Genomic DNA, 55,916 nt, shown 5'->3' on the forward strand with positions numbered 1-55,916 from the left:
GTGATCTTTTAGCTATGGCTCAGTGATCTATTTGCCATAATTGTTGTGATCTTTGTGTCTTGATTAGCCGTGAGTGATTATTGTTAAGTGTTAGGAAATATCAGTGCGAAATGACGGGTCAAACTATTAACCCAATAATACTTGCTATTGGGCTTGGGTTGGATGCGGATGCCATTTCGAGCTTACACCTTTATGTTCAACCGGATAATCAATGCTGCCTTTTAAAAACGTTGGCGTTAGCTCGGTCTATTTCGGTTGATCGAATATGTGATATCACCCAGTCATTAGAAGATGTATCTCAGCCACTAGGGTTAGTGCAATTGTTAAATGAGTGGGCAATTACTCACAATGTTAGAACAAATATATGTTTGATGGATAAACGAAACGAATTTTGCGAGTATCTTGCAACATTCAAGCTCTATTCAGTTCGGTGGTTTGAATTGGGGGTGGCTCTTGGTGTCCCTTTGTCAGATTTGAAATCGATAGAGCGTCAACCCTATAACGATATCGCTGAGATGGCAAAGATATTGTATTTTATTAAAAATCAAAAGCGGTATTGTCTTAGCGAGATGCTTGAGCGAATGGAAAACGGCTCAAAGTTCAAAAATCAAGTTCTTGCTAAAGAGATCAGAGCGTGGTCTAAGTTAAACCACATCTCATCGAGTCAAGAGATAAGTTCTATAACGAAGTTGGAAGAGTTGTGTGTATTGTTTGATGCTTTTTCGATGAAAGATATTGAGCTTGCATTTTATATGCAGATGGAGGGATTTAAAAGAGAGTATCAAACGCCAACCCCTATTAATGTTATGGAAGTTCTTAAACTAGCTTCTTCTAGACAAGCATTAACTATAGGCCGCTTGCTTTCATCCTTATTACTTGAAGATAAAAAAACTCAAGCATATCGTCTATCGCAAAGACTCAATGTTCCTTGGAAAACTATAGAACCCGAAATGAATACTGAAGTCTTGTTCGATGATTTACTGTTTGAGTATAAAGAAACTCAAAAGTGGAACTTACTTTACTGCTTTCAATTATTAAAGGACTATTCGGATTCTGCACCAGTACAATTGTTTTGCTTTGAACATCAGGGGAATTACAGTGCAGAATGGTCAAAAGAACGTCTCGCTATTTCTTTGGTTAATGCTTTACATCATAAGCGTTTTTCAATTGATGATATTCTTGGGATAACATCATCACCATGTTCGGAGATTCGTTGTCCTGATTTATCAAAATACCCGGAGCTTAAAACACATCAATGTAAAATATCAACTCGGCTTTCACCTCTAGACGTCGTACCTTTAATTCGACCTTTCCCGCTTTCATTGAATATATCTCTGTTATTAGGTATGAAACCCAATAGAAAATGGTTTTTAGGAGAATTTAAGGGGATTAGGGAATATGATGAGATGTTATTGGATGATATGAGTGTTCAAGTTTGGAAAGAAATTTTAACTCAATGGCCCTTTCTTGAAATTGACCATTTATCATCACTGTTAATTGGAGATAATTAACGATATTCATACTTGGTAAACAGTGGTGGAACTTCAGCATTACCTTGTTGGAGGTCAAATTCTATAATGACGTTCGTTTCTCAACGAATTGAGTTAATCTTACTTCTTGAAAGAAATCCTGATTTTGGAGCGCTAATCTATCAAAAGCTGGCGGTAGAAAATGAGATGAAAAAGGTCGATTCCAATGCTATTTTTTAACTGCGAAAAGTTAGGTACGTGGTGCCAAAAACAACATATCAGTGTAAGGTGCAAAAACGTATTCAGGCCAAGGAGTGTCAGCATCGCCAATTTGTTGTTTTACGTTTCCCCAATCAACATAAATTTGCCAAGGTGAAATTTGAGTTGGCAGTACATCTTTTACGATTTGTTGGGAAATATAAAAATTAGACTTTATATTTACCAGTTCATGGGAATCATAGAGAGTTTGTGCTGAATAATATGGTGCATTTTTCAGTTCTTGTTGAGTGTAGTTATGCCATTTGCCAATAGGATACCAAGGTTGGCCGTTGTTCTTTTTAGGGTTTTGATTTTCAAGTTTACTGGGGTCTTTATTTTGATTCCAAAATAATGCCTCGTATGCTTGCCCATTCAATACTACTTTTTGGCCTTGGAAATAGGTTTGAGAGGCAGTCCAAGTGACTAGCGGTTCATATTTTTCCCAAGGATTAGATTGTGACGGAACAAAGCTAAAGGTATAAACGTCTCGATCGAAGCTTTATAGCTTTGACCATGAAAACTAACCACATCTCCAGCTTGATAGTTTTGTTCTGGCTTATATTCCTCTGCTAAAGCACAAGAACTGCAACAGAAAATGACCATAAAAAAGAGGCTAGGAGAGGTCTTCATATCGATAACCAAACAAAACAAAACAAATACCACTCTATATTTTTGTTGCTTAACTCGTGCTGAATTAATGTGATGCTTAATTGAGCAAAATATGGGAGGAGACCATATACAGTTTTAGCTTAATGGGTTTATTTTAGTGATAACTTTTAATATACTGATTTTATATACAGTGGTTGGGCTTGGTTATGTCAAATTGCAGAAAAATTATTCATGTTGATATGGATTGCTTTTATGCAGCGGTAGAAATGAGGGATTTTCCCGAGTATCGCGGCAAGCCTTTAGCTGTAGGTGGTAGCCGTCAAACTCGTGGTGTGATTAGTACCAGTAATTATGAAGCAAGAAAATATGGTGTACGATCAGCCATGCCAACCCAGCAAGCTCTTAAACTTTGTCCTCACTTGATTCTTGTTGCCGGACGGATGCAAGTTTATAAAGATATATCCAAGCAAATTCGAGCCATTTTCCAAAAATACACTGACATTATTGAACCACTTTCTTTGGATGAAGCCTATTTAGATGTCACCGATTGTAAGTTGTATCAGGGCTCTGCGACCCTGATTGCTGAAGCTATCAGAGACGAAATATTTAGAGTAACTCAACTTACTGCATCTGCGGGTGTTGCCCCGATTAAATTTTTAGCCAAAGTTGCTTCGGATATAAATAAGCCTAACGGTCAATGTGTCATCCCTCCTGAGCAAGTCGATGAGTTTCTAAAAACATTACCATTAAGAAAAATCCCAGGTGTCGGCAAAGTCACTGAAGAAAAATTATTAGGGATGGGGCTTAAAACATGTGCAGACGTTCAAGCGTACGATCGTCAAACATTGTTAAAACGATTTGGAAAGTTTGGAGAAGTGATTATAAACCGCAGCTTTGGATGCGACGACAGAGCTATCGTTTCTCACCGTGAACGAAAGTCAGTGGGCGTGGAAACCACCTTGCTACAAGACATTTTCACATTAGAGCAATGCCAATCTGTATTAGTTGAGCTCATTGATGAGTTAAAAAGCCGAGTTGAGCGAAATGCACCGGACAGAGAAATTCAGAAGCAAGTGGTCAAGCTCAAATTTTCTGATTTTGTACAAACTACGGTAGAACATCAAACCGATTCCATAAATGAACCAGAACTCAAGCAATTATTAGAAGAAGCGTTTGAGAGAGGATATGGTAAAGGCATTCGACTCGTTGGGGTTTCTGTCGGATTACATTCAACGGCTCAATGTGAGAGTAATGTAGAAATGAAGCAGTTAGGATTTAATTTTAATCATTAATTTGTTCATTTAGGTTTAACCTAGCATTCATGTATATACATGAAAAATCGGTTTTAATGAACTATATAGTTTGTTGAGGCAAGCTATTATGAGCAAAGCAGAGTATATTCCACTTACTACTCCAGAAAGCTCTTGGACTGTGCAGCTACAATCTGAAGTTGACTCAGTAAGTTGTGATGCCGGTATTGAGTCAGGAACTCGGCATTATGTACGAATTGGAAATCAGTCTTATCTAGTCCTATATAACAAATATGAAGAACAATTTAGAGTTAAGAAAGTTCAACCTGAAGGAATTTCTCGTCGCGAACAAGCCAAATCATTTTTTGATAAGCGTGAAGCAATAATTGAGCGATGCTTAAATCACACTCTTAAGTTAAATTACCTTGTCAAAAAAGGTCATAATGATGTTCTCATAAAGTATCTTTTACAGGGCGTTTTACCTAACTTTATTAGAAGTAGTGGTCATGCTGCTATGCATACTGCTGCTAAATTTGGAAATACTGAAGCAGTCTTCTTACTCAATGAGCATGGAGGAGATGTTAATATTCACGGAGCAGGAGGAACACCATTACATATCGCCGCAGAGCGTGGTTTGACGGGTACGATGGAAGCTCTTATCAGTTGTGGAGCACAACTTGATATCCAAAACGCGGGTTGGACTCCTGTTTATAGAGCAGCTAATGCGGGACGAGTAATCGCAGTAAAGCTTTTAGCTAGACATGGTGCTGATTTAAATGCTTGCGAAAGTGCTGGGTGGACGCCGCTTACGGCGGCCTCTAGTCATGGCTTTTTAGAGACAGTGAAAGTGTTAGTAGAGCATGGGGTAAACCTAGAACTGAGAAACAGCGATGGGTTCAGAGCCTTGGATATTGCTATTTATCATCGACTCTCTAAGGTAGTCATAGAACTAATAAAGAATGATATATCTCTGCATGAAATGTCAGGAATTGATCCAGCAAAAAACTATCAACAGTTGATAGAGGAACGTTTTGCGAATAATGCTAGTGTTAAGAAAGCGTTGAAGGCTGTTGAAGTGAGAACGCATCAAAAAATAAAAGATGGGTTAACACTTCATTGTGAAGATAAGCAATTTGCTTAAAAGATGGTTCCACCAACATACACACTTTAAGAGCGGTGCTACTTTTTGTTGTAATCTTGAGAAAGAGCCTCTAGTATCAAAGAAAAAGTCACTTAAATAGTCCTAAACGTTAAATTTCGCCCTTTAATTCAGCTAATACTCTCAAGTTCTCTAGGGAATTATCTGGAGGGTGATTGATATCTGGAGAATTACACCTTATTTTTTCTGAATTTCATTAAAATTTTGTAAAAGGTGTATATTAATTAGCTAAATATTTTGTTCTTTTGTTTGCTATTGATTTCCTTTGTCCAATCTTTAAAAATCAATTTAACTGGAAGTAAATAGAAAAATAATAATGGAATCAATTAAGCGCTCTCTCAGTTTACAACTGGTCGTCATGATCGTTATCCCTTTGGCTCTTCTTCTCACTCTGGTTGCTGGCTACCTTGTTCATAATGAAAGTGAACGAACTCGAACTAACATTATAATGATATTGAAGCGTTAGTTACTCTAAAATCGACAGAGATCAGTAACTATTTTGTTGCCAAAGGTCAGATAATTCACACTTTATTTTCTCAGCCAGAGCTGGTGGAATGGATAGATAATTACCGAGAGCGTGGCAGTGATATCAGCCAAGATGCTAAGTATCAAAAAACAGTGCCAAACGTAGCAGTGAGTTTGCTGATAATGCCCATAATCAAGCTGAAGAAGGAGGTGAAATCGTCAGTTTAGCGGCTAAAGGCTTGTATGATATGTCGCAACAAGTGGTTGAAGCGTCGGATGTGGTAAGAGAGCTAAGAGATAGCTCTGAACAAATTGGTGAAGTGCTTAACGTTATCCGCGGCATTGCAGAGCAAACGAATTTGTTAGCACTGAATGCTGCAATTGAAGCGGCTCGTGCGGGCGAGCAAGGTCGAGGCTTTGCGGTTGTGGCCGATGAAGTGCGAGCACTGGCGTCCAGAACCCAAGATTCAACCGCGAATATTCAGACCATTAATGCCACACTTCAACAGAGTGCCCATAAAGCCGAGAGTGTAATGCAAGAGTGCGTTGAGCAAGCTAAGACTGGTGAGAACCTTACCTCTCAAGTAGAACAAACCTTAACAGGAATCACCGAAGCGGTTAGCGCTATCAAAGTGCAAACCACAGATATTACGGTTGCCATCAGTCAGCAGGCGTTTACTGCCGAAGACGTTGCCGTTAATGCTGAGCATGTACGAGAGTTATCGGAAGAATCACTAAAGTCTAATCAGCAACTAAACCAAACGATTCAGCTATTTGAAGAAGCCACTCAAGATCTGACTCAAAATATTGGTCAGTTTAAAATTTAATACTTAATTGAAAGAAAAATGCCAAAGGAAGGCTGCGATGAACGTTATTCAGAAAAGCTATTACCAAAGTTTAATGCTTGGCATAAAAGTGTTGATGAACATTTTGCCTATACCGAAACCATTATTGCTTTCTGGTGCAGGCTCTACATCAACACTGCTTGAGTTAGTAGCAAACTCTCAAGGGCGAAGGGTCTTTTTGGTATCAGACAAAACCTTATCAAAGCTTGGCATTGTTAGGTCTGTTGAAAAACAATTATTAGATCAAGGGTGTGATGTCATTGTTTATGATGAAGTTGAGCCTGATCCGTCAGAGCGTTTGATCGATCAAATGGTCATTTTAGCGAGCCAATCTAAAGCAGAAGTGGTTCTTGCTTTAGGTGGTGGCTCTGTTATTGATGCTGCAAAAATAGTCGCCATACTTTCTGGAACGACAAAGCGAGTGAGCCAAATAACAGGTGTATTAAAGGTTTGGCGGCAAAACCTCCCTTTATATGTTTTGCCAACAACCGCAGGTACAGGCTCAGAAGTCACCATGACTTCGGTGATCACAATGAGTAACGGTTTAAAAAAGCCAGCGGTTTCTCCAGTGTTGGTTCCTATGGCTGCGGCATTAGATGCAGAATTGATGTTAGGGCTGCCCGCGCCCATTACCGCTGCGACAGGAATGGATTCGCTAACGCATGCTATAGAGGCCTATTTGTCGACTCATGCAAATAAAGAAACAGACGATTATGCAATTTCGGCTATCAAGTTAATCTTCAAAAACCTACCCATTGCATATCAAAACGGAAGTGATATTCAAGCACGACAAGCTATGGTTAATGCCAGTACTTATGCAGGACTTGCCTTTAATAAAGCGATTGTGGGTTATGTGCATGCTATCGCGCATCAATTGGGAGCGATTTATCATGTTCCTCATGGTTTAGCGAATGCGATTGTGCTTCCTTATGTATTAGATTTTTACAGCGATACTTGTGTAGAGCGGTTATCAGAATTAGCCATTGCAATCGGTATTACTGGTGATACACAACAAGCGCTGTCTCAAGGCTTTATCAGCGCTGTGAGAGATCTTTGTAAAACATTAGATATTCCGACTGTTGTTAAAGAGTTAAAAGAAGCCGATTTACAGCGAATTTGTGAACTTGCCTTAAAAGAGGCGCACAATTTATACCCTGTGCCTAAGTATATGTCGAAGCAAGAGTGCTTAACTATATTAGGTCGTTTAAAAGAGAATAACCTTTAACGTATTTCTCTCGGGTTCAGAACGCTGAGATTGTTGTTGAATTTCTACGTGAATTTTGATGATTAAGAGGTGTTTATTCTCAGATTAATTTTGATTTACCCTGCTTTATTTCAAAATAAAATCACTTAAAGTTAAATCATTTAGTTTTATAAATAGTATTAATGATGAGTGCTGACGGTTACAGTTGTGGAACAAACCCTGCTAATTATAGAGGGGTTTTGAAATCACGATATTCAGTAGATACTGATCCTCAACAAAAAATTCACCTTCATTATCCTAATGCTAAAATAACACCTGACTTCGTTGTTAACAAAATGAGAGGGTCAAAACAACAGCTTGTTGAGTTTTTGAAGTCGTCTCCTAACTTTTGTAATGATAAAAAACAAAACTTATTTCATTTAAGTGTACTTACTAGACAGCGTAATCGTTTTGATGTGCTCCATCAGCATCAAGTTAATATCAACGCTCTGGATTGTGATGGAAAAACTCCTTTAGATCACGCGGTGGAAATTGGCGATGCAATTGTGATTGCCACTTTACTTTCTTTGGGAGCCAAAAAAAGCTCTGAACTTAATCCCAAACAACGCGTTATAAAAGCGGACTTTCAACATCAATTAGCTGCTAGCGTGCAGCGTTTCACTCAGATAGAAGAGCAAAAAAAAAGAGAATTTATTGTCCATCGATTTGGGGATATGGCTCTCGATGAGTTTAAAGCACTTGTGAAACCATCAGAATTACATCTTCCTTATTACAGTGAGAAATCCATAGTTGAACTATCGGCTCATTATGGGCGTTTTGATTTTTTAGAGTATCTAGATCTGCACTATCGCGGCTCTGTGCAAATCTCCAACCTTAAACAACCATTACAAGAAGCCATCGATAGAGGGTATTTGACCTTAAGTGCTTCACCTCGCAGCAAGGAATTATGTTTTTGTTTTTTTGAAATGATGATTAAAGAACAGCAAAGTGAGCTTAACCAACGCTTAATACTCTTACTTAAACACCGAGCAGAATTGAGAGCATTTGGTGATTTTTGCCTGCAAATTAGAGCGAAGGATGAACTATTAATTGTCATAAACAGATTACAAGAAGTTGAATGTTATTTAAAACAACACTCTGATATCCCTTTTTTTATTTCGTTGCTTGAACTTAAGTGGGAGCCACATGTGGCTGCACTTATCACTGCTCTTCCAAAGTCTTCAGAGACACAAACATTAAATCAAGACCTACTAAGTAAAGCAATTGCCAGCAAGCATTTATCTATTGACGCATTAACTCTGCTTTTAACAAAAGCAGACGTTAACACTCTAGATTCTAAAGGACATACGGCTTTATATTATGCTTGTAAATCTCGACAGACTAGTTTAGTTACAAAACTGCTTGAAGCAAAAGCAAACCCTATGCATGCAGGAGAGCAACGGCGTTCCGCTATGATGTTAGTCGCTGAGAGTGGTTCTCATGATTATTTACTTGAATTTGTTAATTTCGAATTTATTTGGCATCAAGATAAAAAAATAAGAGATGCTGTATGGCGTAATATTACCAAGCTTAAGGTAGCTGTACCTAAAGATCAGATTTTTGCAGAGTTTATTTCTTATGCGAACGAGTGGCAGCTCACCCAAATGCATGCAGTAGGTTGTTCAATAAAGTGTATTGAAGAAAATAGAACTCCTGAGTTTTATCATTCACTAACGTTACAACAACTGCCAAAAATAAAGGTTGCATTTAGGTCTAAAAAACAAGAGCTGATCACAGCTGGAAAGCCTCTAAGTATAGCTAAACTCGAAGCTTGCCAACAATTGTTTGCAAGAAATCCTCAGCAAGCAAAATGTTTGATAGAAACTGCATTTCATACTAACGAAAAAGAACTAGTTCGATTCCTTATTTCAGAAGTTGGAATTATAAAACTGCTTCAGCCTGAGAGTTCTTGCCGACATTCCGCTAATGTTACCTTTGTTGCTATGAAAGATGATCCTCGGTATTTAAGTAAATGTTGTGAATATTTCTTGTGTGTATCGAATGCAAATATGGTAACGCTTGGAATGGATCGTAGCAGTCAATTGCTTGATTTTGACTTTTTACAATTAAAGCCTGTCGAGGATGGACAAGAATGTGTCATTCATTTCATTGGTCACGGCCCTGAGCCTTTGGCACAAACTGGGGAGTTTTTTGCGAATTACCTCTTAGATCTTTTTAGGGGGCTTTCTTTAAAAGAATCAACGCCTATCAAGTTCTATTTTCACACTTGTCAGCAGGCTGCTAATATGATGGAAAAAGAGAATCGCTTTCTTACTGACATGTTGTTTTCGTTGGCGGCTAACTTTTGGTATCCCAAAGTAATTTCATCGAAAGTAAACATTTATACAAGCTACGATGGAATACACCCTTTGGCCGCAAAATGTGAAAGTGACGACGAGAGAATTAAGGTTGTGGAACAATGGCAAGGAAGCAGAGTTTGGCTAGAAGATCAGTTTCAAAAAAAGCACGGATTTACAGGCATATCAGAGAATAATTACCAGTCAGATTTTATAAAAGTACTGCAATACCAAAAAGATCAAGGAAATATCAGCGAAACTAATAAATATGCTTACGGTGAGATACCTCAAGGCTTGGTTTCGCTAATTTAAATATTAATTGAAAAAGATAAAATATACATTTGCCAGAGCCACAAATGTTAAGCAAGAAAAAGTTAAAATCATTCCCCAAAATCGAGCTTTAAAAGTGTGATTAGAAATCGCAAAAGCATGCATACATCGTCCGATAACAAACACGCTGCCAATAATATGCGTGAGTAATATGTTTTGAGATAGATATTCAAAACTGAACAATAAGAGCAAAAAGATTGGAATGTACTCACTGGCGTTACTCATTGCTGCACGGGCAGCAGCAAGATCTGAATTTCCACCATTACCAATACTGACTCTGTGTTTTCTTCTGAGGCTTATTACTCTAAAAGCTAAAGTGATAAGCAATAAGGTGAGAATCGCAGCGTAAAGTGGAGTAAACATAGCTTAACGTCCTTTTATGTAAAATGATGTTAGGTCAAGTCTTCATTAAGTGTACTTATACTATGATGCTACGAACTTAACTTCAATTGCCGTGGTTTGGAGGAGTTATGTCTGTATTGACAGAGAGCCTTTCAAGTGGTGATTCATCACCAACCCTTCTGGCTAAAACCAATTTGTCGGAACCAAATGAGCCGCAGTTCAGAGACTTTGAAATAAAGCCTGCAAGTGCTGATGTGCCTAAGGAACAGTTTCATCAGCGTCAACCTGCTTTGCCTTCACACAGCAGTAAGCCTGCTGATTTTTCTGTGAATAAAAGACTTACAATAAATGAACTAACAGAGCTGATTAGAACCCCCTTAGTTAACGATGTTGGTGCATTATTTCAAATATTGATCAAAGAGCCAGAGTTACAATCTGCTTTTTTTACTTGTCTTGGGCTGTCTGAACAGTTGGCTCATGTTCAATCTCTTGCCGATGTACTATTAATGAGACAAGAGGAAGCCGAGTTGAGGGGATGTCTATCTTGTGGCTTTATCGTGGTGTTACTCTACCTTTGCACAAAACAGGTTAAAGCCTGTGAGCCTCCCAGAATTCTTGTTGATAACAATGCGGCTTTGAGCCTATGGAAAGAGCTAAGTTTTTATGGTGCTGATAGTTTTTTTAAAGAAATATTAAAGGATAACTTAGCATGGCCAACGATTAAAGCTTTGGAAGACGGTGAGTCAAAACGTCAATTTAATGATCTGGTTGAAAGAAAGCTAACTGAAATTAAAGAAGAGATAAGTAAGGAAGGAACCCTTGATGTTGATGAGGAAGAACAAAGTTCTGAGGAAGTTTTAGCAGAAGTTGGCGAAACGGTCGTAGGTTGCCCACCACTTACAAACATCACACACATTCTAATTAATGGCATTAGCTGTGAGCTATGCTATCAAGTTAATTTAGAGGGGCTATCAACAGATAAGCAACGGCTTGATGAAGTGAAAACTTTAGTAACGCTTTGGAAAAGCGAATATAAACAATGCTTTCTACACATTGATGGATTTAAAGCGAGCTTATGTTTTTCTACAGATCCTATTTGTTATAAACAACCTTATGAATTAGTGGAATGGCTATGTTCACATCAGGATTGTGCAAACTTTGTCGCCATTTGTGATGTCTTTGAATTTGGTCTGTACTTTGATATTGCTTCTGAGCCTGACGCTTATAAGGTTATATTTGAAAACTCGCAAGATACTGAAGAGTGCTGGCGACCAGAAATAACATCAGCGTTAATTTTAAAAAAATATCATTCTAACGAATCTTTATCAGGCATGAAATTAATGGCTGCAAGAGAAGCATGTCATTATGTTTATCGTGCAGGTTTACGGAGCAGTGTTTGCGTGCAAGTGGTACCGGTTTCGACGCAAAAAGCCTCTAGTGATAAATTTCAAATGTCGTTTGATTTACTCAATAGTCTTATTGGTGTTGTAGATTTATACGCAAATAGTCAAACGAACTGGCAAAAGCCTCTTACAGCCGCAGATGCCTTAGAACTCCAGTCGAGTACTAGTTGCGAATATGCAAAGGTATGGGCAGAACCTAGCTATCAAAAAGCAATCTCGGTTCTTAACTTAACGCAAGAAAAACATGAGCTGAAAATAAAGTTAAGACGAGATTGGTATCTTAAACTTGTCGATGCTTTAGGTGAAAATGAGCAAGCAGTTAATTTAGCTCGATATCAATTATTTGGTGCGATTCAAGACTTAAAAATTTTGATGAGACACTGGGAAAAGACACTTGAGCAACATGAAGGGGAATTAGCATTACCCCATGATTTGTGTGATATCGCAGTTCAAGATTTACAGGATTATACTGGGCCTTTGGGGTTAGAGGATACGAAACTTATTCTGCAAGCTTGTAAGTGCAAATTCCCCGTGACCAAAATAAGAAAAAGATTCAAGAATTGTGATGATTTTTCAGAATTTTTAAACCTTTTTCCAGAGCAAAATATTCCTTTAGACGCATTATTTTTCTTAGTCAATAAGTTTGGGATTAATCCTGATTCTCTATTGCTATTTTGTAAAAATAAGCCACTAATATATAGAGGCTTTTATCATGGCATGAACTCATATTTTTTCGATGTACTTAGTGATAAAAACGTTAGCTCCAACGAACTACGATGGATTACAACGCAGTATCAAGTATTGCAAGCTTTTAAGGACGCGGGAGCGACTCAAGACCACTTGCGAAATTACGTAAACACTTATAATCCTAACTTGGCTGATAAATTAAGTCGGCAAACAAACCTTGAATTAGCTTGGTTAGAATTTGCTTCTTATTATAAAGGTAAGCAAGCGGGGCGCATTGAAGCTGCTCAATTTGATTTAATTCACACTCGTTCTCTTCATAATAAATTAAATGAAAAACCAGTGATTACTTTAGAAAATGAAGCTTATTACTTAGTACCGATTTACTTAATTGCTCCAATCTATTTTACTGGTGCCAGATCAGGATATTGGACTGCGGGAGCAGTATGTGATTTCTGTGAAGACCCACAAGAAGATCACCGAAAAAAAGTAATTTTTCAAATAAATTACCAAAACAGTAGCATTCAAGACTTTACCAGAGGAGCAAGCATTGCTCATTATCATAATCCTGCCGGACCAGATAAAGACATTTGTCCAACCTGTCTTGCAGTAAAGCTAGAGGAGCAAAAAAATAGGGTGAGTTCTGAATAATCCTGAAGGTGAAAGTCACATTTTCAACTCAGGCAAGACTCGGTTAATCTTGGTTAAGTTTCTGTTAAGTTATCGTTAAGTTAACTTGCTTTATTATGTATACATAGTGAAAACAGATCGAAGTTTTTTTAATTCTTATGGCTACATCATGTTCAGCCTCATCTAATGGTGGGCTTCTTACTGTATATTCTCCCAAATCTGAAGCTGATACTCCTCAAAAGTATGAAAAATATGCTCATCGAACGAGAGCAGCTGATCTTGTCTTGGATTTCCATCAGAAATCCCAAGCTGACGATTCGACGAGTGCCGCACAGTACAAGCTGAGGGCTGCGGATACAAAAATAGCAAGTTATGTCGCAAGTCCTACTCAAGATAACCCACAACCATTCAATTCAATAAATGGACATGATGTCACTGAGCGCTTAACACAAGTTTCACAACGCTTAGAGCAAGAGTGTTTGAGGGGAAAATCTAGAATTAGGTGTAGTGAGTTGTGCATTCATGGAGAAAAATACAAGATTTGCCATCAAATTGATTTATCGCTCTGTGAAGATGACCGCTCTAAAATTCAAATTGTAATTGAGTTGGCAAAGCAGTGGCAGACAAATACAAAAACGTTTTTATTCATTACAGGTAAAAAAGCGTATTTATGTGACTCCATTGCGCCCAAAGCTTACTGTCAACCCTATGAACTAGTAACATGGCTTTCAGCACATTTAAAAGAGCTTCATGATTTTTGTTATTTGGGCGAAGTGCTTAACCTTGGTTTTTATTTCCAATATCAGCAATCGAATGATTTCAGAAAGCTATTTAAGGATAATTCGGCACAGCATAATCATTGGAAAGTCGAAATAACTGCCGCAGAAATTTTAAAGTTACATGAGTACTATCCTAAAAACGTATGCATTCTACAAACGTTTATTGCTGGTAAAGCGGTAAGAGTATTTCGACCAGATGTAGGGCTTGTAACCTCAAATAGGGTTGAAGTTATTCCTATAATGCGCTTTATACCTTCTGATGACACAGTGAATAAAGATCGTTACTTATTAAAGAGCTTACAACAGCTAGCCGTTTTTTATGGAAACAGTCGAATTCAATGGCAATTCTCCGACTGTGAAATGGGTTTACAGCGATATCAAAAGCAGTGGGGAGGAAGAGCAACTCCCACTTATAAAGATCCACTTTACCAATGTGCAATACAACTACAGCATTATTCTCAAACATCCAGACTTGCGCACACTAGGGTTGGTAAGAGTTGTGATCCAGAAGTAGAGCATCTCAATGTAGAATTGAACAAACTAAGTTCTGATCATAGGTTGAGCCAAATCCGGCGCTTTCATATTTTTCAGGCTTTGCCGGAAATTAAAAACTTTTTATATGTTTTACAATGCAACCTAGAAAATAATTCCATAGCGTTTGTATTGCCTGAAGGTATAGAAAGAAAGGTGATAGAAGATATTGGTTCTCGTGCTGAGTCTTTAGAGAAAAATGCCGTAAAACAGATCATGAACTTATATCGAGTACAAGTCTTTGTAACTTATTTAGTGCAAGCTTTTAAAGATAATCCTGAATTCGTCAAATGGTTAGCCGCCTACCCTGAAACAAAAATGCCATTAGAATGCGTATTTACGTATAACAAAACAAAACCTGTAAATACCGAGATATTATTTTCATTGTGTAAGAACATTCCACTAATTTACCGAGCTTATTGGAATTTTGCTGAGCATTATTTTAAAGGACTGAGTGCGGATAGGACTTGTTGCTCTTCAATGGCATTTTGGTTTAAAGCAAATATTGAATGTGTCAGGTTACTGGAACTCTATGGGGTTAATCAACAGATGCTTATGAGCTACTTACAAACCTTTGATGATAGCCTTTATCCCGATTTCTCAAAATGTTCAAGCTTAGCTCAAGTATGGTTTGCTTTTGCTTATAGTGAAAAATCAACGGATAGGATCAATACAGCAATGTCTGATTTGAAATATATGGGATTAATGAAAACTCAACAAAGCCGAGGGGCTTTATTGAGTAAACAAACTTCAGCATAATTGCTGGTGGTTTAACTACGAGCTGGAATACGTTCGAGTACCGCCAGAAGTAATTCCCAATATTGACCGACGGTTTCGATCAGTACTTTTTCATCAGGTCCATGCGGATAACGAATGGTTGGACCAATAGAAACCATGTCCATATTAGGATATGGCTTTTTAAATAAACCACATTCAAGACCGGCGTGGATAACCATGATATCAGGCTCTTTCTTGTAAATGTCATGGTAAGTTTCATTCACTAAAGCCATAACTTCTGAGCTATTATCAGGTTTCCAACCAGGGTAAGCACCACTGAATTCCACTTCTGCGTCAGCTAACTGAGCTAAAGAGGTTAAGTTACCTTCAACTTGGCTACGGCCTGAGTCAATAAGTGAGCGAATTAAACAAAGAATGCTTACATGCTCAGTTTCTGTTGAAATCACGCCTACGTTAAGAGAGGTTTCAACTACGCCTGCGACGTCATCACTCATTCTTTCTACACCGTTAGGACAGGTATTAAGTAGAGCGATAAAGTCATCTTGGCTTTCTTCGGCCATCACTTGCTTTGGCGTTTCGGTTTCTGAAAGCGTGAAAGTAAAATCTGGATCGGCAATCGCTAGTTCAGCTCTTACCAATTCTTGGTAGAAAGCAGACAGCTCTTGCAGGCGAGCCAATTTTTCTTCAGGAATAGTAAAGGTAACTTCTGCTTCACGAGGAATCGCATTTCTTAATGAGCCACCAGTAAAATTAGCTAACTCAAGAGAAAGCTCTTCAGCATGTGAGAATAAGAAACGGGCTAAAAGCTTGTTGGCATTGCCACGCCCCATGTGAATATTCACACCAGAGTGACCGCCTTTTAATCCTGAAATAGTTAGCTTGTAAGCTTTTTGGCTTGGCTCAACTGCTTCCCATGTCATTGGGACTGTGATCTCGGCATCAACACCGCCAGCACAACCCATGTAAATTTCACCTTCTTGCTCTGAATCGGTGTTGATCAAAATATCGGCTTCAAGTACACCCGCTTCTAAACCAAATGCACCTGTCATTCCGGCTTCTTCGTCAATCGTCAGTAGGACTTCTAAAGGACCGTGTTTGATATCCGTTGAACCTAAAATAGCCAAAGCAGAAGACATTCCAATGCCATTATCAGCACCTAGGGTTGTGCCATTAGCGGTTACCCAATCACCATCAACATAAGCTTCGATTGGGTCTTTTTCAAAATCGTGGATTTTGTCGCTGTTTTTTTGCGGCACCATATCAAGGTGAGCTTGGATACACACAACTTTGCGGTTTTCCATGCCTACACTGGCTGGTTTTTTGATGATCAAGTTTCCAACTTTATCTTCAATAAAGTCTAGGCCTTTCTCTTTTGCCCAAGCTTGAATATGAGCACTGAGTGCTTGTTCATGTTTTGATGGGTGTGGAATCGAGCAGATAGTTTCGAACCACTGCCAAAGAGGTTGCGGATAGAGCTGGTTTAAAGCTGTCACGATGGCTCCTTAGAAAATGTTTTTGTTCATTATTTTGTCAGTCTTATTACCTTAATATTACGGTATTTGCGGAAACGGTGCTATGAAAACTCGTTCATTTAAGTCAATAACATGTCGACAATTCTTTTCGATAATTTTGTTGTTTGCGCTTAATTCTACTTCAGCTTTTGCCTCCGAATTGGTTCATCAAGATTCATTTTCTTTACAAGATCATCACTCTATAAAAGTCGATTGGTGGCTTCCCGATGGTTTGCCTAAAGGCTTGGTTTATTTGCAGCACCGCTTTATGGGAAGTTCAGCAAATTTAAAGTCCCTAGGCAAAAAGATTGCTGACAATGGTTTTATTGTGATGATGCCGACTTTAAACGTGGCTTTAGGTAACCCAAAGCTAGCGCAAGAGATAGCAACCACACTGAACCAGCAACAGTTCGTTATTCCTCACCACTTAAGTATTCCATCACAATGGGCGCTTGTTGGTCATTCAGCAGGAGGCTTGAACGTGTTATTCATTGGCGATGATTTGGTATCTTTAGGCAATGAACAATTGAAGGTTGTGATCAATCTTGATGGTGTTGATGTAAATAATAAGATGTCATCACTCATTTCTGAGATAGATGGAATTGGGGTACCAGTCGAATCTATCTTATCGAATCCTAGCATGTGTAATGAGAACAATAATGCCATTTCAGCACTAAGAGACAGTAGGTTAAAGGCAGGAAGAGTCATACAACTGACAATTAGTAGCAGTCATTTAGATCCAGAGGGAACAGATGATAATCATATGATGTTTATGCTTTGTCATAAACCAACCTCTGAAAATACTCTTCACTATCATCAATTGACGCTAGCTTGGCTCAATGAGGCTTTTGGTTATCAGGTAAGCCCTAATAGTGACCTCGTCATCAAGCAAACTGTGGCGTCAGGGCATGGGAAAGAACTACATTTAAGTGATTAACACTCTGATCTTACAGCGCAATTTTATGCCTGCTCAATTTGAGCGGGCTTTTATTACCCTAAAAAAATGATGTTTATGTAATTTAATAACGTCATTCTGGGTTTTTTTCTATGTTTAGATGTGACCCAAGTAGATTTTTGTCGTTTTATGCTAGTTTGATATGCGTTGCAAAGAAATAAACAAAAAATAGTTGTAATAAAATTACATGCGTGTATAATTCAAATCATCGGTTAGGGAGTGAAAACGAATACCTGCCGAATGTTTTATCTAGGATGGATACCTGACTCCAAGGATCTGAGTAACAAGTTGTTTGTCTCCAAGGATTGAGAATTGATGTAGTTCCACGGAATCGAGCCAAGCTTTAATTGAGCATCGAAATTTAACAACTTAGTTAGGAGTACAATTATGTATCAAGGTAACGAAACCGTATATTGGCAAAACACTTGGTTTAACGCTGAAGCCCTACGTGGCGGGTTATTTACTTTAAAGTTTTAAGGGCTAACTGACCCTAGATTCTATATCGAATCAGTTACCATCAACCCTTGTAGTCCATTTGGACTTTTAACAGATTCAAGTAGCGGTGTCGGAACAAGGTCTTTTTCTGATGTCGCCAAGTTTACTCTACCCTTTGTAGAGTTACTTCCTCAAAGAGGCCGCTTGCAAGATGTCTTTGCCTGCTCAATGAGCAGGCTTTTTTTTGTCTGCTTATCCCTTATTTTACCGCTTTAAGTGTTCGGCTTAGTTCTTGAAAATATGCGAATACAGCTTTTTTTCCTTGGTGTACATCAAAGTCAGAAACTTTTGGCAAGTGTTCTATTACTTTCTCTACAATATTTGTTAAATCATGATACGTCGAGCTAGATGTTGTCATTCTATTGATTGAATTAACAAGCCCTAGAAAAGCCTCTTTTTTTTGATATTTAGGAGGCACTACGGAAACTTTAGGTTCGTGTTTATTTTCAGGGGTTTTTCTGAACATTAAGGAATCAAGAAGTATAGGTAAATAACTTTTTGCTTCGTCTGATAGTTTTGGAATAACGAGCATGGGCCTACCGACTTCCACTGTACTCAAAGAAGCAAAAGCAGGAGAAGTATCAGAGTCGACATTAGCTGGGAGCGAATGCATTTCGTTTGGAGTGTGTGTAGGTGAACTCAATTGAGATAACTCTTCAATTTTATCAATGCCTTCCAATAGACTTTCGCCACCTAGTAATAATCGATGATCTGGTTCGAAGCTATTAAAAATTTGTTTTGCCTCTTGTGAATTAACATGAGCATACCAAAGTAAAGCTGCTGTTTGCTGTTCTTTGATTAATGTTGGAGGTCTTTCTCCTTCTTCTTGGCGACAGTCACAGCTTAAGACCTGACTTAGTACTAGATGAAAGCCGATTTCAGGAGTATGAAGCTTCATTTGATATGTAGGATGAAAGTTGTTGAAAATTGCATACTGAAACGGAAAGTTTCCATTTCTCTCTTCAAACTCAATGATTCGAGTAAAATCTTCTTGATTTTCCCATGCAGCGTTCAGTGAGTCATAGACTCTTTGGGCTTCCTTGTTAAACTTAACTTCAACATTATGGCTTGGTTCTGTTGCTGGGTGGAATGGTGGTGTGCTAGTTAATGCTGAAGTTGATGCCATGAGTACCTCTATGATTCACTAATGGTTTAAACGTGGAATCTAGTTTTATACTCATAACTATTTGAAGTCTAATTAATTTAATTTCATTTCATATCAAGTTCATACTGGCTGATAAATGCAGTTATACATTAATCCGTATTGCAGTGGTTTTTTTTGGTGGTTTGAGCACCATAGGTGATATGTAAAATGCGCACATTCCAACAAAGATTATTACCTCAGTCGAAATTTGTGGATTGGCTTAATATACAAAACTGTTAAATCGCTCACATAAAGCTGTTTGTGTGTGATCGATGTCGGTATAATTCGTGGGGTTATTATTTCAACCCTTAGGTTTTATCATCATGCTTGAGAAGCTGTTCAAACTCAAAGAACATCATACCAATGTAAAAAGGGAAGTTATTGCTGGTGTAACGACTTTCTTAACCATGGCTTATATCATTTTTCTTAATCCCAACATTTTAGCTGATGCAGGCATGGATCATGGCGCTGTATTTGTGGCGACCTGTATTGCTGCTGCCATTGGCTGTTTAATTATGGGCCTTTATGCTAATTACCCGATAGCACTTGCTCCTGGCATGGGGCTAAATGCATTTTTTACTTATACCGTTGTAGGAGAGATGGGGCACTCTTGGCAGACGGCACTCGCGGCAGTATTTCTGTCTGGTATTTGCTTTCTAATTTTATCTTTATTCAAAGTTAGAGAGATGATCATCAACTCAATTCCTATGGGGTTGAGATTTGGGATCACGGCGGGAATTGGTATTTTTTTGGCCTTGATAGGGTTGAAAAGCGTTGGGATCATTGTTGCTAGCCCTGCTACATTGGTAACTTTAGGTGATATCACTTCATTCCCAGCTGTTATGGCAGCTCTCGGCTTTTTCTTAATTGTAGCTTTAGTACAGCGCGGACTAAATTCGGCCGTATTTCTCAGTATTTTAACCGTCACCATAATTGGTCTGATTGCAGGCCATGTTCAATATCAAGGCATTGTTTCTATGCCACCTAGCTTGATGCCAACTTTTATGCAGATGGATTTAGCTGGAGTGTTAGAAGTAGGTATGATCTCTGTCGTATTTGCTTTCTTGTTCGTCGATCTGTTTGATACTTCTGGCACTTTAGTTGCGGTCTCTCAACGTGGCGGTTTGTTGGACGACCAAGGCAAGCTACCAAGATTGAGCCGAGCATTGATGGCCGATAGTGTTGCCACTATTGCGGGTTCAGCGTTAGGAACTTCAACAACCACAAGTTATATCGAAAGTACCGCAGGTGTTAGTGCGGGTGGTAGAACCGGATTAACGGCTGTTGTTGTTGGTGTATTATTCCTATTGGCTATGTTTTTCGCTCCTCTTGCGGGCATGGTCCCAGCCTTTGCTACAGCAGGTGCGTTATTCTATGTCGCTATGTTGATGATGGCAGGTTTAACCCATGTTGAATGGGAGGATTTAACTGAAGCGGCTCCTGTCGTTGTCGTTTGTATTCTAATGCCTCTGAGTTTTTCTATTGCAACAGGTATTGCACTAGGGTTCATCTCTTATGTATTGATCAAAATATTATGTGGTCGAATGAAAGAGCTTAATGTTGGTATTACACTTATCGCGGCCTTATTCTTAGCAAAATACATCTTCTTTTAATTTGCTGTATAACCAGAGATCCTAGGAAACACCCTAGGATCTCATCCAAGATTCCTCTCCCAAACGCTTCATTATACCGTTCACATCAATTAACTGTGTTATAGGGAAGAATTAGCGAAGGAAATACAAGGCGCAATGACGAATCATAGCCTTAGCTATGGTGAGGAATTGCAACGATGTAGTTGCAAAGCTAAGGCTTTAACTAAGACATAGTTAATTGGTACGAACGGTATTATTATTCTTTCTGCAGTTTTTTAACTTAAAAGATCCAAAAATTTTCATTTTTACCCTTGTAATAGATAAGGGCATCCCAATATAGGGTACTAAGACGATATGGAAGGCCAAATCAGCTAGGTCTATAAATTTTTCAACTAGACTTGAAAAGCAAGATTAAGTCCCCATATCAAGGAATAGAGACAGAATTACTTCGTAAAGATTTTTTGGAGGACCCCATGGGTAAGATTATTGGTATCGATTTGGGCACAACCAACTCTTGTGTTGCTGTACTAGATGGTGACAAAACACGTGTTATTGAGAATGCCGAGGGCGATCGTACCACCCCATCGATTATCGCTTATACAGATGACGAAACGTTAGTAGGTCAACCTGCAAAGCGTCAGGCGGTAACGAACCCTAAAAACACATTCTTTGCGATCAAGCGTTTGATCGGTCGTCGTTTTAAAGATGACGAAGTTCAACGTGACGTAGACATTATGCCATTCAGCATCATCGAAGCGGACAATGGTGACGCTTGGGTTGAAGCTAAAGGCAACAAAATGGCTCCGCCACAAGTTTCTGCTGAAATCTTGAAAAAGATGAAGAAAACTGCAGAAGACTTCCTAGGTGAAGAAGTAACAGAAGCTGTTATTACTGTTCCTGCATACTTCAACGATTCACAACGTCAAGCGACAAAAGATGCGGGCCGTATCGCTGGTCTAGAAGTTAAGCGTATCATTAACGAGCCTACAGCCGCTGCACTTGCTTACGGTATTGATAAGAAAGAAGGCGATAACATCGTTGCGGTATACGACTTAGGTGGTGGTACATTCGATATCTCTATCATCGAAATCGACAATCACGATGGCGACCAAACCTTTGAAGTTCTAGCAACCAACGGTGACACTCACTTAGGTGGTGAAGACTTCGATAACCGTCTGATCAACTACCTAGCAGACGAGTTCAAGAAAGAGCAAGGTCTTGACCTACGTAACGATCCACTAGCGATGCAGCGTCTAAAAGAAGCAGCAGAAAAAGCGAAGATCGAGCTTTCTAGCACCACACAAACTGAGGTTAACCTACCGTACATCACTGCTGATGCAACAGGTCCTAAGCACTTAGTGGTTAAAGTAACTCGTGCGAAACTAGAATCTCTAGTTGAAGACTTAATTCAACGTTCTCTAGAGCCTCTAAAAGTGGCACTAGCTGATGCTGACCTATCAGTATCTGACATCAACGAAGTAATTCTAGTTGGTGGTCAAACTCGTATGCCGAAAGTACAAGAAGCAGTAACTGGCTTCTTCGGTAAAGAGCCACGTAAAGACGTGAACCCAGATGAAGCAGTAGCTTCAGGTGCAGCGATTCAAGGTGGTGTACTAGGCGGTGACGTTAAAGACGTACTACTACTTGACGTGACTCCATTGTCTCTAGGTATTGAGACTATGGGTAGCGTAATGACTAAGCTGATTGAGAAAAACACCACGATCCCAACTAAGGCTCAACAAGTGTTCTCAACGGCTGATGACAACCAAGCTGCAGTAACGATTCACGTACTTCAGGGTGAGCGTAAGCAAGCGAGTGCTAACAAATCTCTAGGTCAATTTAACCTAGAAGGTATCGAGCCAGCACCACGTGGTATGCCACAAATTGAAGTTGCATTCGACATTGATGCTGACGGTATCTTGCATGTTTCTGCAACTGACAAGAAGACTGGTAAAGCGCAGAACATCACCATTAAAGCCTCTTCTGGTCTAAGCGATGACGAAGTAGAGCAGATGGTTCGTGACGCTGAAGCACACGCTGACGAAGATAAGAAATTCGAAGAGCTAGTTCAAGCACGTAACCAAGCTGATGGCATGGTTCATGCGACTAAGAAACAAATCGAAGAAGCGGGTGAAGCACTTCCAGCAGACGAGAAAGAGAAAATCGAAGCTGCAATGAAAGAAGTTGAAGAAGCAACTAAAGGCAACGACAAAGAAGCCATTGATGCATCAACTCAAAAGCTAATGGAAGCGTCTGCTAAGCTAATGGAAATCGCTCAAGCTAAAGCACAAGCAGAGCAAGGCGCACAGCAACAAGCTGGTGGTGCTGAGCAAGCTAAAGATGGAGCTGCTGATGACGTTGTAGACGCTGAGTTCGAAGAAGTGAAAGACGACAAGAAGTAATTTGTTGAACGCTTCGCATAATTAACACTATCTCAACGGGCGTTCTGGGTAACCAGTGCGCCCGTTTTATCGTTAATCTAAGAAATAAAGATTATGTCTAAAAGAGATTATTATGAAGTACTGGGCGTTGGCCGTGATGCCAGCGAACGCGAAATCAAAAAGGCGTATAAGCGCCTAGCGATGAAGTATCACCCTGACCGAAATCCGGGTGATGCAACTGCTGAAAAGCACTTTAAAGAAGCGAAAGAAGCTTATGAGATCTTAACTGATAGCAATAAGAAAGCCGCTTACGATCAGTTTGGTCACGCAGGTGTTGATCCGAACCAAGGCGGTGGCTTTGGTGGCGGTGGCAGCGCTGATTTCGGTGATATTTTTGGCGATATGTTCGGTGACATTTTCGGTGGACGTGGTGGCGGTGGCCAACGTCGTGCCGCTCGTGGTGCTGACTTACGCTATAACCTTGAGTTGTCGCTTGAAGAAGCGGTTAAAGGCTTAACCAAAGAAATCCGTGTGCCAACACTTGTAGGTTGTGATACCTGTGACGGTAGTGGAGCTAAAAAAGGTTCGTCGTCTTCAACTTGTGGTACTTGTAACGGTGCTGGTCAAGTTCAGATGCGCCAAGGTTTCTTTGCGGTAAACCAAGAATGTCCTACCTGTCATGGTCGTGGTAAGGTGATCAAAGATCCTTGTAATAAGTGTCGTGGCGAAGGCCGTATTGAGAAAACCAAAACGCTATCCGTTAAAATCCCTGCTGGGGTTGATAATGGTGACCGTATTCGTTTATCTGGTGAAGGTGAAGCGGGAGAGTTTGGCGCACCAGCAGGTGACTTGTACGTTCAGGTGAGTGTTCGTGAGCACAACATCTTTGTACGTGACGGCAACAACTTATACTGTGAAGTGCCTATTTCGTTCAGTAAAGCGGCGTTAGGTGGTGAGATTGAAGTGCCAACACTTGATGGCAAAGTCAATCTTAAAATCCCAGCGGAAACGCAGACTGGGCGCATGTTCCGTATGCGTGGTAAAGGTGTAAAGTCAGTTCGCAGTCATGCTGTTGGTGATTTACTGTGTAAAGTCGTAATGGAAACCCCTGTGAACTTGAATGAACGTCAAAAAGAATTACTGCGTGAATTTGAAGAATCACTTTGCGGTGATACTAAAGCTAAGAAAAAACACAGCCCAAAAGCCGAAGGTTTTTTTGATGGCGTTAAAAAGTTTTTTCAGGATTTAAATAGCTAATTTCTTGATAAACGTTCTATTAAAATGCCCCGCTTGTCGGGGTATTTTTTTGCATCATATTTGAGGATCACTTAAGCCATTTTCTATAGCTTAGTTTTACTCTTCGTTTTTTGTACACTGCCTTTTCTTTTTTTAGGTGGAGGTGTTTTTTTCTCTGCGGTAGGCTTTTGAGTATGCGCTTCTGGTTTCTGTTCTACTGCTTTTGGTGATTCAATAAGTTTTGAAGCTCTATCTAAGGTAGGTTTTGTAGGTAGTAATTTTGATGCGCCTGTAGGCGTTGTGGCCGCACTTTCTAATTTAACTTGTTCTGACGTCCCAATTAATTTTCTAATATATTTATTTTCTAATACCTCCTGTTGTTTATATTTGGAGTTGAAAGTTCCCATCGAAGTGAACTTTTGTTGATGTGCAAATTTTAAGTGCTGTTTTAAAATTCCTGCAACGAAGTGGAGTGTTGTGCATGGCATACATCTATCTTTGCAAGCCCGAGCAACTGCTATTAAATTCAAAGCCATATCATCAACCATAATCACATGAGTAGGGTGCTTGTCTTCATCTAACTTATCTATGGCATTGAAAATTCGTTGTCCTTTTAGCAAACTCTTGTTTTCATCAGTTCTATAATCGATACGGTCGAACCATTCAGGGTCAATACCTGTATCAGTCAATTTTTTATCAATGCCTTCATGAGAACCATCTTTTCGAGAATTGGTTAAAAGGCAGATTGTTCCATTAGGATATTTTTTTCTTAACGCTAATAGACAATCACGAATATCATTTTTTGTTTGACTATTTAAAGTTGTCCATTTGAAATCAGAAACAGTAAAAGGAATACTATCAAATGGATGTGATAATAGTGTCTCGTCCAAGTCAAAATTAAACGATGGTTTTTCACCGAACGGTATCGGAAGATCGAGTAATTCCTTTAAATGTGTAACCAGTTCAACATGAGTACAGTCGTATGCCAGTTTCATCTCCTCAGCCGATAATTCGGCTACAGTGAGCATTGGAGAATCAGAGGCTTTATCACCTTTTCTTGTTGTTATTGTTTCCATAAATTGCTCTATTTGAGAAAGCGAGGGCTGAGTTACTTGGTACATCGAGTTCACAGTTTCTAGTGTTAATTGCTTAAGAGGTTTAGGAGTGTTTTCTGTTAGAATTTTTGATGAGCAAATAGGTACTGATAGAGAAAGTTTAGAAGTCATTAATTAGTACAGGACTTGAATACAAGACTCATAAACCTAACGTTGAAACTCAACAAATAAAAATGAATTATTGTTTAGAAAAAAACATCACTTGATAGGAGAAACAAACCATAATCTGATTTTAACTAACATTCGATATAGCCAATTTTGATTCATTTTAAGATAAATGATCTCGAACATTTTCACGCCCAAACTTTGATGTCGTGATAACCGTAATAACAGCATTAAGGCGTTATGACCGTAGTGCAGTTTATGTTGGTACTTCACCAACATGCCTTCGTTAAGATCATATCCTGCATCTTGATAATACATTAGCTGCTGTTTAGATAAGTTTCTGGCATTGATCATTTCTACTTGAAATCCATTAGATTCCAAATCTCGTTTAAGTACGATATTTCGACAAAATGGACAGTCGCCATCGTAGATTATTTCCAATTGATCACTTGTAGCCATGGCGCAACTCTGTGTAATTCGTTGATCCCAATAATAAGGATAGGGTAACAAGCCGTAAAGCTATACAAGAAGGTGTTTAATCCCATGATGATAGCTATAGAAAGGTGAAAGCTAAATCCTATTAATAGATAGATGGACAGCAATTTGGAAGAGGAAAATAGCACAAGCGGGAAACTGGCTTGCCAAGTCATGACAGCAATTGATGCAGTTCTAGATAATTTAACGTGTTGTTTTAAAAGTGATGCGATCCGAGGACGACCAAAACTCTTGGTATTAAAAATTTGAGCCAGTACATTTTCATGTCTCCAAATAGGGGAGCACCACTTGGCCCAGCCAGAAGCTGTATAAGCAATGACAATTTGAGCGCTTATAAAAAAAAGTCCGAGACGGTGTAAGTAGGGATGATGTGGCCAAGCTATTAGCATCAAACCAAATATCATTACTGAAGTCATTTGCATTGAACCGTCACGTCCAATGGGCATGCGATAGTTGCTAAGTTGATGAATCATAAAGAGCAGACAAAGAGTATTGATAGAAATACTTTGGTTTATAGCTTGATAGATAACAAGCATCGATAGCAAAGCTTTTGCTGTCGTTAAAAAACCGAACATCCATGGAAAATTAAAAATGCCATTGAAAAGTGCAAATGCCCAATGAGAAACAGATAACCTTGTTGTTCGCCAGTCAAGGATTTCACCTTGGACAAATAGTCTTTTACTAACCAGCGTTTCCAGAGAAATCACTAAAGAAGCTAGACCTACCAAAAAGCTAGAATATGCGACAGCGTTAAGTGATATGAAGTCAATCATATAGGTTATGCCATTGAGATAAAGCAACCAACTCAACATCGTGTTGTTCGGTAAATCCATTAGTTGAAATAATAGAAAATTGAATTTTGCCATTGGTTAATTGCTGTTTGGCTTTATTAGTTGTGATATTGAGTAGCGTCAAATAAGCATATGAACCGATCAACATTTCATCATTTGATTTTTGAGTATCAAAGGTATCAACGTAAAGCTGACAGAGATCTTGCAGGGCTTTTTTTTCTAATTTACTGGGGTTAAAAAAAAAGCCCACCAAGAATTTTCAGTCGTTTGAATGACCGTTTGCCAAGTCTGTGGGCTATGCTGTTGATGGTAAATTAAGCTTTGATCTTTCGTACCTGGTGTAGGACTAAAAAAAGTCCAAGTGGGTATCAAATAAAAGATATCCAGTGTAAAAAGTTTGGACTTAGGGTGAGGGACAAATTGCCGATGAAGCGTGGCAAATAACCAAACAAAAACGATTATGGTGAAAATAGTATTAAGCAATTTAACGCTGCATGATATTGAGCAGTTCTTCTACTGTCGCTTCAGCCGTATTTTTTAAAGAATGTCTTTGGGATTCATTTAACTTACGATTCGACGCTGCTGCAGCACCATGAGTAAAAACGGTAGGCCAAACTTTATCGGTTGGGGTTGAACTCGACTCATTTACAAGTTTGTTTAGCTGTTTTGCGGTGGTTGAATCTAACATTAACACTGTTCCTGTAGTTCGATAACCGTATAAATTTATCAAATGCAAGTAGCTTAACACAGGATATGTGAATGAAATTTAATCTCTAAATTCAATAGCTAAATGGACGGTTAATGATATAAAACAACAATTTCAGCTCCAATTACGCCTAAAACCTTAAAATATGCTACTATTCACCGCAATTTTTATCGATAAACAATGAGTAAAACATTATGTCTGATACATACAGCACTATTGAACAGCGTGTAAGCTACGGTATTGGCTTACAAATGGGTCAACAACTTGCCTCTAACCCATTTGAAGGTCTAGATATTTCAGCGGTTCAAGCTGGTTTAGCGACTTCTTTCAAAAGCGAGCCAAGTGCAGTATCTCAAGAAGATCTAGAAGCGGCATTCAACGAAATCAACAAGCGCATGCAAGCTGCTCAAGAAAAAGCTTCTGAAGCCGCTATCGCAGAAGGTAAAGCGTTCTTAGATGACAACGCTAAGCGTGAAGAAGTAACTGTGACTGATTCAGGTCTACAGTACGAAGTGCTTAAGCAAGGTGAAGGTGAAAAACCAACAGTTGATTCAACTGTACGTACTCACTACCACGGTACTTTTATCAACGGTGAGGTATTCGATAGCTCGGTACTACGTGATCAACCAGCTGAATTCCCAGTTTCTGGTGTTATCGCAGGTTGGACTGAAGCACTACAACTAATGCCTGTTGGGACTAAGCTAAAATTATTCGTACCTTCACACCTAGCATACGGTGAGCAAGGCGCGGGTGGTTCAATTCCTCCTCACAGCACTTTGATCTTTGAAGTTGAGCTATTAGACATTATTTAATGCAAGTTTGACGCTGATCAGTTAATGTAAACGCTAACCATATACACTGGTTGGCGTTTTTTTTGCCCCAAATTTGAGAAAAATTACATGAGTGAACAAGTCAGAATTGCGATAGTTGGCACTACAGGAAGAATGGGAAGAACACTAGTCGAAGCTGCCAAACATCATCCAAATATTTATCTTGGGGCAGCGATTGAACGCCAAAGTTCCACTCTTATGGGGGCAGATGTGGGCGAAATTGCGGGTGTTGGCACCATGAATGTGGCTATCTGTGGTTCATTGGATGATGTAAAAGACGATTTTGATGTATTGGTGGATTTTACCTCTCCACAATCCAGCATAATTCACTCAGCTTGGTGCGCAAAAAATCATAAATCCCATGTTATTGGAACCACAGGGTTCACCGACGAAGAAAAAGCTCAGATCGCTCAACACGCGCAGAATGCACCTATTGTATTAGCTCCAAATATGTCGGTAGGCGTTAACTTGATGTGTAAACTTTTAGAAATGACATCTAAAGTGATGGGAGATTACTCTGATATTGAAATCATTGAAGCTCACCATAGACACAAAAAAGATGCTCCATCTGGCACAGCTCTTCAGCTTGGTGAAGTGATTGCTGATACATTAAACCGTGATTTAAATGAATGTGCAGTTTATGGGCGCGAAGGTATTACTGGAGAGCGTGAACAAAAAACTATTGGTTTCGCTACGGTTCGAGCGGGTGATATTGTGGGTGAACATACTGCGATGTTTGCCGACATTGGTGAGAGAATAGAGATTACACATAAAGCTTCAAGTCGTATGACTTTTGCCAATGGTGCGATGAGGGCATCAGAGTGGTTAGCCCAACAGCCTGCAGGGTTGTATGATATGCAAGATGTGCTAGGGTTGAAGGTTTAGTCTTTTTAGACTAAATCCAATTGAGTTTGCTGCTGATGATCACGCCAGCAAAGTACAATTCAAACAGCATATAAAATACGAATAGCCATGAGCCTCGTATAAAGGATCGAAAACCAAGAATTAAGATAAATAGAAGTACTAAGGTTGGGATTAACATAACAAATCCATAAATTTTTATATTCCTTTAACTGTCTGACAAACCAACCTTTTTAGATATAGCACACCAATTCAACCTGTCAAAAGCTAACTCATCGGGTGAGTTAAATTTAAAAAATCATATAAACTGATCGCTTGTTTTGAGTAAAAATTCCATATATTGGGAGTGAGTGTCCAGCCTTATGTATTTAGAGTCATACTTTTCTAAAAACGATAACTTGATTACTGTTTCAGCAGAGCAAGCGAGTGTATTTGCAAAAAAAGTGGCTGGGGATGTCAATCCAATCCATGATGTCGATGCCAAACGTTTTTGTGTGCCCGGTGATTTATTATTCGCTTTGGTATTAGAAGAATACGGCTTGAGCAGCTCAATGGAATTTAAGTTTCGGGGAATGGTTGGTGATGGTGTAGATCTCGTATTCCCTAATGCTCAACAAGATGTCTTAGAGATCAAAGACACTAAAGATAAAACTTACCTATCAGCGCAAAGTGCTGGCGTAATTTGTCAAGATAAAGCCAAGATTGAGGCTTTTGTTCGCACGTATGTTTCTTTCTCAGGACTTAACTTTACTCACGCGTTATTGCCATTGATGGAAAAACATCAAGTGATGGTGAACCCTGCTAGACCTTTGGTAATGTACGAAAGCATGTCATTTGAGCTTCATAGTTTTGATTTTGACAGCGTGGAACTTGAATTGAGTGAGCATGAATTACTCATCGATGGTAAGCGTGGCAATGTTACTCTTAATTTTGAGTTTTACAGCCATGGTAAGCAAATCGGTACGGGTAAGAAAACACTTGTGATGAGTGGTCTTCGTGAATACCAAGAAGAAGCCATTGCAGGTATGCGTGAGCTGTACGAATCTCGTAAACTTAAGTTTGCATAATAGGCTGACAATCATTTTTGTTTAATTTTCGTTTTCCTTAAACTTCGCGAAAATTGGTATAACCCCAGAGAAAGATTTTATTCAGCTTTGGGGTGTACTATATCTCGAATCATCATTTTCATTTCCACAGGAACAGGATTTTCAACACGAACGGCAATATCGTAAGGTGAGAGACCGGAAGCATCTTTTGTCTTTAATAGCGCTGCGGCTTCAGTGTTAGGAAGCGTTTTTATTTTGCCCATTAACATTGAGAATACAGCTTGATTATCAGAGTTCATTGCAGAGCATAAAGGGGAGTAAATTTGATTATTCCACCTAAAATCTGCGCCATTTTCTAATAGAAATTGAGCTTGATTAAACCCACCAATTTTCAGTTCTGTGGCATAATACAAAGCACTTTTTTTGCTTCGATCAACCATGCTTAGGGTATGTTGTAAAGGTAACTGAGCATTCGTTACAGATCTTGTTAGCGCTCCTTCCTTAGGAAAAAGTTCTTTTTTCAATTGACTTAAGACATTGGTGAACAATGAAAGATTACTCGTTTGTACTGCTCTTGAAAGTAAGCTGCAGTCATCTTGATCTTTTATATTTACTACTGCACTACCTTTGGAGATCATTAATCGTGCATTGGCGATTTGTCTATTAGCAATGGCCTTGAAAATCACTGCAATGCCGTCGCTTCCTGTCAAGTTTACATCTGAACCTACAGAAATAAGTTGTCTTGTAATTTCTTCAGGTACATAACTGGTTTCAACTGAAATAGATAAGGGAGTATCACCATTCACATCTTTTTTATTTAAGTCAATTCCTTTCTGTGTACAAAGCATCTCAACAATCTCTACATGTCCATATCGTGCCGCTAGCCAAAGAGGAGAACACTGTTCATTACCTTCTGCTTTATCTAATATTTTTTTACAGTATGGCAATAAAACTAACAGGCTCTGAAACTGTCCATTTTGACATACGACCTGAAGGACATTTTGATGATCAACAGGTTCTATAGCTTCTGGAGATGCACCTCTTAGCAGAGTGAGTTCAACAAGATCTGGCCAATCTTGATTTCTAACTAACGTGTGTAAAATTTCCCCTGCGAATTGTGGCGAAAACTTATGATGACAATTTTCAAGTAAAGTTTTAAAGACAAGATATTGCCCTTGTCGAGCCGCGAGGTGAAACACATTAGCATAAGTTCCGTTTATATAACTGAGATCGACTCCAGACTTAACTGCGCTAGCTATCTGGTCTAAATCGCCTTTTGTGCACCAATGCTGCATCTTTTCTCCACTATTCATAAAATCGCGGATTTGATCAGCTAAGCCTTCAATAATCCCTTGTCTTACATTAGGGATGGATACGAATCCTAATGACTTCTCTACTTGCCATGTTTTATTGCTTCTAGAGCAAGTGAACATGAGCTGTGTTGTTTGAGTTCTATTAGGGAATGTAATGCTCAACTGTAATTGATGTCGTTCAAGTCTATTAGAAGCCATTGTTGTAATAGCTTCAGTGGTCAAGTGTAGCTTGCCGTTAGTGGAAATACTTGCTTGGTAAGTAGGAATTGTATTTGAAAGCATAGAGTGCAGAGCTGAGCTTAAACTAATTGATTATGCTAATTTTTAACGTTCTGAAACAAGTTAATAATCATTAACGTTAATAGTCATAGCGATGCGTTATTTTTCAGCCATATAACCTCTACAGAGCAATCAAAGATTGCATCTGAAAAAATAATTCAGGTATGCTTGACTATTCTTGTAAAAAAGCCCGCCATAAACCGCAAAAGGAACAGCATGTCTAGCTTGATTCGTATCGTGTTGATCAACACACATTTACCCGGAGTTGTAGAATTAGAATTGGATGGTCACACCAATATTTGTGGCACCAACGCCTCGGGTAAAACCACGCTACAACGACTGGTGCCAGTATTTTATGGTGAATACCCTAGTCGTGTTGTTCCCTCTACCCGTGATAGTTTTGAGCGCTGGTACTTACCACACGATCAAAGTTTTATTATTTACGAATACCGTAAGAGTGACGAACGCTTATACCAAGCGGTATTGTCATCTGCTGGCGATGGTAAAGGTGTCAATTATCGTTTTGTAGGAAAAGGCTTTGAGCTGGATGATTACATAAAGCAGCGTAATGGCGACACTGTTATTTTTCATACCACGGCAGAGTTGGGTCGGCAGTTTAAAAAAGAAGGTGTGAGTACCACTAAGCATCTTAATACCAGAGAATTTAGAGCCGTGATCCAGCATGATAGCAGCTTATTGAATGTCGGCAGCAACCGCAGTGAGCTTCGAAGTTATGCCAACCAGTTCTCGCTTTGTGAGCCTGAGCACAGCATTCGTCATATCGAAAAACTCGCCAAAGCGGTTCACTCCAAAGAAGGCAAAATGGAAACTATTAAGTCCATGATTGCCGCGATTTTAGAGGAAGATGGCGTTAATCCTCCGAGCTCTCGCATCAACCTGCAACATGTAGAAGCGTGGATCAATGAAAGCCAGCTAGTAAAGGGTTTTGAGCAACTCCGCCCAGAATATCAAAAATTAGAGCAAGAATTTAATAAATTACAAAGTGTTGAATTGCGTTTAGGCAGTCTGTCTCGTGGGTATAAGAATGACGAATCGCTAGAAATCCAACGAAAAGAAGCAGCCGAAACCGATGCCAAAGAAACTGGCTTAAAGCTCAAAATGCTGGAAGAGCAGTGGCGGTTACAGCGTGACGAGTTGAATCAAGAGCTTTCTGCGGCAAAAGGTGATTTACATAAATGCGAGCAAGACCTCACAGAAATCGAGCAACAGTACGATGCGTATATGGATGCCGATATCGAACAAGCTAAATTGGATTTGGGACAGTTACCTAGTTGGAAAACCGATCTTGATAACCTCAGAGAGCGCCATAAGCTGCAAACTGAAAAACATCAGGATATCGAATCGGCTTACAATGAACGCCGCAGCAAAATTGGTGAGCAACTACAACGCGATTTAGACAAACTTCATCAACAACTTGAGCAACAACGCGAACAAAAAGAGCAACAACGTGATAGCGCAAGGCAAGATATTGAAGCCCTGAAAGAAAAAGCGCGTCAGCAAATGACAAAACTTAAAGATGAATTTAGTCAGCAACAAAACCAATATCGAGTTCAGCAAGCTGAGCTAAAAGTGCAATTATCTAACGTTACTTATAATGAAGATGAAAAGCGTAGCCTCGCGATTTTTGATGAGCGCATCCAAAATGCCAGAGAGCATGAGCAAAACTGTAATCAACAACTTGAACGTTTAACCAATGAAGAACGTAAGCTAAGGGCACAGCGTGAGCAAGCCAATGATGCTCTTCGAAGTGCGGCAAAACGTGTAACCGATCGTCAAGCAGAACTTGATGAAATAGAGCAAATCCTATATCCGCAATCTCATACGTTGTTGGAGTTCCTACGCAAAGAATCTGAAGGGTGGGAGCAGAACTTAGGTAAAGTGATCGCGCCTGAGTTGTTGCATCGTACCGATCTTCATCCAACTGTGGCCAAACAAGACACCAATGCCATCTTCGGAGTGCAATTGGATTTAGCATCAGTCGATGTGCCTGAGTACGCGGCTTCTGAACAAGCATTAAGACAGAGGCTCGCAAAAGCAGAAGAAGCTTTAGAGTTATCGCAAAGTCATCAGCAAGAAGCTGAAGCTCAGCTAGTTGTAATCAACGAAAAGCTCGATAGCCTCAATAAAGAGCTAACCATGGCCCGTACTTCATATGGTAATAGCCGTGATGATTTGCAAAGACTATTTGAAGATAAGGCAACTGAGCAGCAGAAAATAAATAAAGCATTGACTGAGCGTAAAGCTGAAGCACAAAAGCAGCTTACTCAATTAGATAACGATCTCAAACGCTTGCAGCAACAACATCAAGCTTTGATCGAAGAACATCAAGAGCAAGCTCGTGATGCCGAAATGGAACAAAAAGCACATTGGCAGGAAGTGATTGGTGCAATAGAGGCACAATTAACTCAAATCAAAGTGAATATTGATGAGCGTAAAGCTAACGCCAAAGCAGAACAGAAAGCCTGTCAGCAATGGTATAAAGATGAACTGCAATCTCGTGGTATCGACGAGTCAGCCATTATAAAACTTAAACAGCAAATCACTGCACTTGAAGATAAGCTAGCGACAACAGAGCAACGTCGCGGTGAAGTGCTGAAATTTGACGACTGGTATCAACGTGATTGGATGCTCAGAAAACCGAGTCTGCAAACTCAGTTATCAGAGTTAAAACAAGCCACAACGGATTTAACCAAGCAGTTAGCGCAAGAAAGCAACCGCGTAAAAGCAGAGCGTGAAGCACTAGATAAAATTAAAAAATCGGCGGAGGCGGTGCAAGTCGAAACCTCTGAAAACCTTACAAGGTTACGTGAACTTATACGTAAGCTTGGTGAGTTGAAATTAGCGTCTAATGATGAGGAGGTTCTTGGCAGTCTGGCTGAGCGTTTGCGTTTAGGAAGTGAAGGTTTATTGCAAAGAGAGCAGTTGCTTAGTTCAGTAAAACAATACGTTGAGCATTTTGATTCAGTGATTGCGAGCAAATCAGGCTCCCGCTTCGCTGAAATCTGGGAAAAATCACGTGAAGAGTCAAGCCAATTGAACGATAAAGGCATTCGCGTACTAGATTATCGTAAACTTGTGCCTAAGCTTGATAACCTACTTAACGTGATTGTATCGCAGCAATTTAGAGCAATCCAAGAGCAAGGACGAATCTTTGGTATCGACCTTACCGCTTACTATGATGTGCTTGCTGATATCGACCGCCGTATTGCATCTCAAAGTGCCCGAATTACTCGAGAAGTGGGTGAAGAATTGTTCCTTGATGGTGTGTCTGAATCAGCGGTTAAAATTCGCTCACGTATTTCAGAATTAGAGTTTTGGCCTGAGCTTCAACGTTTTGTAAAAGCCTTTGATACTTGGAAATCCTCAGGGTTTGATGGCTTGCCAGATGAAGATTACATTCTAAGTATGCGCCGAGCATTAGACATTATTGGCCGAGCGGCGTTAGCTGGTGGTATTTCTAAACTACTAGAAATTGAATTACGCCTAAAAGAAGGCAATTCAGATCTAGTGATTCGTACCGACAGACAGTTAAATGAATCTTCCAGTCACGGCATGGCCTATCTTATCTTATGTAAGTTCTTACTCGCCTTTACCCGTTTGTTACGTGGTCGAGCACAAGTAACCATTCATTGGCCAATCGATGAATTAGGGACGCTACACCATAATAACGTTAAAAAAATCTTTGATTCCTGTGAAAACAACCAAATTTCAGTGCTGGGTGCGTTTCCGAATCCAGAGTCTGAAGTCTTAAGCTTGTTTAAAAATCGCTACATCATTAATAAGCAAACTAAGAAACTACAAGTGGTTAAGCCAAAATCCAATCCTATCGCTGAAAAGCTTAAAGCTCGCATGACTCAGGAGATTGCATAATGTCTGAATCAAATATGACAACTGAATCGGTAATGGTGGGCACAAGTTCGCTGATTGAGGCCTTACTGCAAGGTAACTTTATTTGTAGAACCACTGATGAAGATGCATGGCGTGCTTTGCAAAGTATCGTTACACGTGAACATATTGAACAATACCTTAACCAGATCAACCGTACTTTAGCTACAGCTGCAGAAGGTGAGGTATATTTTTGTGGTTATCAAGAGTTAGGTGATGCAGAAAGAAAAGTGGTTTCATCACAATTTCGCGATGTGTGTCAGTCGTTAACGCCGCTCGTTGAATGGTTGGTATTGGTGCAAGAAGCTAATGGTGCTGATGCACCGTTATCGCAAGGTGTGCCGATTCGTTTAACTGAATTACAAACTCGGATTGAAGATACGCCTGCGTTTCGTGAGCAATTGGCTAAGCTCAGTCAATATAGATTGTTTGGCTCCACCAGCACTCAAGTAGATAACCAGATCAAGTTGGTGTTTAAACGATTATTAGAGCTAGGGTATTTAATAAAGCCTAATCAAGATAAGCAAATCTATATTGCAACGGGGAAGCTAGATTATCTTTATGAAGTGATTCGCTTTATTGATGAAACCGAAGCGTTAAATCTTGAAGCTCAGGCAGAATCTTCAATTCAGCAAGATTTGATTTAAAGAATTGGAGGTGGTTATGTCTACTATTACAAATGAACAAATTCATAATACTATGCTATCAAAAAGTAAGACTGGTGAGTTTGTATGGGGGGAAAACTATGAATTTTTTAACGTCGGAGAAAAGTTATACAACATTAAATTAGACTCTACGGGCAAAGAATATTCCGTCACAAAAGTCTTTGAATCTCGTACAGTTGGAATTAAACATTGGTTAAAGCGTGACTCAGCCAGCCGTATCGCTAAGTTTTTGAATGATTTTAAAGTTGTTATTGAAAATAATGCTCCAAAACAAAGTGGGCTGACTTTTCATTTTTAACTCTGCTTTCTAATAGGAATACTAATGAGTAACCACTTACACCAAGCAGGAAGCAAATTTCTTAAATTGCTTGGACGTCATTCTGATTTAATCATGGACGCCTACTTATCAGGTTCGGTAAATGAGACCGAAGTAGATCCTAAGGCGATTGAAAAACTGAGTAAAGCCAACGTGCTTTGGCGACCAGATGTGGAGCAAGAATTACGATTAACGGGAACAGTTCGCTCAATGCTAGAAAATGCATTGAGTGATGAGCGAAATCGTCAAATTGATGCTAACTCAGGTTCAGCGTTGGCTACGATTAAGACATTAGCTAATCACTACAAAGAAGCTCGTCATAACGTCGATCATGCCGCTGCTGAGGCTTACTTGAACGATCTTAATGAGCATGTGTATGCCTTTACCGAATCACTGGCGTATTCCACTCGTGTGTTGTGGAGCCGTATTAACAACGAATTTGGTTATGTGGGTACCATTAATGCCAAAATTCGTGAAAATGAGCTAGCACAATCGCAAGTGACTGAGCTGCTAAATGGTTTAGAGATGTTTCAATTCGATGAACTGACTGAGATAGCAGGTGACATTAGAGAGCTGCGTAAGTTGATGGTGACTACGCTTCAAGAAGCTTTGAGTCAAAGCATTGAAGAACTAAGTCTTGTGCAAAGTCGTTTACTAGAATTACTTGGGCGTTTTCGACATATTCAAGGGCGTACGCGCTTACTCAAAGGTTGGTTATTGCATCAAGATATGCACCCTGAGTATTCACCGGAATCTCATGCGTCACACAAAACAGTGCCTAGTTTGTTTAACCATGCGGCAGCAATATTAAAACCTGCTGCAGTTGATGTACGAAATACTTTGCATGAAACTGAGCTGATGCAGTTGGTCGCTAAAGTCAAAAGCTTTAGTGATAGACCACAAACTCAAACTGCTCATGAAGATTTAAGCATTACCCTGGAAGATACTGTTGCTTTTGATATTACTGAAAGCCAGTTAAAGCTGGATGTCGATCAATATTTTTGTGATGTGATTGACTCTGGCGTTCGTCAATCGGCATTGGAATATTTACGAGCTCAAGATTTAAATTGGGATGCGGAAAGTTGGATTTACCAAGTGATAGGTGGTTATGAAGGCTTACCTGAAGAGCAAAAACATTTCTTCGAGCTTGAACCGCTTGGAGAGTCGCACCCAATCTATAACGGTAACTTTATCATTAAAGACGTTGAACTGTGGCTGGCTTAATTGTCGGCCTCTATATCTAATGCAGAACGGTATAAAAACAATCGTTTCGATACCATTGTTCTGCAAAAGTCCCAAAACACGATATATCATAGACATTGCTTTAACTAGGTTAAGATCTTGTTTGGGTTTTAAATCTGTAGTGTAACCACCCTTTTAGCTGGTGTGTATTGGTGTTTTTGGCTGAAGGCTTTATTGTTTTTGGTTTAAATCTCTAAATGTTTATTGCCTTAAGGTTACCCGAACATTTGTCTGACTATTGAATTTATCCTGTTATTCCCTCACTATTGTTTGCGATTTGACTACATTTTTCGCACAAATAATAAAAGATTAGGTTCACAATATGATGAAATCACTCTCGACCAAAATTTTTCTTGGTCTGTTTCTAGGCTTTATTTTGGGAAGTGCGGTGCAATACCTACTTGCCGATATTGCTTTCTTTTCAGATGACTTAGTTAGCTTTTTCTCTGGTATAGGTACCATGTTTGTAAACATGATCATGATGTTGGTCGTGCCTTTGGTATTCGTCAGTATTGTTTGTGGTGTCTGTGAGTTACCTGATCTAAAAAGTTTTGGTCGTCTTGGTGGTAAAACGTTCGGTTTTTACATTGTTAACACCATTGTCGCTATTAGTGCAGCGTTAACGGTTGCTTTGATCTTGCAACCAGGTCACGGTGTGGACATGAGCAGTAGCTCAGACGTAGCGATCACCGCTACTGAATTACCAAACTTGATGACTCTATTGGTTAATATTGTGCCTCGTAATCCAGTTCAAGCTTTCTATGATGGCAACATGCTACAAATTATCTTTATGGCATTGCTATTTGGTGGTGTGATGAAGTCTATGGGATCACACGTTCAAGGTGTTGTTAGTGGTTTTCAATCAGTGAACAAAATCATGATGAAGTTGATCACTGTCGTCATGACTCTCGCACCATACGGTGTATTTGCACTTATGTTCAAGCTTGGTGCGACCTTGGACTCAAACGCTTTTGGAAGTGTATTAAGTTACATTGCAATCATTCTAGTAATGCTTAACTTGTGGTTATTTGTGGTTTATCCGTTTGCGGTTAAGGTGTTTACTGGCCTTCCAGCTTCTGTATTCCGCGAAAAGACTCGTGAACAAGTGCTGTTTTCTCTTTCTACTGCGAGTTCGAATGCGACTATCCCTGTGACAATGCGTACTTTGACTGAAAAGTTAGGCGTAAATAAAGCTGTTGCTGGCTTTGGTGTACCACTTGGTGCCACGATGAACATGGGCGGCGTATCAATTTACATCACAATTGCGATTTTCTTCGTAGCTAATGCTTTCGGCATGCCGTTTACGGCAGAGCAAATTCCTGCGTTAGTATTCAGTATATTCCTTTTATCCGTAGGTGCGGGTGGTGTTCCTGGTGGTGGTATGGTGATGATTGGTGTGTTGATCCACCAAACTGGTTTGCCAATTGAAGCTTTCGCCATTGTCGCAGCGATTGACCGTATTATCGATATGTTCGTAACTTCTAGTAACGTGGTTGGTGATACTGCTGTTGTGACGATTGTTGATAAAACGGAAAAGAAGCACCAAATAGAAGAGAGCAATACTGTTTCAGAATAAAGTTAGGCTAAAGCAGATCATTATTAAACAAAAAAGCCCCAATATTTAGTTAATTTATTTTCACTAAGTATTGGGGCTTTTTTTTGTAAAGTAGGTTTTTATTCCTCTCATTCTGGAGAAGATAAATGGCTACTTCACTCGCTCAAGTTCCTTCTAACACTCAAGAAGCAGATCAGTTGCATAGCAATACAACTGCAACTTCACCCGAGCAAAATATTAAAGGTTATCAGGTCGTACAAAGAGAGACTGATGGAAAGTGGTCTGACTCGAACGGCATGAGCTTGGTAGGTTGGCATAAAGACACAAGCATAAATACTGAACAATCGCTCATGAGAGCGATGAGCCTATTTACCTTTAATAGCACATTTAAATCCAATGTTCGCTTTTGTGATATTTTCTCTATGACTTCCGATGGAGCTGCTTTTCAATATTGTTGTGATGAATTTATTGAAGAGTATAAAGACCAAACGTTTGATCAAATGGCAGGTACAGATGCCAGAGGCTTTATTTTAGGAGCTGTACTCGCTCATCAATATGGGGCTGGGTTTGTTCCTATTCGAAAGTTGGGAAAATTGCCTGGTGAAGTAATTAGATTAGATTCCACTTCAGAATACGCAAAGAATAAGCTTGAGCTTAATCCAAGTCACGTCAAAAAAGATGGCAAGATATTGTTCACCGATGATTTGCTTGCGACAGGAGGCACGGCTCAATCAAGTATCAAGTTAATAAGACAAGCTGGTGGTCAGGTCGAACAAGCGGCATTTTTAATATCCATTCCCAAATTAGGTGGAGAGAAAAAAATGACAGACATGGGGGTTAAAGTTTATACCTTGTTTGAGATGGAAGATAATCAATCAGTGATTAATGAGTGGTTTAATATTTGAGGCTTTTATTCCCCGCAGCTTGCTGCGGAGGAGGAGTTTGTTCAAAAATCTGATTCGGAGCGTCATTTAAGCTTATAGGCCACCAATGCAAGTATCACTAAATAGGCGCTTAGCACTGCAATAACGGCATTGATTTGACCCGCCATAATTAACGTTGGAATTAAAGAGATTATCAAAATATCTACAATAGAGCCGGGGAGGTAAGCAATGGCATAATCATCCATTACCGTTGATTTTCCCTTTGGATCGACTATTTTCAATAGCAGAATCCCCATCGCTACGGTCCCTGTCATCCAGCCCCAAGAAAATAATCCGGTTTCAATCCATTTATCACCAAACAGCTTTGGTGCTATAACGAAAGTAAGAAACAAACAAAGTACAACCCCTAATACCATCAGTAAAATGAAAGGTGCAGCAAAGCTAATTAATACACTGAGCTTGATAGAAGCTATTCCAAAAAACACTAAGTAATCAGTAGCAGAGCCCGCAGTCATGTTTAAAAGTTTATTATCAAAATGAAGGTCAGCTTTTGAGGTTTTCAATACCACACGAAACAGGCAACCAAGGACAAAAGCACTGGCAAAAGTGGGTACAGAAACAAACTGGCTAAAAGATGATGCAAAAGTTGCGAGAAAGTAAGCACAACCGACCACGGCTCCCACTAATGCGATATGAAGCGTAAAAGCATTAACAGAAGAAGATGAAACGGTTTCTACGCCAATGCTTTCTCGCTTTTCATCAGGTATGAGACCTTTACGAAAGTGCGCTTCTAATTCTTCAAAGCGTCGGATGTGAGTGACTATACCCAATCTTGAAATAATATTGATAATGGCAAGGCCGCCAAGTACGGCCAAAAACACTCCAAAAGTTGCTGTAGTTAGGGCTAAACTTAACGCGTCATTCCAACCCTGCTCAGCTAAGGTTCCACCTACGGCAGCAGCGGTACCGTGTCCACCCATAAAGCCAGATGGCATTACTAATCCAAAGGCTTTCGGAAGTTCTGGCCAAACCCACTGTAGAACATATCCTCCAACGATAATGGCAAATAACCACTGAGAAATAGTAATGATCTGGTTAAAGGCGAGAAGTTTGCCTGTCCTATGGACCAAGACATCGGCTTTAGGAAAGCGTGTGGTTAACCCTAAAGAGGCAAAAATAACGGTGATCAACATTCCACCATAGCTAGCTTCTGAAAGGGGCAGTACATTAAAACCGTTATGACCAAGTGCGAGCGCTAATAGACCTGCCATCATTGCTACTGGCATATAGAGTTTTTGAAACAGAGTGATTTTTACACGAATAACTTTGCAAAATAGTATTAATGCACTGGCAATAGCAAAGTCAGTTGCCAGCTCCCAAACCGTTAAACTCATGATTATTATGTTATCTTTTTTGTTGTTTTGCTGATCATATCATTAAGACAATAATGGTGGAATCTTCTGATTTTTTATTTGTTTTTGTTATAAAAGTCCTGTTTAATGTTTTTTTAGTTATATCAAATAACAAATTGAACCATTTGTTATCGTTATTTTTTCAATTGTGTGCTGATAGAATCACAAAAAATACACACCCGCTTTAACATCTTATTCAACTCTTTCCTTGTTTTGGTGTCGGGAAATAAAAACTACAAATGGAGCAGAAAGCTTAATGAAATTTTCATTATCAAAAATCACCTTTGGTATTGTCTCGACACTGGGGATATCACTTACGTCTACAATTACAGCTGCCGTTGAAGTAGAAGAGACTTCAGTAAAAAATGGAGGGGCGGTTGAGCGTATTGCGGTATTAGGTTCACGTCGAATTGGGCGTACTATTAGTGAAAGCAACGTTCCGGTTGATGTGCTATCTGCAGACATTCTTCAAGAAGGTGGTTTTACCGATATGAATCGCCAGTTGCAAAACGCAGTGCCGAGCTTTAACTATTTCCAACCATCATTAGTTGATGGTACTGACCACATTAAGCCTGCTTCACTTCGTGGATTAGCGCCTGATCAAACATTGGTATTACTTAACGGCCGTCGTTTTCATTCAAGTGCATTACTGAATCTAAATGGCTCTGCTGGAAGAGGTTCTGTCTCGGTCGATTTGAATGCTATTCCATCTGCAGCTATTGAACGCATTGAAATTTTGCGTGATGGCGCGGCAGCACAATATGGCTCTGATGCGATTGCGGGTGTGATCAACATCATTACTAAAAAAGACGCCGAAGGTGGCATTTTTACCCTATCAGCAGGGCAAAATATTACAACTCTGGATGGTGTACCAGAGTTAACAGGTGTACAAACTGATGCCGATGGTAACGTTGTTGCTAATGGCAGTCGTCGAGTAGCAGGGATATATGGTAAAGATATCTCCCGTAAAGATGGAGAGACAGTTAACCTCGCAGCTAACGCTGGCTTTGGTTTCCTAGAAACGGGCTATCTGAACCTTACCGCTGAATATAACAACGCCAATGCAACGAATCGTGGTGGTTTGGATGATGGTGATACTTACGCTAAAAATCCAGATGGTTCATTTGATAAACGTGAAATCACCACAAATCGTGATCGTTTCTTCTTTGGTGCCCCAGAAAGTGAGTCTTACTCAGTGCTTGCTAGCTCAGGTTATGAGTTTGATTCTGGTAGTGAGTTTTATTCGACTTTCACTTTACAAAATCGCAAATCAGTTTCAGGTGCATTTTTTCGTGAGGCGGCTGACGAAGCGTTTTTGATCCAAAAGATTTATCCAGATGGGTTTACACCAAGAATTCATGCTGATATTGATGATTGGTCACTATTAGCAGGCTTTAAAGGTGGTGTTGGTGAATGGGATTATAATGCCAGTGTGGTAACCGGAAAAAATAGCGTTGGTTATAACAACACTAATACCGCTAACGTTACCTATCTGCTTGATACACCAACCAGCTTTTATGGCGGTAAGCTAAGTTCAGGTCAAGATGTTATTAATGTCGACTTTTCTCGATTTTATGATGTGGACTTTTTAGATTCACCCATCGCCTTTGCTGTTGGGGCTGAGTATCGCAGAGATAGCTATGAAATCCGTTCAGGTGATGTCGAAGCTTATACTAATCGCCCATCATTGGATGAGAATGGCAAGCCGATTTTTGATGATAAAGGTAACCCTGTTTACCCAACCAACCGTCTATTTGCACAAGGTTCTTTATTCTTCTCAAAAAATAGTGAAGTTGATAAGAGCCGTAATTCGAAAGCAATTTATGCAGAAGTTGATGCTGATTTAACGGATAAATGGAACTTAGTATTGGCTGCCCGCTATGAAAACTATTCTGATTTTGGCAGCGCTACTAATGGAAAAATTGCGACTCGTTATAATTTGACCGAAGACTTTGCGATTCGTGGCTCATTCAGTACAGGTTTTAGAGCGCCATCTCTGCAACAACAATTTTATACTTCAACCAACACTAACTTTATTGAAGGCGTTGCTTTTGAGATTGGAACCGTTGCCGCAACAAGCAAAGCCGCGAGGGCATTAGGTGGTAAACAGTTAGATGCGGAAAAAGCCACTAACTACAGCTTAGGCTTTACTTGGGACATCCAAGAGAATTTAAACTTAACCCTTGATGCTTATCATATTGATATTGACGATAGAGTCGTTTTATCGGAAACACTTGGTGATGATGATGCCGAACGAGAAATTGTAAAAAAGGTTTTTGCTGAAAATAACATTGAAGGGATTAACGCTATCCGTTTCTTTATCAACGGAGTAAATAGCAAAACAGAAGGTGTTGACATCAACCTTGCGTATCAAACTGAGGCATTGTCGGGCGACCTGAAGCTATCCACGGGCTTTAACTACAATAAAACTGAAGTTAGTGAAGTATTAAACACGGCTGGACCGTCATCATTGTTTACCTCTGATCAATTATTCGCTCGCCGAGAACGTGCTCGTTTAGAAAATGCAGCACCAAAACAAAAAGCTAATGTGACCGCTAACTGGAGTAAAGATGCGCTTAGCCTAATGTTACGCACCAATTATTATGGTGAGTTGACGCAACCGGGTCGAGTAAGTGATGCAGATGTAACGGTGGATAAAGCATTTATCTTCGATGCCGAAGCTAGTTACAACATTACTGAGAATTTAGTGGCGAGTCTTGGGGTTAATAATTTATTTGATAAGTATCCAACGTCAGCGATAGAGCGTGATCAAAAAGCGGGTAAAGCACCAAGCCAGTTTGATTACGTTATTCCTTACGCCAACTTTTCACCTTATGGCTTCCAAGGTCGATATGTTTACCTAAGAGCAAGTTTAAGTTTTTAATTTAAAACGATAGACTCTCTGTAATACAAAAAGAAACCAGATTTTATGCTGGTTTCTTTTTTAGGTGCGCCGTATTGAAGTATGCATAGCTCAGAGCTATGCCAGTGGTACAAGAGCAATCAAAATTGATGAAGACATAGTTTCCTCCTACGTCGAAACAATTTTGGGCAGTATTTGTGGCACTGGCAAGCTCCCGAAGGGCAAGAACAAAGACTCTCATAGCTGCGTTGCCAGTTTTCATATTATCCAGACAAAAGCACGAAGTGAGTTGAACGTCAGTTTTTTATGACGGCCGTAGGGAATATAGTATTTCAAACTTGCGCCTTGTTCTGAAAGTCTTTGTCTCTTGCTGAGTAAACATACTTCAATGTGGATTGGTACCCGTGATAGCATTTGTTTAAAAAGTTAACAAAGATAATAAAACTGGAAAAAGTTGTGACAATATCCAAAGGACTTAAAAAAACGGCCGCTTTGTTAAGTGCCGCGCTTATGATTTCAGCAGGCCAAGTTGCTGCTGAATCTAATCATCATGCAAATCCCCTAATTAAAAGTGCTCCGCCGCTACTTGAATACAGCAGCATTGTTCACCCTGTTATTGCACGAAATGGTATGGTAGCCAGTCAAGAAGCTTTAGCTTCTCAAGTCGGTGTCGATATTCTCAAGCGTGGCGGTAATGCTATCGATGCAGCCGTTGCTGTCGGTTTTGCCTTAGCCGTTACCTTGCCAAGAGCCGGAAATATTGCAGGTGGCGGTTTTATGCTGGTGTACCTTGCTGATAAAGATAAATTCGTTGCTCTTGATTATAAAGAAATGGCTCCGGAAGCAGCTAGCCGCAACATGTATATTCTGCCTGATGGTAGTGTCGATAACCATTCAGTGCGCTATACCCGTAAAGGCTTTGGTGTACCGGGAACAGTAGCGGCATTTGCCAAAGCTCTAAAAGAGCACGGGACCATGAGTCTTGCAGAAGTGCTTCAGCCGTCGATTGACTTAGCTCGAAATGGCATCAAGGTGACGGACGATTTGGCTTTTTCATTAGTCTATGCCGCCAAGCGTTTAGGCAAAGATCCAGAAGCTAAGAATATCTTCTTTAGAAAAGACGGAACACCTCTAAAGGCCGGCGATACCTTATATCAAAAAGATCTCGCATGGTCACTTGAGCAAATTGCTAAAAAAGGCCCTGATGCGTTTTATAAGGGGGAAATCGCTAAACGTATTGCTGATGATATGAAACAAGGCAATGGTCTAGTGACCCAAAGCGATATGGCTAATTATGTGGTTGCCGAGCGTGAACCGATTAAAACAAGCTATCGTAATCATGATTTAGTTATTATGCCACCTCCTAGTTCTGGCGGTGTTCATATTGCGCAAATGCTGAATGTGTTTGAACAGTTTGACTTAAAATCCATGGGACACAATACCGCTGCGACTATTCACTTAATGAGTGAAACCATGCGTTAAGCGTATGCAGACAGAAGTAAGCATTTGGGTGATCCTGATTTTAATAACATTCCAATCAAATGGTTAACCAGTGAAAAGTATGCCAAGCAAACTATGGCTCAGATCACTATGGATAAAGCACGTTCGTCGAAAGATGTCAATCCGGGGACACCACCATTACCAGAAAGTCCTGATACCACTCATTTCTCGGTAATGGATAAATTTGGTAATGTGGTTTCAAACACCTACTCCCTTAATTATTCATATGGCTCTGGGATTGTCGCCAAAGGAACGGGCATTTTACTCAACAACGTGATGGATGATTTTTCTGCCAAGCCGGGGTCGCCAAACGGTTATGGCTTAGTGGGTGGTGAAGCTAATGCCATTGCACCTAAAAAGCGTGCATTAAGCTCTATGACACCAACCATTGTAATGAAAGATGGTAAACCCTTCTTAGTTACAGGTAGTCCGGGTGGTAGTCGTATTATCACCACCGTGATGCAAGTGGTGCTGAATGTGATCGATCACGATATGAATATTGCAGAAGCCACTCATGCAAAACGTGTTCATCATCAATGGTTGCCAGATCAAATTTTAATTGAACCGGGGTTAAACAAAGACACCATTCAATTACTGAAAGCTAAAGGTCATAAAGTGGTGACGTCAAAGAACTCCATGGGCAGTACCCAATCCATTATGTATAAAGATGGATACTTTTACGGTTCGGCAGATACAAGACGTCCGGGGGCGGCCGTAATAGGGTTTTGAGTATTTACTCTATTCTGGTATTGTATGGGTGATTAAAATAAATAAGGGAATGTTATGACTTCAAGGACGAAACTTATTACATATGTAGTGGGTTTGACACTTTCCGCTTCATCTTTAGCCTTGGCTTCACCAAGGCAAAGCTTAATGAATATGATGGATGCCAACTTTGTTTTTTTAAAGCAAACCACTTCATTAAAATGTTTGGGAATAACAGAAGGTCAATTTGAACAGGCGCTAAATGCTGCAAAGCCTGCGTGTCAAGCCAAAGTTCCTGCTGACATTTCACACGACCAATTTGAAGAGTACGCCCAAATTTATGGTGATTGCGTGATGGATGCGCTTAAATCCGAACTCAATCTTTCAGAAAATAAGATCAACCAATGTGAACAAGAAGAGCCGGCGGCTGATGATTCGCTCGAATATTTGGCCGATACCATCAATACAGCTTTAAAAATGCATGCTGAATATGCTGATCCTAGTGAAGTCCCTTTACCTTTATATCCAGGCCATAAAGTGATCAGCCACTTCCCAGATGGAATGGGACAAGACAGTTTACCTGTTATTGTCATTGCCATTGATGAACCGATTGACAAAGTCATCGACTTTTATGCTTCTAAGGTACCAAATTACAAGCGCTTCGAGATGGACGATGGCATCATCTATTTAGAAAGTGCTGGCGATACGTTCGATTTCCTAAAAGACTTTAAGCATTACACCAAGACACCTCATGTCATGATTGAGGATATTCGTGGTGAAAAATATGCTCAAAAAGAAGGCATGACTAAAGTTGAAATTAGTTATCGCAAATAATACCAATCTGCACTCAAATGTGATCTACTCAGAGTGATGCCAGTGGTTCAAGTACAAACAAAATTTGTGCAGTCATAGCCATTCTATGGCAAAGAAATTTTGACAGTAATTGGGCCTCTGGCACACTCCCGAAGGGCTGTGCTAAAGGCTTCCATAGCTTCGTTGCAAGTTTTTATATTATCCCGATAGTATTTCAAACTTGCGTCTCGCTCTGAAAGCCTTTAGCAGCAGCTGAGCGATCACTATTGAATGCAGATTGGTATAATCAATTTAAAAGGGGCATTTGCCCCTTTTAAGTATCTACTAGTCAACCTCTACTGGCTGTAACTTTTGATACACAAAAGCTGACACCAATAACACAACTCCCACTCCCATAAATAGTACAAACTTTTGCCAAATTAATTCAGTTTTGGCGTCCAGCAATGCAATTTTTGTTATGCCAATAAAGATACAAGCAAAGCTGTAACGAATGTTTATTGTGCTTCGCTCGATCATGAATAATAGGGTGATGCCATGCGCCACGAATAATGGGGCGATCAAAAAGTGTGAGTTACTAAAAGGCAAGCCGATAGCCAAACAACAATAGCTGATGCTTAGCAATGTATTTAACACTAACTTATTATGCGACTTACCAAGTTGCCCAAATAAGGTGTCTTTAAAGTGTTTTTGGTAGCTAGCAATCAAAGTTACGAGTATTAAAATAAGGACGCTCACATAGTGGTGGTCAAGTAGCAGCAATCCCCACGTTGAGATTAGGATAAGGCACAAAAACACACATATCATGTTCTGATGTTTCTTTAACTGATGAAATGTATTTAACCCGTAAAAGGCCAGTAGCCAGCAAAGGGTAAAAAGGTTAAAACCAATCCAAAAACTTTGGGTCAGTTCGCCAATGAAAATGGAAACCACAAAGCTTAAACTGACTAAACTACACCCTAATATAAAGGATCGGGTTGCGTGTTGATTACGTTTTGCGAAATAGCGGTAACCAATAAAATAACCACTCATAAGGCCAATAATACCAATCGAGCCATATACTATTGTCTGTTCTTCTATCAGTAATACACCTGTAATAGCCGATAGTATTAATAGAGCTTTCGCTTCGATATCCAACCAACGATTTTTGATCTTATGGGATAAAAATAATGCCAGCAGTGGTGATACCCACAAGATGGTGAAAATGTCGTTTTGTAAATGTCGGAATGCTGAGCTTAACCAGCAAACGGGAAGCAAAGCATAGAATACAATTCGAACATGTTCAGAAAGCGGTTTAAATTTATGCTTTGGCTCATAACGGCGATAAAACTCAGACCACAGCCAAAGTTGGGCAAACAATGAAATCACAGCGGCTTTGCCATAGTCAGGCAGTAATGTGAACCGGAAACTATCTACCTCTAAAATTGAAAGCTGAATAATGGCCAGAGGGTAGAAAGTTATTAAAACAGCTAGCCCATCTAGCCAAGAGTGAGCACAATGTCGCGAACGCCAAAGCAAGCAAAATTGCAACGGAATGACAAATGCGCCATACCATTTACCTAAGAATAACTCCATGACAGCTAACGCAATGCTCACTAACCATATTGCTTCCAGTATTTGTAGTGCTGGTAAGAGAAAGCGAACGCTGAAGTGATCACTCCATGATTTTGCGTTAATTTGTAACCTCAGCCAAACTCCGAGTAGCGCTGCGACTATCACGATGAGTAACCAGCCGCTGATACTTTGTATTGCAGGTAAAGGAAAATATGGTGCTAATGCGATTAAACAAGTCGTAATGCCGAGTGTGGTTAATGCTTGCCCTGCACGTAATAAAGAAATAGAAGTGAATCTACTCCCTATAACCAGAAATAATATTCCCTCAATTCCCCAAGCTATCCCCCAATATTGAGCATCAAACCAAGCGATAATCGCTAATGCAAGCCATACTGCAGAGGTTAGCCAAACGAGTAGTCGAATGGTTTCATTAAGTTTGGGTTTATTGAACAGTGCGATACTGCCAAACAGAAACGCATTCAAACTTAAACAAAGAGTGAGTTCGAGATCTGAAAACATATCAGATTGGAGCAGTAATGTAATATTGGCAGCAATGATGGCCAGTAGTAGATGAACTTGCTTGTCGGTGACTTGTTGGTGCTTTACTGCTGTTATCAGCCATGCACCAGAAAATACCCAATAAAAGCTGTTTATTAATAAGGAAGATGGCATCGTTTGGTAATTCAAAATTGCGTATTCGATGGCTATTACCGAAAACACCAAACACACCAATGGAAGCCAAGAAATAAGCATGCGCGATGCAAGCCACAAGCTACTGATATTGAGTGCTAAAAGAGATAATAGAAAAAAGGTAGGATCAAAAAATACCCCGCCAGAAAGCATCGGCATTAAAGTAAAACCAACCAAGCCAACGGTGGTTAACACTTTAGTATTCAGGTGGTAGGCTAAAACATGGCTAACGAATGGGATAAATAAATAACAGCCCAGCACAATACTGCTAGAAAATAACTGATAAACACTGCCTGCGAAGTAGATGGTGCTAAACCCGATTAAAAGCCCTAGCGCAATAATTGTATTGGCAAATTCATCGAACTGAGTACGCTTACGGATAATGAAGCCGAGGGAAATGACGAATATCGCTGCGCCTCCCATTAATAACGACTTTCCTCCTGTCCCTAGGCTAGCAATCAGCCACTGCATGAGATAGCCAAACCCTGATAATACAAGAGCAATTCCGACAAGAGTCAGAATAAGAAGAGGAAGCTGACCTTTGCGTTTGTAGGAATCAATAACATTAGTGACAGGGTGAAACCAGTCAAACAAAATCGCAAATAATGGACGGAGAAATGACAAAAAATCGAAGGATAATGTCTGTTTTTTAGTTTCGCGATTTTTAGGCAAAGAAACGGCAATATTATCTTGTTCGGGTTGAGGAGAAGGTTTTTGCCATGCATCATCAGGATTAGCACAAATATCCGTTTCACTCAGGGTTGAGATTTTGTGCTCTAGTCTGCTGATTTTTTCAGAAAACTCAGCTTTAATATCCCTTAGTTCACTTCTTAATTGGACAATATCCTTATCCATCACAAGATCCATTTTTGTTGGTTATTTGTTGCTAGATTAACATTTAAATTTAACTAATTCTTTATTTTCAACCAATTATGATGGATTAGCTATTCAATAATGAAGGATGACTGAATACGATGTTTGCAACTGGTTTTTAGTTATAACTTATAAGTGTTTTTTTGATAACCCCAATAGATGAGCAGCTCTTTTAAGTAATGCACTGTTATGAAAGTCTTTGTAATTGTTAATTTAGTTTCTTGTTTGTAAATTATTCATTACATGCGGTATAGGATTAATGGTCACAAAATATCACTGGTACGATTTGTTTGAAGCCTGAAGTGATTAAGATCACGGTCAAAATAACAATATTGTGTTAATGGAAACATTGTTGTTATTTATTGAAGATATTTTGTGATAAAAACTTTGAAAAAGTAAAACTGATAATGACCCTAGAACAGATTTTAAAAAATTATCATGGACAGAAATTAAATGAACAGGAAGTAAGTTACTATCAAAAATGGGCGATGGAATATTTCCATAATGACGAACATGTCACAGACCCATATATCTCAATGACCATTGATTTGAACATCACTCAAGTTCGTGAGAACTATGAACTTCATTACCAGCATGAGCATGGAGCCTCATTTCAAGGTTTTATGATTTGGTGTTTAGCAAGAGCGTTAAAATCACAATGGACTTTCTCAAGCCGTAATATTGGTGGTGAGTGGTATCGTTTCGATAATTTACCTATTTTCACTCCAATAGCTGTTGGTGGAGATCTAAGATTTAAAGATGTTGTGTTGGAAGACACAAGTTCAATGAGCTGGAAAGAGTTTGCTAGCTATTATCGAGCTGCTGTTGATGATACAGATCAACAATTAGAAATCTTGCCTCAAGACGTTTGGGCACTTTGCCCGTTTATCGGTAACTTGCCAAACTTAGATTTCTCGGCACTGAATTTACATCGTAATAGAATAAAAACCGGCAGACCAATGTTCTACTTCGGTAAAAGAAGAAACAACAACGGCGTACTTTCAGTTCCTTTAAGCATTAGTTTCGATCATGCAAATAGTGATCCTTATGTGCTTGATAAACTCATCAATACATTAAACGAATATTTGACAGAAGTGCCAAAGAACAAGCTAAATTAACCTGAGCTCTGCATAAGCAAACCTCTACAGCACAGCTACTTATGCGTATTTCTGCGTTAGAACAGCCCGAAATAGGCAGACTATTACGAACTGTTCTGCCTTGAACTACACAAAATTAGCAGCACTGTAGATTAAATTTATATTTTATTTTTAAAAACAAAACAGTACTGATTTCTTTATACAGAGCTCAGGTTAAATTAATCTAAAAAAGGGCAGAGTCGTAGGTTCTGCCCTTTTTGTTTAAGCGAGTTCCATTCCAGCTTCGCCTTTCCAATAGCCGTTACACGGATTTAATGGTTTCTCTATCGCTTCACCTTTTATTAACCGTTCAGCAAGTTCAATACTGCGCATACTTGATGGAGATATTCTGAAGTGGGTGATCCCCATAGCTTTCATATCTTCAATATCATCACTTAAATCTGTACAAGCCGCCGCTTGAGTTTGAATACCGTTTAAACGTAATAGTGGTTGTTCTTCTTGAGTTTGAGTCAATAAACCTTTTGGATATTTGATACAAACGGTCTCACAATTATCTTTGGCGATACCTTTATGGCGAGCAGTAAAACAGCGAGCAGAATGAGCGAGTGGAACATGACCATGACCAAAAACTTCAACTTCAAACGGTAATGTTCCACCGTTACTAACAATGACTTTACTTAACCAATCTTTTGATAGTTCGACAGGAACGACAAAGCGTTTCATACCCCACTGGTGCATTTTCATTAAGCTGGCTAAGTTATAGTTGTTAATACTGGTGCCACAGGTAAATGGAATATGGGCTTCTTTAGCTACGTGGACACCGGCTAGATCATTAGCTTCGATTTCAAAACCACAGGTTTCGATTTGGCGTTTAAGTTCAGTAAATTCCGAAGGCGTTTCTAATAGAGCCAAAGTAGAAATAATGACTTCTTTACCGGCTTGTTTAAGCATGGTGGCAAGCTCTAAATAATCTTTAAACTTTAACTGGCGGCGACGAGTGCATACCGCTTCACCTAAATACACGACTGGAATAGAGCTTTGTGCCACTTTTTGGTAAAACTCGAATACCTTTTCTTTTGGCCAAAAGTATAGAAGAGGGCCTAAACTGATTTTCATTTGCTTTTTCTCCGGAACCTAGAAGAAGTAGTTAGAAGCTTTCTTAGGCGTAGGAAAAATTGTTGCTCGCAAGGCTTGAATCGCAACAGGTAATGGTTCTTACCTGTAAGATTCGTAACGCCGCTAGCGATAATTTTAACAAGTATAAGAATGCTTAGAATTTCAGTTCTTTTAGGTAAAATATTTTTAAACTGCTTTAATCGTCTAACTGCTTTTTCTAGGTTGCATTATTGCCAACTACGCTCGTAAGCACCTAGTGTGGTGGTTTGCCCTTCAGACACTTTGGCTAAAGCGGCATTCCACTCATTACGGCATTGGTATGACTCTGGTGATGCCATGTAAGTATCAATAGCATTACGCCAAACGCGGGTTACTTGCTCTACATAAGCTGGACTTCGTTGGCGACCTTCAATCTTCAATGAGGCAATGCCTGCTTTCCCTAATTCAGGCAACAAGCTTAAGGTGTTTAAGCTGGTGGGAGATTCCAATATAAACTCTGGATCTTCTTGTTCTTCTGTTTGATAGCGTCCTTTACAAACGACGGGGTAGCCCATTTGTTCATCTTTAGAAGAGCTATCAATCAAAACGTTATTGAGTAGTGTCGATTGTTTATCGCCTTTTTCTTCCCAGCGCACATGTTGAGCAGGAGAGCAGCTACCACCAGTATTAGGTGATTGGCCTGTGACATACGAAGATAAATGGCAGCGACCTTCAGCCATAATGCACAAGCTACCAAAGGCAAATACCTCCAAGTCGACAGGACTTATATTGGCCAGATCACGTACTTGCTTCATAGAAAGCACCCGAGGAAGTACCGCGCGCTCAATATTGAATTCTTCTTTATATAACGTCAGAGCACCTAGATTAGTCGCACTGGCTTGAACTGATAGATGTAGCGGTAATTGTGGGTGCTTGCTATGGGCATAATCTAATAGGGATAGATCGGCAACGATTAACGCATCAGCACCTAAGTCAGCCGCCATATCAACAGCCTGATACCAGCGGTGCTCTTCAGTAGGTTTTGGAAAGGTGTTAATAGTAAGGAAGATCTGCTTACCCATTTGCTTAGCAATCGATATCGCTTGCTGTAACTTTTTGGGGCTGAAATTAAGTCCTGCAAAGGAACGGGCATTAGTATCATCTTTTAAACCAAGATACACAGCATCGGCGCCAGCATTAAATGCAGTCTTGAGTGCGGCTAAGTTGCCTGCGGGGCAAAGCAATTCCATAGTAAACTTCTCAAGTATTTTAAAATCCAAGCAGTTTAATGGGAATTGATCTTACAAGAATTGATGTAGAACAGGTTTCGCTGGATAAATTAAGGCTACACTTTCTACCAATACAACTATGAGATACAGGTAAAGCATGCTTTCAAAGTTACCCTCTTCCGTTGCACAGCAACTTCTTATTCGAATCCCACAAGTTGGGAAGCAGGCGCACGCCCTCATTCCATTTAGCATCAAGCAAAAGATGATCAAAGAAGTGCTAAGCCATCTATTAAAAGAACAAATGGAAGATGAAGTGTTGGAGTTTCTAGAGGGTAAGTGGGTTGCAATCAAAGTAACTGACTTTAATTTTAACTTTGATGTGAGTTTCGATGGGCAATGGTTGCTCAGACAGCCTCAACAAGCGGATGTAACTTTTAGCGCAAATTCAGATGCACTGATTGACGTTGCGGCAGGTAAAGAAGATCCAGATACTTTATTCTTTCAAAGACAATTGACCATAGAAGGTGATACAGAATTAGGGCTTGAAGTTAAAAACCTTTTACTCAGTATCGAAATGGATGAACAGCCAGCATTGATGCGAAATGGTGTTACTTACTTATCTAGCTTTGTAAACCAGCTTAAGGCCAAAGTGAGTTAAGATCGACATACAAAACTGTCGTTACTTCGTTGCACAAAAGGCATTGATACGCTTTTGTTCCTGTTTGATAGAAGCTTGGCGCTCTTCTTCCGTTATAGAAACAGATTCACCGGTCTTTTGGTCTTTTCTAAGCAAACGAGTATGAGTTTGTAGTAACTTTAAGTTGTACTTAGCTCGTTTGCATACTTCTTCAGACTGCGCTTTTTGCTGTTTAATCATTTCAGACTCAGTAGCTTTTGCTTCATCCTTACCTTTAGATAAAGAAACGCTACCAATTTTTTCAGGTTCAATATCTTCGGAATAGAGTTTCACAAACTCAACACTTTTAGGTGGTACTTCACTAAAGTGGGTAATGCCATCTTTATCTACCCATTTATAAATTACAGCTGCATTACTTAAAAAAGAGTAGAAGCAAAGAGCAAACACTGAAATCAATAAAAGTCGCATGAGGTGTTATCCAAAGTCCGTTTAGCATGAAAAAACATCACTATTGATGATAGCGACTATTAGATAGAAAAGAAATATTCATTTTTGACAGGAAATATACAGTATTGGTGTGAATAATAGTCGGGTTGTGCTTATTTTGTTCGAGTAAAAAGAAAATCGTATTTTTCTTTCAAAAAGGGGTTGCGCAAAATTCTAAGCTCCCTATAATGCGCCACCACTGACACGGCACAGCGGCGAAACAAGCGAGATTATCGAGAGTTTCAAAGCAAAACGAGTTAGGGTTTAAAAGCGAAATTGATTCACTTTTAAACGGTCGAAAAAAACTTTAAAAAAAGTTGTTGACGACCACAGGGAAATGCGTAGAATACGCAGCCCTGACCCGCTGAAGAGAATGCTTCGCGGGGTGCTAATAAAGCACAATGTTCTTTAAAAATAAGTATCAAGCAAATCTGTGTGGACACTCGCAGAGATAGAAACATCCAGTTATCATCTTCGGATGCTAACAAAAATTCTATCAATGAAGAGTCC

General features: G+C 39.6%; 41 protein-coding genes and 2 pseudogenes. 27 read left to right on the forward strand and 16 right to left on the reverse strand.

From position 1 onward, the window contains the following. Positions 1-110: 110 nt before the first annotated feature. Together D5018_RS11350 and D5018_RS22255 are read left to right on the forward strand one after the other, a co-directional pair. Positions 111-1,511 (forward strand): hypothetical protein, encoded by a 1,401-nt coding sequence (locus D5018_RS11350; protein ID WP_121839123.1) that lies wholly within the window; start codon positions 111-113, stop codon positions 1,509-1,511. A gap of 66 nt (positions 1,512-1,577) precedes the next feature. Then, positions 1,578-1,709, forward strand: a complete 132-nt coding sequence (locus D5018_RS22255) for a hypothetical protein (protein ID WP_279386884.1) — start codon at positions 1,578-1,580, stop codon at positions 1,707-1,709. A 10-nt stretch (positions 1,710-1,719) separates the two neighbouring features. Here D5018_RS22255 and D5018_RS11355 read toward each other — a convergent pair whose 3' ends face one another. After that, positions 1,720-2,103 carry a hypothetical protein gene (locus D5018_RS11355; protein ID WP_121839124.1) on the reverse strand — a complete coding sequence of 128 codons (384 nt, stop codon included), beginning with the start codon at positions 2,101-2,103 and terminating at the stop codon, positions 1,720-1,722. A gap of 439 nt (positions 2,104-2,542) precedes the next feature. Between D5018_RS11355 and dinB the strand changes: the two genes are divergently transcribed. The 5 genes and pseudogenes from dinB to D5018_RS11385 all read left to right on the forward strand — a co-directional run bounded on the left by dinB (position 2,543) and on the right by D5018_RS11385 (position 9,907). Further along, positions 2,543-3,628 carry a DNA polymerase IV gene (dinB, locus tag D5018_RS11365; protein WP_121839126.1) on the forward strand — a complete coding sequence of 362 codons (1,086 nt, stop codon included), beginning with the start codon at positions 2,543-2,545 and terminating at the stop codon, positions 3,626-3,628. 88 nt (positions 3,629-3,716) lie between these two features. After that, positions 3,717-4,727, forward strand: a complete 1,011-nt coding sequence (locus D5018_RS11370) for an ankyrin repeat domain-containing protein (RefSeq protein ID WP_121839127.1) — start codon at positions 3,717-3,719, stop codon at positions 4,725-4,727. A gap of 635 nt (positions 4,728-5,362) precedes the next feature. Next, a pseudogene (locus D5018_RS11375) lies at positions 5,363-6,037 on the forward strand (methyl-accepting chemotaxis protein); the annotation flags it as partial. 37 nt (positions 6,038-6,074) lie between these two features. After that, positions 6,075-7,280: an iron-containing alcohol dehydrogenase gene (locus D5018_RS11380; protein WP_121839129.1), complete on the forward strand. Its 1,206-nt coding sequence runs from the start codon at positions 6,075-6,077 to the stop codon at positions 7,278-7,280. A 218-nt stretch (positions 7,281-7,498) separates the two neighbouring features. Next, positions 7,499-9,907, forward strand: a complete 2,409-nt coding sequence (locus D5018_RS11385; RefSeq protein WP_165905046.1) for an ankyrin repeat domain-containing protein — start codon at positions 7,499-7,501, stop codon at positions 9,905-9,907. Between the two features lie 3 nt (positions 9,908-9,910). Here D5018_RS11385 and D5018_RS11390 read toward each other — a convergent pair whose 3' ends face one another. Then, complete coding sequence (locus D5018_RS11390; protein ID WP_121839131.1) at positions 9,911-10,288, reverse strand: MAPEG family protein; 378 nt, start codon at positions 10,286-10,288, stop codon at positions 9,911-9,913. A 107-nt stretch (positions 10,289-10,395) separates the two neighbouring features. Here D5018_RS11390 and D5018_RS11395 point away from each other — a divergent pair, with 107 nt between their 5' ends. Continuing rightward, on the forward strand, positions 10,396-13,005 hold the full coding sequence (locus tag D5018_RS11395) for a hypothetical protein (RefSeq protein ID WP_121839132.1): 2,610 nt from the start codon (positions 10,396-10,398) through the stop codon (positions 13,003-13,005). Positions 13,006-13,142: 137 nt separating this feature from the next. Beyond that, positions 13,143-15,053 (forward strand): hypothetical protein, encoded by a 1,911-nt coding sequence (locus D5018_RS11400; protein ID WP_121839133.1) that lies wholly within the window; start codon positions 13,143-13,145, stop codon positions 15,051-15,053. Between the two features lie 11 nt (positions 15,054-15,064). Here the strand turns inward: D5018_RS11400 and D5018_RS11405 are convergent, their stop codons facing one another. Beyond that, a complete protein-coding gene (locus tag D5018_RS11405) occupies positions 15,065-16,525 on the reverse strand; it encodes an aminoacyl-histidine dipeptidase (RefSeq protein WP_121839134.1) in 1,461 nt (486 codons plus the stop codon). An 82-nt stretch (positions 16,526-16,607) separates the two neighbouring features. Between D5018_RS11405 and D5018_RS11410 the strand changes: the two genes are divergently transcribed. Further along, positions 16,608-17,480: an alpha/beta fold hydrolase gene (locus D5018_RS11410; RefSeq protein ID WP_121839135.1), complete on the forward strand. Its 873-nt coding sequence runs from the start codon at positions 16,608-16,610 to the stop codon at positions 17,478-17,480. Positions 17,481-18,192: 712 nt separating this feature from the next. Here the strand turns inward: D5018_RS11410 and D5018_RS11415 are convergent. Further along, positions 18,193-19,119, reverse strand: a complete 927-nt coding sequence (locus tag D5018_RS11415; RefSeq protein WP_121839136.1) for a hypothetical protein — start codon at positions 19,117-19,119, stop codon at positions 18,193-18,195. A gap of 341 nt (positions 19,120-19,460) precedes the next feature. Here D5018_RS11415 and D5018_RS11420 point away from each other — a divergent pair, with 341 nt between their 5' ends. The 3 genes from D5018_RS11420 to dnaJ all read left to right on the forward strand — a co-directional run bounded on the left by D5018_RS11420 (position 19,461) and on the right by dnaJ (position 24,367). Beyond that, positions 19,461-20,750 (forward strand): NCS2 family permease, encoded by a 1,290-nt coding sequence (locus D5018_RS11420; protein WP_121839163.1) that lies wholly within the window; start codon positions 19,461-19,463, stop codon positions 20,748-20,750. A 452-nt stretch (positions 20,751-21,202) separates the two neighbouring features. Continuing rightward, positions 21,203-23,131 carry a molecular chaperone DnaK gene (dnaK, locus tag D5018_RS11425; protein ID WP_121839137.1) on the forward strand — a complete coding sequence of 643 codons (1,929 nt, stop codon included), beginning with the start codon at positions 21,203-21,205 and terminating at the stop codon, positions 23,129-23,131. Positions 23,132-23,224: 93 nt separating this feature from the next. Continuing rightward, the gene (dnaJ, locus tag D5018_RS11430; RefSeq protein ID WP_121839138.1) at positions 23,225-24,367 is read left to right on the forward strand and encodes a molecular chaperone DnaJ; all 1,143 of its coding nucleotides are present in this window, start codon (positions 23,225-23,227) and stop codon (positions 24,365-24,367) included. Positions 24,368-24,450: 83 nt separating this feature from the next. Here the strand turns inward: dnaJ and D5018_RS11435 are convergent, their stop codons facing one another. The 5 genes from D5018_RS11435 to D5018_RS11455 form a co-directional block, all read right to left on the reverse strand. Continuing rightward, entirely contained in the window at positions 24,451-25,422 is a 972-nt protein-coding gene (locus tag D5018_RS11435; RefSeq protein WP_133309281.1) for a DUF2608 domain-containing protein, read from the reverse strand. Between the two features lie 237 nt (positions 25,423-25,659). Further along, positions 25,660-26,025, reverse strand: coding sequence for a DCC1-like thiol-disulfide oxidoreductase family protein (locus D5018_RS11440; RefSeq protein WP_121839140.1), 366 nt, complete (start codon positions 26,023-26,025; stop codon positions 25,660-25,662). Further along, positions 25,998-26,834 (reverse strand): hypothetical protein, encoded by an 837-nt coding sequence (locus tag D5018_RS11445; RefSeq protein ID WP_121839141.1) that lies wholly within the window; start codon positions 26,832-26,834, stop codon positions 25,998-26,000. The genes D5018_RS11440 and D5018_RS11445 overlap by 28 nt, the downstream gene beginning before the upstream one ends. Then, positions 26,827-27,102 carry a hypothetical protein gene (locus D5018_RS11450; protein WP_121839142.1) on the reverse strand — a complete coding sequence of 92 codons (276 nt, stop codon included), beginning with the start codon at positions 27,100-27,102 and terminating at the stop codon, positions 26,827-26,829. The genes D5018_RS11445 and D5018_RS11450 overlap by 8 nt, the downstream gene beginning before the upstream one ends. A 234-nt stretch (positions 27,103-27,336) precedes the next feature. Next, entirely contained in the window at positions 27,337-27,540 is a 204-nt protein-coding gene (locus D5018_RS11455) for a hypothetical protein (protein ID WP_121839143.1), read from the reverse strand. Positions 27,541-27,752: 212 nt separating this feature from the next. On the opposite strand from D5018_RS11455, the gene D5018_RS11460 reads away from it, so the two are divergent. The 3 genes from D5018_RS11460 (at position 27,753) to D5018_RS11470 (ending at position 30,316) form a co-directional block, all read left to right on the forward strand. Next, positions 27,753-28,370, forward strand: a complete 618-nt coding sequence (locus D5018_RS11460; protein WP_121839144.1) for an FKBP-type peptidyl-prolyl cis-trans isomerase — start codon at positions 27,753-27,755, stop codon at positions 28,368-28,370. 87 nt (positions 28,371-28,457) lie between these two features. Then, a complete protein-coding gene (dapB, locus tag D5018_RS11465; RefSeq protein ID WP_121839145.1) occupies positions 28,458-29,273 on the forward strand; it encodes a 4-hydroxy-tetrahydrodipicolinate reductase in 816 nt (271 codons plus the stop codon). A gap of 338 nt (positions 29,274-29,611) precedes the next feature. Then, complete coding sequence (locus D5018_RS11470) at positions 29,612-30,316, forward strand: DUF3581 family protein (RefSeq protein WP_121839146.1); 705 nt, start codon at positions 29,612-29,614, stop codon at positions 30,314-30,316. Between the two features lie 77 nt (positions 30,317-30,393). Here the strand turns inward: D5018_RS11470 and D5018_RS11475 are convergent, their stop codons facing one another. Continuing rightward, entirely contained in the window at positions 30,394-31,890 is a 1,497-nt protein-coding gene (locus tag D5018_RS11475) for an ankyrin repeat domain-containing protein (protein WP_121839147.1), read from the reverse strand. Positions 31,891-32,103: 213 nt separating this feature from the next. Here D5018_RS11475 and D5018_RS11480 point away from each other — a divergent pair, with 213 nt between their 5' ends. The 6 genes from D5018_RS11480 to D5018_RS11505 all read left to right on the forward strand — a co-directional run bounded on the left by D5018_RS11480 (position 32,104) and on the right by D5018_RS11505 (position 40,476). Beyond that, positions 32,104-35,778 (forward strand): ATP-binding protein, encoded by a 3,675-nt coding sequence (locus tag D5018_RS11480; protein WP_121839148.1) that lies wholly within the window; start codon positions 32,104-32,106, stop codon positions 35,776-35,778. Then, on the forward strand, positions 35,778-36,440 hold the full coding sequence (locus D5018_RS11485) for a condensin complex protein MksE (protein ID WP_121839149.1): 663 nt from the start codon (positions 35,778-35,780) through the stop codon (positions 36,438-36,440). Before D5018_RS11480 ends, D5018_RS11485 begins: the two co-directional genes overlap by 1 nt. 16 nt (positions 36,441-36,456) lie before the next feature. Then, the gene (locus D5018_RS11490) at positions 36,457-36,756 is read left to right on the forward strand and encodes a hypothetical protein (protein ID WP_121839150.1); all 300 of its coding nucleotides are present in this window, start codon (positions 36,457-36,459) and stop codon (positions 36,754-36,756) included. 24 nt (positions 36,757-36,780) lie between these two features. Next, positions 36,781-37,998, forward strand: coding sequence for a phosphoenolpyruvate carboxylase (locus D5018_RS11495; RefSeq protein WP_121839151.1), 1,218 nt, complete (start codon positions 36,781-36,783; stop codon positions 37,996-37,998). Between the two features lie 340 nt (positions 37,999-38,338). After that, a complete protein-coding gene (locus tag D5018_RS11500; protein ID WP_121839152.1) occupies positions 38,339-39,592 on the forward strand; it encodes a dicarboxylate/amino acid:cation symporter in 1,254 nt (417 codons plus the stop codon). A gap of 125 nt (positions 39,593-39,717) precedes the next feature. Further along, positions 39,718-40,476 carry an adenine phosphoribosyltransferase gene (locus tag D5018_RS11505; protein WP_121839153.1) on the forward strand — a complete coding sequence of 253 codons (759 nt, stop codon included), beginning with the start codon at positions 39,718-39,720 and terminating at the stop codon, positions 40,474-40,476. Between the two features lie 62 nt (positions 40,477-40,538). Here the strand turns inward: D5018_RS11505 and D5018_RS11510 are convergent, their stop codons facing one another. Continuing rightward, entirely contained in the window at positions 40,539-41,849 is a 1,311-nt protein-coding gene (locus D5018_RS11510; protein ID WP_121839154.1) for a sodium/glutamate symporter, read from the reverse strand. Between the two features lie 274 nt (positions 41,850-42,123). On the opposite strand from D5018_RS11510, the gene D5018_RS11515 reads away from it, so the two are divergent. From D5018_RS11515 to D5018_RS11525, 3 genes and pseudogenes are all read left to right on the forward strand, one after another. Then, positions 42,124-44,751 carry a TonB-dependent receptor plug domain-containing protein gene (locus D5018_RS11515; protein WP_121839155.1) on the forward strand — a complete coding sequence of 876 codons (2,628 nt, stop codon included), beginning with the start codon at positions 42,124-42,126 and terminating at the stop codon, positions 44,749-44,751. Between the two features lie 609 nt (positions 44,752-45,360). Beyond that, positions 45,361-46,959, forward strand: a pseudogene (gene ggt, locus D5018_RS11520) (gamma-glutamyltransferase). A gap of 54 nt (positions 46,960-47,013) precedes the next feature. Further along, entirely contained in the window at positions 47,014-47,769 is a 756-nt protein-coding gene (locus D5018_RS11525; protein WP_121839156.1) for a hypothetical protein, read from the forward strand. Positions 47,770-48,072: 303 nt separating this feature from the next. On the opposite strand, the gene D5018_RS11530 is transcribed toward D5018_RS11525, so the two are convergent. Next, the gene (locus D5018_RS11530; protein ID WP_165905047.1) at positions 48,073-50,844 is read right to left on the reverse strand and encodes a DUF2339 domain-containing protein; all 2,772 of its coding nucleotides are present in this window, start codon (positions 50,842-50,844) and stop codon (positions 48,073-48,075) included. 425 nt (positions 50,845-51,269) lie between these two features. Here D5018_RS11530 and D5018_RS11535 point away from each other — a divergent pair, with 425 nt between their 5' ends. Beyond that, the gene (locus D5018_RS11535; RefSeq protein WP_121839158.1) at positions 51,270-51,980 is read left to right on the forward strand and encodes a CatA-like O-acetyltransferase; all 711 of its coding nucleotides are present in this window, start codon (positions 51,270-51,272) and stop codon (positions 51,978-51,980) included. 240 nt (positions 51,981-52,220) lie between these two features. Here the strand turns inward: D5018_RS11535 and D5018_RS11540 are convergent, their stop codons facing one another. Continuing rightward, entirely contained in the window at positions 52,221-53,075 is an 855-nt protein-coding gene (locus D5018_RS11540; protein WP_121839159.1) for a U32 family peptidase, read from the reverse strand. A 227-nt stretch (positions 53,076-53,302) separates the two neighbouring features. Beyond that, positions 53,303-54,304 carry a ubiquinone anaerobic biosynthesis protein UbiU gene (ubiU, locus tag D5018_RS11545; RefSeq protein WP_121839160.1) on the reverse strand — a complete coding sequence of 334 codons (1,002 nt, stop codon included), beginning with the start codon at positions 54,302-54,304 and terminating at the stop codon, positions 53,303-53,305. A 136-nt stretch (positions 54,305-54,440) separates the two neighbouring features. On the opposite strand from ubiU, the gene ubiT reads away from it, so the two are divergent. Continuing rightward, positions 54,441-54,941: a ubiquinone anaerobic biosynthesis accessory factor UbiT gene (gene ubiT / locus D5018_RS11550; protein ID WP_121839161.1), complete on the forward strand. Its 501-nt coding sequence runs from the start codon at positions 54,441-54,443 to the stop codon at positions 54,939-54,941. A gap of 21 nt (positions 54,942-54,962) precedes the next feature. Here ubiT and D5018_RS11555 read toward each other — a convergent pair whose 3' ends face one another. Continuing rightward, complete coding sequence (locus D5018_RS11555; RefSeq protein ID WP_121839162.1) at positions 54,963-55,388, reverse strand: DUF4124 domain-containing protein; 426 nt, start codon at positions 55,386-55,388, stop codon at positions 54,963-54,965. A gap of 305 nt (positions 55,389-55,693) precedes the next feature. Next, positions 55,694-55,916: hypothetical protein (locus D5018_RS21985; protein ID WP_207819283.1), on the reverse strand; the 223-nt coding region annotated here is incomplete at its 5' end.

The organism is Parashewanella curva, assembly GCF_003675895.1.
In the GTDB taxonomy this organism is placed as follows: domain Bacteria; phylum Pseudomonadota; class Gammaproteobacteria; order Enterobacterales; family Shewanellaceae; genus Parashewanella; species Parashewanella curva.

Excerpts from the sequence above, each read along its gene's own strand:
- D5018_RS11350 (WP_121839123.1), top strand. The coding sequence starts at position 111 with ATGACGGGTCAAACTATTAACCCAATAATACTTGCTATTGGGCTTGGG.
- D5018_RS22255 (WP_279386884.1), top strand. The coding sequence starts at position 1,578 with ATGACGTTCGTTTCTCAACGAATTGAGTTAATCTTACTTCTTGAAAGA.
- dinB (WP_121839126.1), top strand. The coding sequence starts at position 2,543 with ATGTCAAATTGCAGAAAAATTATTCATGTTGATATGGATTGCTTTTAT.
- D5018_RS11370 (WP_121839127.1), top strand. The coding sequence starts at position 3,717 with ATGAGCAAAGCAGAGTATATTCCACTTACTACTCCAGAAAGCTCTTGG.
- D5018_RS11380 (WP_121839129.1), top strand. The coding sequence starts at position 6,075 with ATGAACGTTATTCAGAAAAGCTATTACCAAAGTTTAATGCTTGGCATA.
- D5018_RS11390 (WP_121839131.1), bottom strand. The coding sequence starts at position 10,288 with ATGTTTACTCCACTTTACGCTGCGATTCTCACCTTATTGCTTATCACT.
- D5018_RS11395 (WP_121839132.1), top strand. The coding sequence starts at position 10,396 with ATGTCTGTATTGACAGAGAGCCTTTCAAGTGGTGATTCATCACCAACC.
- D5018_RS11400 (WP_121839133.1), top strand. The coding sequence starts at position 13,143 with ATGGCTACATCATGTTCAGCCTCATCTAATGGTGGGCTTCTTACTGTA.
- D5018_RS11410 (WP_121839135.1), top strand. The coding sequence starts at position 16,608 with ATGAAAACTCGTTCATTTAAGTCAATAACATGTCGACAATTCTTTTCG.
- D5018_RS11415 (WP_121839136.1), bottom strand. The coding sequence starts at position 19,119 with ATGGCATCAACTTCAGCATTAACTAGCACACCACCATTCCACCCAGCA.
- D5018_RS11420 (WP_121839163.1), top strand. The coding sequence starts at position 19,461 with ATGCTTGAGAAGCTGTTCAAACTCAAAGAACATCATACCAATGTAAAA.
- dnaK (WP_121839137.1), top strand. The coding sequence starts at position 21,203 with ATGGGTAAGATTATTGGTATCGATTTGGGCACAACCAACTCTTGTGTT.
- dnaJ (WP_121839138.1), top strand. The coding sequence starts at position 23,225 with ATGTCTAAAAGAGATTATTATGAAGTACTGGGCGTTGGCCGTGATGCC.
- D5018_RS11435 (WP_133309281.1), bottom strand. The coding sequence starts at position 25,422 with ATGGAAACAATAACAACAAGAAAAGGTGATAAAGCCTCTGATTCTCCA.
- D5018_RS11440 (WP_121839140.1), bottom strand. The coding sequence starts at position 26,025 with ATGGCTACAAGTGATCAATTGGAAATAATCTACGATGGCGACTGTCCA.
- D5018_RS11445 (WP_121839141.1), bottom strand. The coding sequence starts at position 26,834 with ATGATTGACTTCATATCACTTAACGCTGTCGCATATTCTAGCTTTTTG.
- D5018_RS11455 (WP_121839143.1), bottom strand. The coding sequence starts at position 27,540 with ATGTTAGATTCAACCACCGCAAAACAGCTAAACAAACTTGTAAATGAG.
- D5018_RS11460 (WP_121839144.1), top strand. The coding sequence starts at position 27,753 with ATGTCTGATACATACAGCACTATTGAACAGCGTGTAAGCTACGGTATT.
- dapB (WP_121839145.1), top strand. The coding sequence starts at position 28,458 with ATGAGTGAACAAGTCAGAATTGCGATAGTTGGCACTACAGGAAGAATG.
- D5018_RS11470 (WP_121839146.1), top strand. The coding sequence starts at position 29,612 with ATGTATTTAGAGTCATACTTTTCTAAAAACGATAACTTGATTACTGTT.
- D5018_RS11475 (WP_121839147.1), bottom strand. The coding sequence starts at position 31,890 with ATGCTTTCAAATACAATTCCTACTTACCAAGCAAGTATTTCCACTAAC.
- D5018_RS11480 (WP_121839148.1), top strand. The coding sequence starts at position 32,104 with ATGTCTAGCTTGATTCGTATCGTGTTGATCAACACACATTTACCCGGA.
- D5018_RS11485 (WP_121839149.1), top strand. The coding sequence starts at position 35,778 with ATGTCTGAATCAAATATGACAACTGAATCGGTAATGGTGGGCACAAGT.
- D5018_RS11490 (WP_121839150.1), top strand. The coding sequence starts at position 36,457 with ATGTCTACTATTACAAATGAACAAATTCATAATACTATGCTATCAAAA.
- D5018_RS11495 (WP_121839151.1), top strand. The coding sequence starts at position 36,781 with ATGAGTAACCACTTACACCAAGCAGGAAGCAAATTTCTTAAATTGCTT.
- D5018_RS11500 (WP_121839152.1), top strand. The coding sequence starts at position 38,339 with ATGATGAAATCACTCTCGACCAAAATTTTTCTTGGTCTGTTTCTAGGC.
- D5018_RS11505 (WP_121839153.1), top strand. The coding sequence starts at position 39,718 with ATGGCTACTTCACTCGCTCAAGTTCCTTCTAACACTCAAGAAGCAGAT.
- D5018_RS11510 (WP_121839154.1), bottom strand. The coding sequence starts at position 41,849 with ATGAGTTTAACGGTTTGGGAGCTGGCAACTGACTTTGCTATTGCCAGT.
- D5018_RS11515 (WP_121839155.1), top strand. The coding sequence starts at position 42,124 with ATGAAATTTTCATTATCAAAAATCACCTTTGGTATTGTCTCGACACTG.
- D5018_RS11525 (WP_121839156.1), top strand. The coding sequence starts at position 47,014 with ATGACTTCAAGGACGAAACTTATTACATATGTAGTGGGTTTGACACTT.
- D5018_RS11530 (WP_165905047.1), bottom strand. The coding sequence starts at position 50,844 with ATGGATAAGGATATTGTCCAATTAAGAAGTGAACTAAGGGATATTAAA.
- D5018_RS11535 (WP_121839158.1), top strand. The coding sequence starts at position 51,270 with ATGACCCTAGAACAGATTTTAAAAAATTATCATGGACAGAAATTAAAT.
- D5018_RS11540 (WP_121839159.1), bottom strand. The coding sequence starts at position 53,075 with ATGAAAATCAGTTTAGGCCCTCTTCTATACTTTTGGCCAAAAGAAAAG.
- ubiU (WP_121839160.1), bottom strand. The coding sequence starts at position 54,304 with ATGGAATTGCTTTGCCCCGCAGGCAACTTAGCCGCACTCAAGACTGCA.
- ubiT (WP_121839161.1), top strand. The coding sequence starts at position 54,441 with ATGCTTTCAAAGTTACCCTCTTCCGTTGCACAGCAACTTCTTATTCGA.
- D5018_RS11555 (WP_121839162.1), bottom strand. The coding sequence starts at position 55,388 with ATGCGACTTTTATTGATTTCAGTGTTTGCTCTTTGCTTCTACTCTTTT.